Genomic DNA, 57,671 nt, shown 5'->3' with positions numbered 1-57,671 from the left:
CAAGTTAAGTTGACCGATAAAGGTGTCGAAGCGGTTAATAACGACCAGCTAGATTTGAATAGCCTGAGTGTCACAGCGTCGGTATCTGACGGAGTGAACCCGAAAGCGACAGACACGGATTCTCTTGATGTCGTTCGTGTGAATGATGCACCGACCATTGATGTCACAGCGGTTGATAGCGTGACTGAAGATGCGGTATCTACCGACACAGTAGTGGCAACACTTGTTGTTGCTGATACAGATACACCAGCAGACGAGCTTACCGTTCAGCTAGAAAACAACACAGATGGTTACTTCGTCCTAGACGGTGATCAAGTTAAGTTGACCGACAAAGGTGTCGAAGCGGTTAATAATGACCAGCTTGACCTAACTACCTTATCTGTTAGTGCTTCGGTATCAGACGGTGTGAATCCGAAAGCGACAGACACCGATTCGTTGGATGTCGTTCGTGTAAATGACGCACCGACTATCGACGTTACCGCGGTTGATAGCGTGACTGAAGACGCGGTGAGCACCGATACCGTAGTGGCAACACTCGTTGTTGCTGATACGGATACACCTGCGGATCAATTGACCGTTCAGCTCGAAAACAACGCTGACGGTTACTTCGTCCTAGACGGTGATCAAGTGAAGTTGACCGACAAAGGTGTCGAAGCGGTTAATAATGACCAGCTTGACCTAGACAGCCTAACGGTAACTGCTTCGGTATCTGACGGTGTGAACCCGAAAGTAACAGACACGGATTCGTTGGACGTGGTTCGCGTAAACGACGCACCGACTATCGACGTTACCGCGGTTGATAGCGTGACTGAAGATGCGGTATCTACCGGTACCGTAGTGGCAACACTCGTTGTTGCTGATACAGATACACCTGCGGATCAATTGACCGTTCAGCTAGAAAACAACGCTGATGGCTATTTCGTGCTCGATGGTGACCAAGTTAAGTTGACCGACAAAGGTGTCGAAGCGGTTAATAATGACCAGCTTGACCTAACTACCTTGTCTGTCACTGCATCGGTATCTGACGGCGTGAACCCGAAAGTAACAGACACCGATTCGTTGGATGTCGTTCGTGTGAATGACGCACCGACTATCGACGTCACAGCGGTTGATAGCGTGACTGAAGATGCGGTGAGCACCGATACAGTAGTGGCAACACTCGTTGTTGCTGATACAGATACGCCAGCAGATGAGCTTACCGTTCAGCTAGAAAACAACACCGATGGTTACTTCGTCCTAGACGGTGATCAAGTTAAGTTGACCGACAAAGGTGTCGAAGCGGTTAATAACGACCAGCTTGACCTAACTACCTTGTCTGTCAGTGCATCGGTATCTGACGACGTGAACCCGAAAGCGACAGACACCGATTCTCTTGATGTGGTTCGCGTAAACGACGCACCAACCATCGACGTCACAGCGGTTGATAGCGTAACTGAAGATGCGGTGAGCACCGATACAGTAGTGGCAACACTCGTTGTTGCTGATACAGATACGCCAGCAGATCAATTGACGGTTCAGCTAGAAAACAACACCGATGGTTACTTCGTCCTAGACGGTGATCAAGTTAAGTTGACCGATAAAGGTGTCGAAGCGGTTAATAACGACCAGCTAGATTTGAATAGCCTGAGTGTCACAGCGTCGGTATCTGACGGAGTGAACCCGAAAGCGACAGACACGGATTCTCTTGATGTCGTTCGTGTGAATGATGCACCGACCATTGATGTCACAGCGGTTGATAGCGTGACTGAAGATGCGGTATCTACCGACACAGTAGTGGCAACACTTGTTGTTGCTGATACAGATACACCAGCAGACGAGCTTACCGTTCAGCTAGAAAACAACACCGATGGTTACTTCGTCCTAGACGGTGATCAAGTTAAGTTGACCGACAAAGGTGTCGAAGCGGTTAATAACGACCAGCTTGACCTAACTACCTTGTCTGTCAGTGCATCGGTATCTGACGACGTGAATCCGAAAGCGACAGACACCGATTCTCTTGATGTGGTTCGCGTAAACGACGCACCAACCATCGACGTCACAGCGGTTGATAGCGTGACTGAAGATGCGGTGAGCACCGATACAGTAGTGGCAACACTCGTTGTTGCTGATACAGATACGCCAGCAGATCAATTGGCGGTTCAGCTAGAAAACAACACCGATGGTTACTTCGTCCTAGACGGTGATCAAGTTAAGTTGACCGATAAAGGTGTCGAAGCGGTTAATAACGACCAGCTAGATTTGAATAGCCTGAGTGTCACAGCGTCGGTATCTGACGGAGTGAACCCGAAAGCGACAGACACGGATTCTCTTGATGTCGTTCGTGTGAATGATGCACCGACCATTGATGTCACAGCGGTTGATAGCGTGACTGAAGATGCGGTATCTACCGACACAGTAGTGGCAACACTTGTTGTTGCTGATACAGATACACCAGCAGACGAGCTTACCGTTCAGCTAGAAAACAACACAGATGGTTACTTCGTCCTAGACGGTGATCAAGTTAAGTTGACCGACAAAGGTGTCGAAGCGGTTAATAACGACCAGCTTGACCTAACTACCTTGTCTGTCAGTGCATCGGTATCTGACGACGTGAACCCGAAAGCGACAGACACCGATTCTCTTGATGTGGTTCGCGTAAACGACGCACCAACCATCGACGTCACAGCGGTTGATAGCGTAACTGAAGATGCGGTGAGCACCGATACAGTAGTGGCAACACTCGTTGTTGCTGATACAGATACGCCAGCAGATCAATTGACGGTTCAGCTAGAAAACAACACCGATGGTTACTTCGTCCTAGACGGTGATCAAGTTAAGTTGACCGATAAAGGTGTCGAAGCGGTTAATAACGACCAGCTAGATTTGAATAGCCTGAGTGTCACAGCGTCGGTATCTGACGGAGTGAACCCGAAAGCGACAGACACGGATTCTCTTGATGTCGTTCGTGTGAATGATGCACCGACCATTGATGTCACAGCGGTTGATAGCGTGACTGAAGATGCGGTATCTACCGACACAGTAGTGGCAACACTTGTTGTTGCTGATACAGATACACCAGCAGACGAGCTTACCGTTCAGCTAGAAAACAACACAGATGGTTACTTCGTCCTAGACGGTGATCAAGTTAAGTTGACCGACAAAGGTGTCGAAGCGGTTAATAATGACCAGCTTGACCTAACTACCTTATCTGTTAGTGCTTCGGTATCAGACGGTGTGAATCCGAAAGCGACAGACACCGATTCGTTGGATGTCGTTCGTGTAAATGACGCACCGACTATCGACGTTACCGCGGTTGATAGCGTGACTGAAGACGCGGTGAGCACCGATACCGTAGTGGCAACACTCGTTGTTGCTGATACGGATACACCTGCGGATCAATTGACCGTTCAGCTCGAAAACAACGCTGACGGTTACTTCGTCCTAGACGGTGATCAAGTGAAGTTGACCGACAAAGGTGTCGAAGCGGTTAATAATGACCAGCTTGACCTAGACAGCCTAACGGTAACTGCTTCGGTATCTGACGGTGTGAACCCGAAAGTAACAGACACGGATTCGTTGGACGTGGTTCGCGTAAACGACGCACCGACTATCGACGTTACCGCGGTTGATAGCGTGACTGAAGATGCGGTATCTACCGGTACCGTAGTGGCAACACTCGTTGTTGCTGATACAGATACACCTGCGGATCAATTGACCGTTCAGCTAGAAAACAACGCTGATGGCTATTTCGTGCTCGATGGTGACCAAGTTAAGTTGACCGACAAAGGTGTCGAAGCGGTTAATAATGACCAGCTTGACCTAACTACCTTGTCTGTCACTGCATCGGTATCTGACGGCGTGAACCCGAAAGTAACAGACACCGATTCGTTGGATGTCGTTCGTGTGAATGACGCACCGACTATCGACGTCACAGCGGTTGATAGCGTGACTGAAGATGCGGTGAGCACCGATACAGTAGTGGCAACACTCGTTGTTGCTGATACAGATACGCCAGCAGATGAGCTTACCGTTCAGCTAGAAAACAACACCGATGGTTACTTCGTCCTAGACGGTGATCAAGTGAAGTTGACCGACAAAGGTGTCGAAGCGGTTAATAACGACCAGCTTGACCTAACTACCTTGTCTGTCAGTGCATCGGTATCTGACGACGTGAACCCGAAAGCGACAGACACCGATTCTCTTGATGTGGTTCGCGTAAACGACGCACCAACCATCGACGTCACAGCGGTTGATAGCGTAACTGAAGATGCGGTGAGCACCGATACAGTAGTGGCAACACTCGTTGTTGCTGATACAGATACGCCAGCAGATCAATTGACGGTTCAGCTAGAAAACAACACCGATGGTTACTTCGTCCTAGACGGTGATCAAGTTAAGTTGACCGATAAAGGTGTCGAAGCGGTTAATAACGACCAGCTAGATTTGAATAGCCTGAGTGTCACAGCGTCGGTATCTGACGGAGTGAACCCGAAAGCGACAGACACGGATTCTCTTGATGTCGTTCGTGTGAATGATGCACCGACCATTGATGTCACAGCGGTTGATAGCGTGACTGAAGATGCGGTATCTACCGACACAGTAGTGGCAACACTTGTTGTTGCTGATACAGATACACCAGCAGACGAGCTTACCGTTCAGCTAGAAAACAACACCGATGGTTACTTCGTCCTAGACGGTGATCAAGTTAAGTTGACCGACAAAGGTGTCGAAGCGGTTAATAACGACCAGCTTGACCTAACTACCTTGTCTGTCAGTGCATCGGTATCTGACGACGTGAACCCGAAAGCGACAGACACCGATTCTCTTGATGTGGTTCGCGTAAACGACGCACCAACCATCGACGTCACAGCGGTTGATAGCGTAACTGAAGATGCGGTGAGCACCGATACAGTAGTGGCAACACTCGTTGTTGCTGATACAGATACGCCAGCAGATCAATTGACGGTTCAGCTAGAAAACAACACCGATGGTTACTTCGTCCTAGACGGTGATCAAGTTAAGTTGACCGATAAAGGTGTCGAAGCGGTTAATAACGACCAGCTAGATTTGAATAGCCTGAGTGTCACAGCGTCGGTATCTGACGGAGTGAACCCGAAAGCGACAGACACGGATTCTCTTGATGTCGTTCGTGTGAATGATGCACCGACCATTGATGTCACAGCGGTTGATAGCGTGACTGAAGATGCGGTATCTACCGACACAGTAGTGGCAACACTTGTTGTTGCTGATACAGATACACCAGCAGACGAGCTTACCGTTCAGCTAGAAAACAACACAGATGGTTACTTCGTCCTAGACGGTGATCAAGTTAAGTTGACCGACAAAGGTGTCGAAGCGGTTAATAATGACCAGCTTGACCTAACTACCTTATCTGTTAGTGCTTCGGTATCAGACGGTGTGAATCCGAAAGCGACAGACACCGATTCGTTGGATGTCGTTCGTGTAAATGACGCACCGACTATCGACGTTACCGCGGTTGATAGCGTGACTGAAGATGCAGTATCTACCGACACAGTAGTGGCAACACTCGTTGTTGCTGATACAGATACGCCAGCAGATCAATTGACGGTTCAGCTAGAAAACAACACCGATGGTTACTTCGTCCTAGACGGTGATCAAGTTAAGTTGACCGACAAAGGTGTCGAAGCGGTTAATAATGACCAGCTTGACCTAACTACCTTATCTGTTAGTGCTTCGGTATCAGACGGTGTGAATCCGAAAGCGACAGACACCGATTCGTTGGACGTGGTTCGTGGTTACAAATACGTTATTGGTACACATGGTGATAACGACATTACCGGTACAGCTGATGACGACATTATTGTTGGTGATGTCCAAGGTCTGCAGATTGTTGAGGGCGAGGATTACAACATTGCTTTTGTTCTAGATACTTCAGGCAGTATGGGGTATGACGTAGGTAAAGCAGAGGCTGAGTTCAAAAAGGTTCTTGACAGCCTTATCAATAGTGCTGGCAGTTCTTCTTCAGGCAAAGTAAATGTATTGTTAACGACGTTTGCAGCGGATGATAAGCTGTTGTTGGAAGTTGATTTGAGCGACCCAGAAGCTTCAACGAAAATCACAACTGCATTCGAAAACAATAGAGATGATGGTAGCGGTGGAACAAACTATGAAGCTGCATTTGATTCAGTGCTAGATTGGTTTGCAGGTAAAGATAGTGATGCAAATAACGTCACATACTTTATCTCTGATGGTACGCCGAACCAAGCTGACCACAATAGCGCTTATGATTTGGCTTCGATGACTAATGTGGTGATTGGTGCTGAAAATGGCAAAATTATTACTTTGGGAGACGTGTTACCAAGCGATTATCAACGTGGTGATGTTGTGACTTACAACAACCAAACGGTTATTGCGAGCAACACAGAGGTTTATTCTTTGTCGACTGGCGAACGCCTTGGCTACATGTACAGCAACACGGGTTACTATGACTACAGCAATAGTGTTACCGCTCAAGCTGATAATATGTACAAAGCATTGGAAGAGTTCAGTGAAGTGCATGCGATTGGTCTTGGTAACAACTTGGACGCAAGCACTCTCGAAAACTACGACTCAGACAATACAGTGCGAACCAACATTGATGTTTCACAGTTGGCTGAAGTTATCCTTGGTAAGGAAGTCGCTCTGCTTCAAGGTAGAGATGACATCGATAGTCAAGCTGGTGACGATATTATCTTCGGTGATGCAATTCGATTTGGTTCTAGTGATGAACAAGGTGTATCTGCATTACAAGAGTATGTTGCTGGTCAATTAGGTAAAGATGTTGGTCTTGTTACCGAGAAAGATGTTCATAACTACATTACTGACAACCAAGCTGAATTTGAGCAATCTCGTTCAAGCGACCGAGCGGATAACCTGTCTGGAGGTGAAGGCAACGATATCCTATTCGGGCAAGGTGGCTCAGATACGCTGGACGGCGGTATAGGTGATGACATCCTGATCGGTGGTTTGGGTAACGATATCCTTACCGGTGGTGATGGTGCAGACATCTTCAAGTGGGTGGATGTTGCAAATGAGACTGATACAGTAAAAGACTTCAATGCAAACGAAGACTCTCTTGATTTCTCTGACTTGTTCGAGGATCTATCTAAGGACGAACTTGGTTCGTTACTGGATGATCTGAAGTCGGGCGATCACACTGGCGATGTTGGTAATTACCATGTGGAAGTTACGCAAGATGGAGCAACAGACTCTAACTTGAGTATCTCTAAAGGTGGAACGACATTAGATATCCATTTTGATGGAGCAAGTGTTGATGACGTCACTTCACACCTGATTGCAAGTCTGGATTCTCAATTTAAAGATATCTAATCTAACCAATTGGGTAGACACTGCGGGTTTTGCTACGCGCGTTGTTATATTGCCAGCTAACTTGATGGTTAGGAACTTCAATCCTAACCATTAAGCAAGTTTAGGAGGTAGCGAAGCGTTTTGGATGTAATTGCCCTAAAGATAAATTGAACCAATGATGATTTAATCCGCTAATCACGGTCGTTTTTGCACCTAATTTATTGATTTTAGATAGACCTATCCTACGCAGGTACGCCAAGCCGTCGCGATTCGCGCATGTTCATCCGGCGACTATCCAACCGCTCATGATTTTTTGAGCCCGCTGTAAAACATGTAAACACCACTCTGCATCCGCGCAACACACACTTATACGGGGCGTTACCTGCAAAGCCTTTGTATTGCTTCGCATACGTGAGTAGCTCTGGCTGCTTTGGTGCTTTCTCTCCCAAAGCTAAATACACCAGAGGCAGTAGGACTGTAGTGGCATAGTTAATTTGGCCACCTGATTAAGAGGTGATGTATGATCATCTCGATACTAAAACAGGTGACATTATGACTAAGCGTGAAAGACGCACTTTTAACCCAGAATTTAAACTTGAATGCGCTCAGCTAGTGCTTGACCAGGGACGTTCCTATAAAGAAACCTGCGAAGCAATGGGGATTGGAAAAACTACGTTAGAAAGCTGGGTAAGGCAACTCAAAGCTGAAAGAGCTGGTAAGACACCAAATTCATCACCACTCACTCCAGAGCAAAGAGAAATTCGTGACCTTAAAAAGAAAATCAAACGCATTGAAGAAGAAAAGGAAATTCTAAAAAAGGCTACGGCTCTCTTGATGTCAGACTCCCTGAACGGTTCTCGATGATCGAGAAACTCAAGAAGAGTTATGCTGTGAAACGGCTTTGCGAAGTGTTCGGGGTTCATCGCAGTAGTTATCGTTATTGGGCAAATAGAGATAAATCTCTGTCGTCAGAGCATGTGCTTGTTCGTGCCGAAGTTCGCCGATCTTATGAGCTGAGCAATGGTTCCGCTGGAGCGAGAACCATTGCTGACATAGTCACAGCAAGAGGTATTCGACTTAGCCGTTACCGAGCAAGTAAGTTCATGAAAGAACTAGACTTAGTCAGTTGCCAGCTAGCAAAACATACGTACAAAAAAACACAGCAGGAACATGTTCATATACCTAACCGGTTAAATCGTCAGTTCGCGGTGACTGAGCCGAATCAAGTCTGGTGTGGCGATGTGACTTATATCTGGACGGGGGAGAGATGGTCTTATCTAGCCGTTGTTATTGACTTGTTCGCACGAAAAGTCATCGGTTGGGCAATGTCTAACTCACCAGATAGTGTATTGACTGGCAAGGCGCTGACCATGGCCAATGAGAGCCGCGGAAGGCCGTCTGGTGTAATGTTCCACTCGGATCAAGGTTGCCACTATACGAGTAAAAAATATCGTCAGTTGCTATGGAGATATCGAATCACTCAAAGTATGAGTCGTCGAGGGAACTGTTGGGATAATAGTCCTATGGAGCGAGTGTTCAGAAGTTTAAAAACGGAATGGGTACCAAAGAATGGCTATAGAAGTTTTACAGAGGCACAGAAAGCAATAACGGATTATTTGGTTGGTTATTACAACCAGCATCGTCCACATCAATACAATGGTGGATTAACACCAAATGAGTCGGAACGACAGTTTTGGTTCCCTTATAAAACTGTGGCCAGTTTTACTTGACCACTACAGACCCTCGTTTTCTGTTGGATAGAAAACCGTAATAAAGCACCATTTTAAAATGGTGCTGTGGGATATGACCCACGTACCGTAATATCATTTCTTCTTGCGTTAGCGTTTTTGTTTTGTGCTTGCCGTCTCGATGGTCGAGATATTTAAACACAACGGTGCCGCCACTGTAGTGGCGTAACCTCGATGCCGATATAGGCGGGCGCTTCAGGTGAGCTATTGTCAAATGTGGTGTATGTAGATCATGCAGTAGCCTGTTGATGAGTCTCCATTTCTTTCACTCCATTGATGAAGCGAACATCTTTCACAACATCCGCTAGGAGTGCAAAACCTCGTAGACGACGCCACTTCGTCTCTGCACTACGCATTTACTTGTAGGCCATCATCAACGTAGTCTTTCTGTTTCCACAGTCCTTTGTCTTGTTCGTGCGTAAACGTGCTGTGGCGAACATCGATTCTATTGGGTTGGTTGTCCTGATATGAACCCAGTGCTCTGCTGGGTAATCGTAGAACGCCAGCATTTCAGCTTTATCTTTCACCAAACAGTCGGTTGCCTTTGGATACTTGGCTTCAAAGCGCTTCTGGAAGGTAGAGAAGGCGTGATAAGCATCATCTCTCGTTTCTGCCATCCAGATATCTTGCAGTGCTTCCTTCATTCGTGGTTGTACGCTTTTGGGCACCTTGTTAAGCACATTCGCTGTCTTATGTACCCAGCACCGTTGTTGGGCAGTTTGAGGTCAGCACTTCGCAACCGCTTTCCAGAAGCCAAGCGCGCCATCTCCGATGGCGAGCTTCGGTGCTAACTGTAATCCCTGCGCTCGTAGCTGCTCAATGAGTTCCGTCCAACTTGCTTCTGACTCTCGATGACCATCCAGAACGCCAAGGACTTCTTTGCGTCCAGTGTCATCAACACCAATGATGACGAGTAAGCAGAGCTTATCGTCCATCCTAACGTGACAGTAAACACCGTCAGCCCAAACGTAAACATAGCGATGCCTACCGAGGTCACGCTTACGCCACTGTTCGTACTCAGCATACCAGCGCTCTTTGAGGCGACAGATGCTGTTGGCTGACAGGCCTTTCGCATCCTTACCAAGCAGAGACTCCAGGGCAGGCAGCATATTGCCCGTAGATATCCCCTTGAGATAGAGTAACGGGAGCAGTGTTGCAACACTCTTTGTTCGCTTGAGATACGGTGGTATCAAGTTGCTATTAAATTTGACGCCATTCCCTGAGCGATCTCTTACCTTAGGAATTTGCACTTCGACATCACCGACACCTGTTTGCAAGGTTCGCTTAGGTAAGAAACCGTTGCGCACGATGGCTTGCTTGCCGTCAACCATTACACTCTGATGTTGGGCTAGTAGCTGTTGAAGCTCAGCTTCAACAGCCCGTGCAATCAAATCTCTAGCCCCCTGGCGTATCAGTTCAGTAAGTGGGTCTTGTGGTGTATTCAGTGAAACAACAGTATTATCAGTCATGCGGAGTGCCTATCTGTTAATCGTTCTGGGGAGAACAGCATCAACAGATTACACCACAACTTCCTTTCTCTTCCATACACCAGAAATCAGCATAGCTCTCTGGTTGTCAAGAAAGTATCTTTCCCGAGGTTTTAATTGACTGATGTACCACGGCAGACTTTTTTGAACCCAGGGGGTATTGTTTAGCTGGGTTTAAATTAGAGTGCTGGTTTCAGCCTTGCTGGTGATGGTCGGTCTATGTTGGCGCAGTTTCCAGTTGCAACCGATGCTCGATATTGGGTTCGACTTGGGCGTTACCCTTCGGGCAGGGCTTTTCGCTAGAATCTTTCATCTATGGGCTAAGATCTTCATCTCCCTGAAAAGTCACAAGTGCCTTCCCAGGGCGTGAAGCTCTAAAGCCCCTATCTGCAAGGATATCGCTTCAATCCTGAACGCCTCCGCTACTGCGTAGCTGCGCCTCGTCGTGCCTCCTCGTTGCCTTTCACTGCCTGACATTAAGTTCGAGTAAGGGTTGGTTTTTTATGCGCCGATTTTCCTTTCTACTCGCATCACATTACGGGCTCGCAAGCTGTTTAACCTTCTCTCAACACAACCTGCCTGCAAGGGAGGCTTCGCGCTGTATCCCTAAAGCAGCAAGCTGCTAAGGGCTACTAGCCCCTTGTCAAGCCAGAACGATGTTGTGAGTGCGGACAGCTAAGCGGCTCCGGAAAGTGATACTCAAACAAAAAGGAAACTCGATATGGCGCAACAAAACTCAACCCTAACTCTCTCTAAATGCCAAACAGCGACCAACGTCTCGCCGTTGGAGCGCGAAAGCCCTCCTAAAAATGATTTATCTTTGGTTCAGCGCAAGCGTCAACGTGATCTGAAAATTTTAGACCGATTAAGAGAAATTCATGGATTGAAGAGAAAGCCTGTTCGCCATATTAGATGTAACCCTTTGAATTATGTTTGTACCGCTACTGCATGTATCGACCTTAATCGTATTTAATCAAACCATTCCATAGAGGCATAACAATGAAATATCTATCAGATTACACAAGTGAAAAACAAACCCGAGCCTTTGACGAGTTCGGCGCATTCTTTGCCTTTTCTAATGAGCAGTTTGCAGCAGCAAAAAAAGAGGGGGTCAAATACGTTTCCCTTGGTTTTGGCATGATCGTGCCAGAGAGTAATGCGAGTGCTTTAGTCGAAAAGCTAGACGAGATCCAAAAGGATACGATTGCGCAAGATATTGCCGAAAATGGCATCAAAGCCATCATCCGCCGTGAGCTATTCAATCACGAGTGTTTTTACACCAATGATATTTGTGACTGCGTTGAAAAGCTTGAAGGCTACAACGTTTCATACGATGAAGTTTACGAGGTGTTTAACCACATCCGTAAAACCGAAGATGTGTATTAAGCACATATAAAAACGCCTAGATATTTGCACCAACAAATATCTAGGCAGTGTCCATAACTTAAATATGTGGAATCTAAACATGAACGAGTTAAATACTATCCCAAGCGAAGAACAATTGAAAGCACAAACTTACGTTTGTACAGCCGAGCCATTTGAATTAGGCAAGGTGGTTATCACCCAAGGCATTGACGCTTTATTGCGTGAAAATATCGGCGCAAGTCTGCATATCTGTTTAATGCGTCACCAAAATGGTGATTGGGGAAATATGCCAATTGAAGATAAGATTTCAAATGACGAAGCCACAAAAACAGGTGAGCGAATTATGTCAGGCTATCGGTTGTGTGATAAACAGATTTGGATCATTACCGAATGGGATCGCAGCGTGACAACGGTATTATTACCGCATGAGTATTAATTACCAATCCAACTAAAATCAAATCCAGTCAATGACTGGATTTTTTTTTGCGTTTGATTTTCTGATTGTTCGTTTAGGTTTTAAAAATCGATTCGCACTTATTCACAATAAACTATGTGGCTAAGTTGAGTATAGGTACTCTGTGAATAAGTGCTCGTTTTTTACGCTGTATTTTTCTTTGTCATCCGACTATAACCTTCATTTTTTTCTGTCAATACTGTGGAACCACCACAATAATAATGAGATTGTTTTGATTTTCGAGTCATTAAGGTCTAGCAGGGTGAAGGGTATTTTTTGATGTGGTGAATGTTGAATATATCTTTAGGGTTCTACTATGCTGATATAGTGATTCTTACTCACTGCGTGAGCGCGTTATCTACTCGTCGCACAGCTCCTCATGGTAAACTACTTTGACTGTTTACATGTATTGATATCATTTGTTGTGGTTGAGTTATGAGATTTAAATTAATGTTCGCCTTTTGGGTTCCTTTTCATGCGTCCGCTTTTTGTTTTGATGAGGCAGGACAATATTATAATGTGTCACCAGATTTATTAAGGGCGATTGCTCAAGTTGAAAGTAGTCTTGATCCGGCTGCTTATAACGAAAATAAAAATAGCCGTGGTGAAGTGGTGAGCCGTGATTATGGGCTGATGCAAATTAATTCAAGCTGGTTTAGCAAACTTGCTTATCTTAATGTGAACGAGCAGAACGTCTATGAGCCGTGTTTTAATGTGTCATTAGGTGCTTGGGTATTAAGTTCTAACTTTGCTAGTCATGGCTATAACTGGAACAGCATAGGCGCATATAATGCAGGTTTCTCCAAACGTACCGAAACCGCCAGAAAAATATACATCCAAAAAGTCCAATCTGTTTATTATTCCGCAAAAGTTAAATAACCGCCATTGCACCACTATGGTGCAGTAGTGGTTGTCATTCTATCTTCCTGACCTCTATTCGTTCCTACGTCTGATCCGTCTTACTGCTACCTATTCAGTCGCCATAGAGCCGGCTTTTTATCTTTCCTTGGTCAACTTTTCTCAAGTTAACCCACCTCAAGCTGATGAAGTCACCCTGACCTTTTACTTTCTCTGAAAGTCACCACACACCACGCTAAATCGTAAACGATTTAAATGGTTGTCTGTGAGAAACGTAAAGATAGTAAAAACAATGACTTATATGTATTTGTGGGGGCGAAAAAGGGCATTAAAAAATTTTCAAAATCTCAACTAATTAGCCGCTAAAATCCTAATGTAATATTATGTATATAGAATGAATTACCATTGATCCCTTTTGGGATAAGGCTTTAACCTTGATTTCAATGTGAAAATAATTAAAATTAATTGAATTGTAATTTATCCCTTGTTGTATAAGGCTGTGGAGGGGATTTAAAAGAAGTGGTACAATGGCTTTGCATTGATGTTTAATTGGTTTTCATTGGGGTGAAAAAGTTAGCTTCATTGAAATTCATTGAGGAGAAAAAGCTAAATTATGTCGCGTTCATACCCTTTACAAAGCTCCCTACGAGGGAAGCTAGAGCAAGATTTTAAGAAGTTCAGAGACAGAGAAAAGTTAAGTGATGCTGAGGCAACTCGTCAGCTTTTCACCTTGGCACTGCGCATCAAGTTGAATTACAGTGACGATGAGCGGCCGTCAAACCGTGATCTGATGGAAGAGACTTATCGTAGAGTTAGACAAGTACAAGGTGTGCTGAATTTAAATTTAGCACATAGCTTTGATGGTGAGAGTTATTATAAGAATAAAGCCGATTCTATTGAGCAAAGAAAATCCAACACCGCTTTGGTTGATAAAAGTGTCGATGAATATCTTGAAGGCAAAAAAAAAGGGTAGCCATTGGCTACCCTTATATTATCGCTCTAACTCTCTTTCGATTTCTCTGTCTTCCCAATGGCTCTCTTTCTCTGATTGATTAAATTCCATCTCTTGTTGAGGTGAATATTCTTTTGGCTCAAAGTGGTCGAGTGATTGGCTGTCGGTCTCTTTTTTCTCATTATAGTTGAGGGTGTCTAATTCGCTCTCTTGATGAGAAGTGGACGTCTCACTTAATTCAATGTTATGTGCGCTGTTATCCCTCTCTAGTTTGTCAATGCATGATTTAATGTCTTCTTTAAGATTATCGTCTGACATGAATTGAATGTCTCGACCGTTAAAGTTTTCGACGATTTTCTCAATATTATTCGGATTTAAATCGTGATTACCTTGGTTTAATACAATAATGATGTTCTGTCTCAGTTCATCGGTGGAGATGTTTTGAATGTCGTTCTTATGATTGACATTGATAATGTCAATCTGCCCTTGGGTTTGGTCTCGAATTAAAAATGAGTTTTCAATTGAGGTGCTGATGATGGTGGTGTTTAAATTCTCTCCTTGATGGAATTGTGTTAATTGTTTGGACTTTGTGCCTAGGGCTCTTGGATTAATGTCTAGGGAGGTGTCTTTATTGCCTTGAGTGTCTAAATAGGTCACTTCAATGGCTTTAGTTTCACCTTCTTTATTGTGGATGTTGGTTAACATCGCAGGATGAAGAGATCTATCTTCGGATGAATAGACCGCAGGGTGGAACTTAACGTGGTTATTTTCAATGTTATTGACACCGAGCTTGTTTAAGTACGTTTGGGCCAGTGTGTTATCCATTGGTAAGCTTTGATTGATATAATCTTTAGCCCTTTCTTCAAACTGCGCAATATGCCTTGGGGTGGTGCTCAGTAATTTGTCGTGTTTACTGTTTTCCTCCAGTTGATATTTATCTGGCTCGTTGAGCATCTTGTGCGCTTCATTCATCGCGGCTTTATAATTCATTTCCTTATGACTCATGATTAGATTAATCAATGCGCCTTTTTCGCCTGTGGTGTAGTCTTTAAAATAACCACGATATTCTCCAGTTAAGGTCACTTTAATGGCCGATTTGCCAATGCCAAAGGTTAAATAATCCCGGTCTGACTTGGATTGATTCGGCTGGCCTAATAACTGAATGGCGAGACTTTCGGTGTATTTGGGTAGTTGTGTGTTGATGTGCTCCCTAAATGTGTTGTAGTCAAAATCACCACTTTTATTTTGGAACCGGACGTCCTCATGAGGCAGAGCATTACGGTTAAAGTAGGTGGTGTCTTTGGGTGGGATTTGGTTAAGGGTTTCTATCGCACTGGCTTTGTGGCTCTCTTTAGAAAGCCAGCTTTTGACCAATTGTTTTGTGTTGTCGGTATAGAGCCGAATGTGCTGACTGGCACGAGTCACATCGATACCAGCGCGTCTTAAGTTGGTCAGTGCGCCTTTGCTTTGTATCGCGCTAATGACGTGTTGATAGGTGGATCCTTGCGCCATGTCTGCGGTTCGACTGTAAGCGTAGTCCCAGTGCCCGTCTTTAAGCGCATTAGGGTTAAGGTTGAGTGTTTGTCCTGTCTTAGATTGAGCGATAACACGGTCTGTATTCGCTTGCGTGATGCGGTACTCCACGTTGGCTTTAATGCCGCGCTCTTTATCGGTAAAACGGGTGATGATTTTATCGCCGGTTGAAAGTGGCTTTTCTGACGTAGAGAACAGGGTGGTGAAACGGTGGTCACGGTTACGCGGTAAGAACGACCTTGTCTTACCTGTACTCGCGTCTTGAAGTGTTACTACGCCATGCTCTGAATCCACGTGAGTGATTGCCGCGTACTCACCGGGCTTGGTGCTCAGTATCAAGCCTTTTTGATACGGCATCATGGTGGTGAGCTCTTCCCCGGTCGCGCCGATTGAGCGTAGCCTCGTTGCGATGACGTTCTCTTTGCCTAATTCACTCTTTTTCATCAAACCGACACGGATGTGTTCGGTGATGGTGTCTCGCTCCTGGTTGGTGTACGCGATAATCAGTGTGTTGTCTCGCGTTTCGGGGGTGCGCTCTAAATAGTCTTTGGCGACCACGTAAGGCAGCTTCTCTGTGGCGGTGAGCTGCGCTCTGCGTCGGTCTTTGTCGTTTTCATCCAGCGTAGAGATGACATGTTGGTGGTTGCCTTGGGTATCAGGGGCTTGCTGCTGGAGTTTATCTAGGGCGCTCTGTGGCTGCTTATCAATGGTGTTTTGCGCCGCATTAAGTAAGGTGTCGTTTTGCTGACGGATGATGTCGGTCATGTAAGCGGTATCGATGCGGCCTTGGCTTATGGCCAGCTCAAAGGGTTTACCGGCATTGAGCGATAAAAGCTGCTCTTTATCGCCCAATTTGGCTATTTTTGCCCATCCCCCGATATGGTCTAATCATAGTCTCTAGACGAAATTAAAGTGATAAATAACGATAGAATGTTGCTCGAGAAATAGACAAGGACTGACAGATAGCATCGATTGGGAGAGACTTTTTGTGATGCATTTCTTTCGCCATCTGAACTTTTGGATTGCTGTCACGAATCTTTGGTCTGCCCCCATTCCTTCCTCTGGCTCTAGCTGCCTTCAGTCCAGCATGTGTACGCTCCTGTATTAGGCGACGTTCAAATTGTGCCAGTGCACTGAATATATTGAACATCAACTCACCAGAAGCTGTGGTTGTGTCGATTGCACCATCCTGAATCGATTTAAAGCCAATGCCTTTTTCAATTAAGGATTCAATCAGGTTTATCAGATGTGACATCGAGCGGCCTAGCCGATCCAGTCGCCACACTATAAGTGTGTCTCCAGAAACCAGCGTTTCTAAGCACTCTTCCAGTCCAGGCCTAGACGCATTTGCTCCCGAAATCTTATCTGTAAATATTACTTCGACTTCACACCCTTCTTTTATCAGAGCATCAATCTGAAGATTCAGTTCTTGCTCATGGGTACTGACTCGCGCGTATCCAACTTTTCTGCTCATCGTCTCGTTTATTTGCATTTTAATGAGTTAATGTGATTATGATAGTAGAGATGTGTATATGAGACAACTAAGTACAGGTTTCTTGTACATAGTGATTCTCCGTTCATGCCTCTCAAAAAACGACCGTTTGTTGAGAGGCATGAGAGTCCTTGATAATAAAGAAGGGTTAATAATTGTCTATGGCAGTGAATCCCAACCGACTGAACATTCTTACTCAATCTGAAATTCATGATTATTTCGGTTTCCCTCGATTTACCCAGGAAGACCGAGAGTATTACTTCGATCTGACCAACAGCGAAGTCAGCCTTATTGAAGAAAAGTGGCTGCTTAGCTCAAAGATATATTTCGTGCTTCAGCTCGGCTATTTTAAGGCCAAAAGAATGTTTTTTAGGTTTGATGCTGAAGAGGTGGTAAACGATACTTCCCACATTGTCGGCACATCTTTCCCATATAGCATCGACCGTGATTTCAAAGTGCCAAGCAAACAAACTCGTATCAACCAGCAAAAAATCATTTGTAGGCATTTCAGCTTTCGTCGATACGACAAACAAACTGGCACTGAGCTAAAAGATGTTGCTGGGCGTATTGTTCGCCGATCTGCCAAACCTATTTTTATTTTACGGGAGCTGCTTGGCTTCCTGAATAAGCAGCACGTTGTGCCACCGGCGTACAGTACATTTCAGGATTTGATTGGCCGTTGCCTCTCTGAAGAGCGTCAACGGATCAGCAAACAGCTGATGCGAAGTATGGAACCTGAAATTGAAGAGGCGCTTTCCGCCATTCTGGCTGATGATTCTACTGGCTTGCACTGGGTCACTCAGCTTAAAAAGGAGCCCAGAGATTTCAGTTACAAAGAAGTACTCAGTGAGGCAACGCGAGTCAAGCAACTCAAACCACTGTATGACTTCGGTGTGCGCTGGTTGCCGACTATTGAGCTTTCTAATGAAAGCATCCGGTATTACGCTGCACTGGTAGAGTACTATTCCGTATACAAGCTTCGTCGCTTTGATACGCCGACTGCTTACTTTTACCTACTCAGCTATGCTTATCATCGCACCCATACGATCCATGATAACCTCATCGATGCTCTGATTTACAACGTGCGCCATTACGAAGAGCAAGCCAAGATGTATGCGCGAGACATCATCTACCGGCAAACCTCCCAGGCCAGCGAAGACATCAAGATGACGGGCAAGATTTTGGAGTTATTCCTGAGTCCCGACATTGATGACCAGCTATCCTTTGGTGAAATTCGGGAACGCGCTTTCCAACTACTGGCGCGCGAGAAAATGGTGAATGTAACAACTTTTATTAATTCTGCCGGATTTGATGAGGAAGAGTACCAGTGGCAGCATTTACAGTCATTGTCCGGATCCATCAAGAAGAATTTACGGCAGATCGTCAGGGCTATTGATTTTAAAAGTAACGCCGAAGAAACCCCTTTAATCGAAGCTACTACCTTTCTTCAGACCAATTTTGAATTGGGCCGTGTCATACGACGAATATCCACATCCAAATTTCCAACGGGTTTCCTGACCAAGGCACTTAAAAAATATGTTTATGCAGATAGCACACCTGGCAGTCTCATTGCGGAACGCTACGAATTTGCTGTGTATAAAGTGCTTCGCAAAGCGTTTGAGTCTGGAGATATATTTAATCATAAAACCAATAAATACCGCAGTTTTACCGACTACCTCATCCACGTAGAGCGCTGGAACAAGCACAAGGAAATAATACTGACTGAGCTGGATCTCCCCACTTTAATGGCACCGATCGAACAAACACTATGTGAACTTAAAAAGACGCTGGAAGACAAAATACAACACGTGAACAAGCGTATTATGGCCAAAGAAAATAAGGACATTAAAATCACTGGCCAAGGTGAAAAAATAAAATGGACACTGCCATATCAGCGGGATGAGGAGGAAGACAACAATCACCAGTTTTACCAGTCAGTCCCTACAATTGGTATCGCCAGCCTGCTCAGTTATGTCCAGCGAAAAACCGGTTTGCTTGATGGCTTTACCCATGTGCTGGATCGCTATGTCAAAGGCACCAAGGATGAGAAAACGGTTTTCGCCTGTATCGTTGCGCTGGGTACCAACATGAGTCTGGGCCGGATGGGGGATATCTCTGATGTGGATACCCAGGAGCTACAAACCACTTACCGGAATTTCTTCCGCCTGGAAACGCTGAAAGAAACCAATGATCTGATTGCGAATGCCACCGCGAAACTTCCCATATTCCGGCACTATGACATTGAAGCTGATGTGTTGCACTCGAGCAGCGATGGTCAGCGATTTGAAACTCAACGAAATACTTTCAACGCCCGACATGCCTCAAAATACTTTGGCTTGAAGAAAGGTATCTCAGCGCTAACCCTGATTGGAAACCATGTACCGATCAATGCGAAGGTGATTGGCACGCATGAGCATGAAAGTTACTTTGTATTTGATCTGCTCTATAACAACACCACCGATATTGATCCTGATCGTCACTCGGTCGATACCCACGGCACAAATCAGATTAACTTTTGGATCCTTCATGCCTTTGGTTACCAATTTGCCCCCCGATACCGCAATTTTTCTTCTAAGACCGATAGTATCGTGGGCTTTCAATCTCCAGCGAACTATGACGATGAGTTTTTGGTCAAACCTGGTCGAAAAGTCAATGAAGAGCTTATTATCGAGGAGTGGTCCAATATCCAGCACATCATGGCGTCGCTGGGACAGAAAGAAACTACGCAGTCTGCCATCGTGAGAAAGCTAAGTTCATACGCAAGGCAAAACCGAACCAAGAAAGCTCTATGGGAACTCGATAATATCTATCGCAGTATATACTTATTGGATTATCTGGATGATCGCCTGCTTCGTAAACATGTGACTAAAGCGCTAAACCGAGGTGAAGCTTACCACCGACTGAAGAAAGCTATTGCCCATGTAAACGGTGGTAAGTTGCGAGTGAAAAGCGAAATTGAACAACACATCCTGCATGAATGTACGCGTCTGATCGCCAACGCAATTATTTATTTTAATGCGGAATTGCTCTCTGGGCTGATAACTGGTGAGTCACCGGATTCAATACTTACGCCTGAGCAAATCAAGAAAATATCACCAGTCGCCTGGCAACATATTAATTTTTATGGTCGATTTGAATTCAGCGATCTGGGGGCATCATTCAATGTGGATGAATTTATGCAGACGGTTGACTTCAATAAATTAGCCGCGGCACTTAAATCGGCAAACATCAGTACAAATGATGAAAATTTGGCCTAGGAGAGAGAATAGTTTACAACAATAACAGGTTAGTAGAATGCGAAGCTGGTTGTTGCGTTGGACATTGCATATGTGATCGTGATTGACATCAGATTAGACCATTTCGGGGGATGGGCAAAAATGGCCAAGTATCGAATTATTTTGAAATGCTTATCTGGGATATGCTCAATCATGCGCTCTATCAAGGCTTCTGGACTCAAAATGAGAGATTCCGTCCGACCATTCCTATGGTTGAGGTAATCAAACGTCACTAAGCCTCCCTGAAAGTTATGTCGTAAACGTGACGCCGATATCGGTGGGCGTTTTAGGTATCGGCCGAGGTAAGTCATGGTGGGCGTAACGTTGGCTGTTTTCTTTGCAAAGTGCAGCTTCCATCGACGGCAATATTGGCTGGTTAAAAATCGGGACCAATCTTGTTTATTACGAATAAAAGGGCAGCCTTCTCCAGTCAAATCTAACTCTGAGTGATGGGAGCCGAGAAGTTGAATGATGGCACCGCGCCAACACTTCTCAGTGGTCTTAGCTTTAAAGACAATGGGCCTCCACAGGCCTGTCCTCTTACATAAACCACCACGTGTGACAGATAAATGGATGTGTACATTCCAATTCAGCTTTCTGCCGTAGGTGTGAAGTGCACAGAACACGCCGATATCAATATCCAGTTGCTTTGCCCATCCTAAGAAGATTTTGGCTGCACAACTAAAGAGATGATTGAGAAGAAAACGATTATCCCGAAAGATAGGCCACAGCGTGTGTGGGAGCGTCAACGTTACGTGTTGATACTCACACTCAGGAAAACACATGTTGTTGCTTTCGTATCCACCGCTCTGTGGCTTTTATGCCACAACTGCTGCAAAAGCGAGATTTACACGTCTGGTGAATGTATTTGTGATGGGTGCAGTCAGCATGACTGCATCGATACTCTTTAGAGCCAAAAGCCGCGGTACTGCAAGCGAGCATCTTGGTGACGTTTTCAATGACGACGGTTCGGAGGGTTTCTCGGTACTTATTGAGGTAGTTCAGCCAAGTATCGTTGGCATTGAAGAGTTGTTTGATGGGCTTATTCGGATGCATGACCTATAGGATAAACGATCCATGTAAAGCACCCTAGTAGGTTGAGTCTCTTTGTTTTCGGCCGTAGGCCGCTCAGGCGACACCGTCGCCGGTTCTTCGCTTTAGCACCTTTCCGTCAACACTAATGATAGGCATGAGCATGCCTATCTCTGCAAATTAACCCAACCCACCGTAGCTTCTAAGAGCGTTTCAGGAACAATCGTTCTCATAATGGCTGCAATATTATGTCGGGTAGAAAGTCCATTTTCGTTGGGGAAATACTCACGTAACCAGTCAATATTTCCTTCACTAAAACCCTTGATATCCGTCCACTTGTTTTGACCAAAAAGCATGGCCGTTATGACGACAAAAGCCACTTCCATAACAGGGTAAACTTGGTTGATGTGAGAGCGTGTATCTTTTACTTTTTTAGCTGCTCAATGATAATCATGCGAGTTCCAGATGTTTTTACTTCATGATTTGATCGTGAATATCAGGAAAAGTTCTATTCAAAAACTTAAAAATCTTTATTTTCAACAACTAAAGTTCGATCCCACCCTTGACATAACCTAATATTAGGAAATCAATGAGTCGGGGCGTCGCAGGCACTTACATTTTATTCGCCAGTAACTCGTGACAATCTATTCTGAATGTTGCATCTAAATGAAGCGGCATAAGCAATGATTGGAAACCATATTGCTCAAGGTCACGACAAGATTTCAAGTATGAGGTCATCGATTCCGGTTTTGGGAATTGGGTATGTTCAGATACCTCTGGTTTTTCTTTAGCATTAGGGTATTCAACGTGGAAAACAGGCTTATTATGGTTGATAAATAATGTCAACACTTCGCATTCATCGTATTCTAAGCATTGCTCGTTAACTGCAAAGTCAAAATAATCTATCAACTCTTCAACTTGGTCTAGATCATTTTTCAAGCCTATAGCAAGACCTCGTTTATGAGCCTCCGATGCTAGAAATTTATTATATGTAAGTTGATCATCGAAAGTGAAGCCAGGTCTATTTATATAGAGGTCTACATTATCGGGTTCTACAGCATCACATCCTTTTATGACAGCAAGGTCTAGCCTTTTAGACATAACATTCCATACTCGTTTATCTTTTATGTCTAGCCAAAATTCTCCTTCCCAATCATCCATATGACCATTCCTTTCGTCCTTAATATGTAGGCCTTTCAGGAAAGGAGCATCTTCTCTCCATTCTTCCAAAGTACCAGCAGAGAAATAGCAAATAACTTTTTTACCTGAATCTTGGAGTTGTTGAAATGTTGACGCTTGAGTATCAAATAAATCAACATCATAAGCATCAACCTCATAAGTGGTATCTAATTCTCCCTTTAATTGCCACTGCCACGTCGTATCAGCGGTCGGTTGCCAATGGGAATTACAGCCTGGCAACAATACGGTAATTAATAGCAGTGATTTTGACTTAAAAATTGATATTGCATTAGAAATCATTTAGTAACTCTATATTAATTAATACTATAATTAATACTATAATTAATACTATAATTAATACTATAATTAATACTATAATTAATACTATAATTAATACTATAATTAATAGTTGGTTCTGTCGTGAACTTTTGAGTCTTTAGGTTAGGATTTTTTCAACTTCCACTCAATACTCTGAATCGTAATGTTTAAAGGCTGCCATTTTCCCTCAGAAGTTATTATCGAAACCGTGCGTTATTATCTCGCCTATATACCTGTGATCATTGAAGATGCTTGATTTTACAATTTAAAGTCGAGTGTTAATTGAACACTTTCATACTGTTTTCGCTATTTCAGATGCTCTCATCCTACGAAAAATCTAAATTGACCTGATTTGGGATTGAATGAGGGCGTGATGGACCAACTCCGACAGCGACTCTCCGACTCTAAAACGAATGAATGTTAAGCGGTGACCACAAAGAATGCACTCAAACGGGTCAACCTTCACATAACCTTTCAGCATGGCGGCGTAACCGGGCATTTCTGGTGAGTCTTTAGGTGCGATGCCTAAGGCATCGTAGACCTTAGGGAGAATCTCACCACGGCGTCGGTTTGATAGAAAACCGAAGTATCGAATCATTTTGAAGTGCTTATCTGGAATATGCTCAATCATGCGCTCTATCAGTGCTTCTGGACTCAAAATGAGGGATTCCGTCCGACCATTCCTATGGTTAAGATAATCAAACGTCACCAAGCCTCCCTGGAAATCATGTCGTAACCTAGACGCCATATGGGTGGCCGCTTTAGGTATCGACCCATGTAGGTCATGGTGGGGGTCACATTGGCCGTTTTCTTTGCAAAGTGCAGCTTCCATCGACGGCAATATTGGCTGGTTAAAAATCGGGACCAATCTTGTTTATTACGAATAAAAGGGCAGCCTTCTCCAGTCAAATCTAACTCTGAGTGATGGGAGCCGAGAAGTTGAATGATGGCACCGCGCCAACACTTCTCAGTGGTCTTAGCTTTAAAGAAAATGGGCCTCCACAGGCCTGTCCTCTAACATAAACCACCACGTGTGACAGATAAATGGATGTGTACATTCCAATTCAGCTTTCTGCCGTAGGTGTGAAGTGCACAGAACACGCCGATATCAATATCCAGTTGCTTTGCCCATCCTAAGAAGATTTTGGCTGCACAACTAAAGAGATGATTGAGAAGAAAACGATTATCCCGAAAGATAGGCCACAGCGTGTGTGGGAGCGTCAACGTTACGTGTTGATACTCACACTCAGGAAAAACATGTTGTTGCTTTCGTATCCACCGCTCTGTGGCTTTTATGCCACAACTGCTGCAAAAGCGAGATTTACACGTCTGGTGAATGTATTTGTGATGAGTGCAGTTGTCATGGCTGCATCGATACTCTTTAGAGCCAAAAGCGGCGGTACTGCAAGCGAGCATCTTGGTGACGTTTTCAATGACGACGGTTCGGAGTGTTTCCCGATGTTTATTGAGATAGTTCAGCCAATTATCGTTGGCATTGAAGAGTTGTTTGATAGGCTTATTCGGAAACATGACCTATAGGATAAACGATTCATGCAAAGCGACCTAGTCGGTTGAGTCTCTTTGTTTTCGGACGTAGGCCGCTCAGGCGACACCGTCGCCGGTTCTTTGGAACCACAAGGGCCATCAAGTTTAGAACGATTAACTACAATTAATACCTCAACATATCAACACGCAGAACAAGGAAGGTGGTCTTTAAATGCACCTGCTTATTTTGGCTATCTTACGTATCAATCTAATCTGAAAGCAGAACAAGAAAATAAACATGCAAGAAATGCATTTTGGGTAGCTATAGCGACAATGGTTATTTCTATTATCGCTATATTTTTTAACTTGATCGCTTACCAAGAATAGCTCGTGAAAGGGCTGCGTTGTGGGGAAGGCTTGAGTTGGGCGTTACCCTTCGGGCAAGGCTTTTCGCTGGTATCTTTCACCTATGGCCTAAGACTGACATCACCCTGGTGTGTCACTGCGTGCCGCCCCAGAATGTGCCTCTCTACAGACCCTATTTAAAAAGATATCGCTGGGCGGCACTCCGCTGCAATCCTGAACGCCTGCGCTACTGCGTAGCTGTGCGGGGCGGCCTTCCGCCTCGTCGTGCCTCCTCGTTGCCTTTCACCATCTGAACTCAAGTGTGAGTAATGACCTTGATTCACTAGCAGGCTTATTTGCCCTGACTCGCATCACAACGCTTTCTGCTCTTCCTTCTAGATATCTCATCACAGAACCTGTTTTACAAGGGTATATGAACGCTACGCGCCCTTGTAAAGCAGAACCCTGTAATGAGCTAAAGAAGTCAGGCGACAAGCGAAGTGATACTCAAACAACAAGGGGCAAAAGCCATGCTAGTGAATCCACCTCAAACTCACACTAACGTTCAAATCGCGACCAACGTATCGACGTTGGGCTCTCAGGCAACTGCACAAAATGATCCCTCTAAGAGCAAAGAGAAGCAGGATTTTTTAACCTCGTTTAAGGCTGGCAAATTGCGTAAAAATGCTAAGGCCAAAATTACTAAGTTGTTGGAGCTTGCGGATTCGTTGATCTTAAAAACTCAATCAATGGGTATGGATGATTGCTTTAGAAGTAATCAGCCTGTCACGATGGATAAAGCGGAATTTTGGGATTGGTACGAAAAGAACTACAGCGACATGGTTATTTTATTAACTGTCCATGACGGGGTTCTGGTGAAGGCTACGGTATGTGATTGTATCTACCATTTTTCTAATGATGTCGTCATGACTTTTTCATTGGATTCACGAGGCGAGGACACCGCTATTTTTGAGAATGATCCCCTTGACGCTGAGGAAAGCGAAGAGGTGAAAGAATCCGTTTTATTAACGTCGTTCGATAAATACGAACACTTAAAAAAAACGGCCGTCGTGAAGCAAGTTGTCATTGATTGGAGTGAATCAAATCTATTCTCTGATAGTGATGCGTATACGCTAGACGATTACAACACCAAAGCAACCCAAGAAGCGAGGGAAGTCGGTCGCAACAAGGGGTACAGTAAGACGATGATGTATATCGAGTTTGAGAATGGTGATTTGGAGCGATTCAGACATGATATTGATGCAGACTACCCTACGTTAAATCATTACTACGCTGCTGTGGGTGACATTAAACTCATTGCACTGTCTAAAGTGCGCTTTACGTTTGAGCAAGTGACAAAGGCGTTAATTGACGGCTACCTGTCACCGCTTAACCGTGATGAAAAAAAACCAACACCACCGACCCAAGATAACACCCGTAAAGTCGTAGCTCTAGGGGACTATCAAGAGCGACAAGAAACGAAGCGTGAGCGATTAGAAGATCGCGCCGCTAAAGCGGAATCGGTGTCTAATGAGCGGTTTAATACTGCGAGTACATTAGGGAAAATGTTGCCGTTCGGTCAGCCAATCCTTGTTGGTCATCATTCAGAAGCGAAGCACCGTAGACACGCGGAGAGCATCAATACAAATATGCGAAAAAGCGTAGAAGCTCAGGATAAAGCGGAATATCTCAGCCGTCGCGCTGATAGTGTTGGCTCTGCTGGTATCGCGTCAGACGACCCCGAAGCGGTCGGTAAGCTCAAGGAAAAGTTAGAGGCTCGCGTTAAATCTCAAGAATTGATGAAAGCCGTAAATAAAGTGGTTCGTGCTCCCCACATGAGCGAAGAAGATAAGATCGAATTCTTAGTTAAGACGCATGGGCAAACCGAAGAAAAAGCGAAAAATTTGTTAAAACCTGACGCATGGGGAGGGCTAGGCTTTGCCAGTTATGCCCTTAAAAATAATAATGCAATGATCCGCACGATAAACAAACGACTCGTTGAATTGGTGTCGTTACACAATGAGGAGCCGTTACAGGAGAGTGGTGAAAGCATGGGGACGGCTTGGGAGTTGTACGAGGAAGAGGGACGCATTAAGTTTTCTTTTGAGGGTATCCCAGACGAAGTTATTCGACAGAAATTAAAAAGTAATGGGTTTAAGTGGTCACGATACTCTAAAGCGTGGGTTCGTAAATTAACACCTAATGCCGTATCGGTGACAAAAAGACTCATCACTCTTCTGAATTAATCAAAAATATGAGTCATTCACTCGTATTCACACGTGAATGACTTCCATAACGTAATGCAGTAAACTCAAGATAATTAAATAGGGTATCTACTATGTCTGAATCAAGCAAAGTTACATTAAGCGTTGAAGAGTTGATCAACTTAACTGCCCATGCTGCCACTCAAGAGCAGTTAAACGATACGCGTAAAGAACTCGACCAAAAAATCGAAACGGTTCGCCATGAAGTTCAAGATGTTCGTCATGAAGTTCAAGATGTCCGTAATGATCTTACAGATAAGATTGATTCCATTAAAAACCTCATTATTGCAACCGCTTTCGCGATGATTGCGACTGTAGCCGGTGCAGCCTTTTGGCTTGGTAATAATATCAACGTTTAATAGTCAAACATATTGCCTTAAATGCCTCTTATCCTAGAGGCATTTTTTGTCCTCGTTATGCCCTCGATCGCTTCAACACTCGCGCTAAAAGAAGTTGAGCCAAAGGCTCGACCGCAAGCGGTCGTTAAAACGGCTCTCAGTGCCACTCTGCGCCCATTTACTCAATGTCTGATTATGCTGCTTTGTCTTCGTGTTATTTTGTGCATTTGTGGCTTATAGGGATTGATAGGCGTCTTTTTTATCATCATGGTTTAAGGTCGATTTGAAGGGCTACGTTGTGGTGAAGGCTTGAGTTGGGCGTTACCCTTCGGGCAAGGCTTTTCGCTGGTATCTTTCATCTATGGCCTAAGAGTGACATCACCCTGATGAGTTACTGCGTGCCGCCCCAGGATGTGTCTCTCTACAGCCCCTATCTAAAAGGATATCGCTGCAATCCTGAACGCCTACGCTACTGCGTAGCTGTGCGGGGCGGCCTTCCGCCTCGTCGTGCCTCCTCGTTGCCTTTCACTGCCTGACATTAAGTTCGAGTAAGGGCTGGTTTTTTTATGCGCCGATTTTCCTTTCTACTCGCATCACGTTACGGACTCGCAAGCTGTTTTACCTTCTCTCAACACAACCTGCCTTGCAAGGGAGGCTTCGCGCTGTATCCCTAGAGCAGCAAGCTGCTAAGGGCTACTAGCCCCTTGTCAAATCAGAATGATGTTGCGAGTGCGGACAGCTAAGCGGCTCCGAAAAGTGATACTCAAACAAAAAGGAAACTCCTCATGGCGCAACAAAACTCAACCCTAACTCTCCCTAAAACGCCAAACAGCGACCAACGTTTCGCCGTTGGGCACGAAAGCTCACCAAAAAATGATTCCTCTTTAGTGTTGCACTCTGATTGTGAATATCAGGATGCAAAGCTGGAATTGGCTTTCCTTGAAGATAAAGACAATGAAATGACGGCTTTTTATGTTCGTGCTGCGGATTTATCGAACGCCATTAAACGCTACGAAAACCAAGGGTTTTCTATTGCACAGGGGAGCCATATCTCTATAGAGGAATTGAAAAACGCAGGATTTACGATGTGCGAGGGGCAGTTCTATCCGTCCACACTCTCAAAAGTCCGCTTTCAAATATTGCGACATTTTCAACTTGGTTCATTAAACGACAATTTTATCGTCATGGATGTATCAACATCGTCAGAAAAATTGTTTTCGTTCGACCTTTGCCCGTTTTGATTGGCTTTTTCATCACGACATAAGGAACAGATAAGCATGAAATATCTATCACACTACATGAATGACAAACAAACCCTTGTCTTTGATGAGCTAGGCGCGTTCTTCGCCTTTTCTAATGAGCAATTCGCAGCAGCCAAAAAAGAGGGGATCAAATACGTGTCGCTAGGTTTTGGCATGATCGTACCAGAGAGTAATGCGAGTGCTTTGATTGAAAAATTGGATGAGATCCAAAAGGAAGCGATCGCACAAGATATTGCTGAAAATGGCATCAAAGCGATCATTCGTCGTGAGCTATTCAATCACGAGTGTTTCTATAGCAATGACGTAAGCGACTGTGTTGAAAAACTCACCGGCTACAACGTTTCATACGATGAGGTTTACGAGGTGTTTAACCACATTCGTCAAACTGAAGATGTGTATTAAGCACCTATAAAAACGCCTAGATATTTACGCAACAAATATCTAGGCGGTGTCCATTAAATACCTATAGGAAAGACTTATAATGAACGAGCTAAATATTATCCCAACCGAAGAAAAAACGAAAGTACAAAATTACGTTTGTACAGCGTAGCCATTTGATTTAGGCAAGGTGGTGCTCACGCAAGGTATAGACGATTTATTACGTGAAAATATCGGAGCCAGTCTACGTATCTGTTTAATACGTCACCAAAATGGTGATTGGGGAAATGTGCCCCTTGACGATAAAATAGAAAACGACAAGGCAAGCCGAAAAGGAAGAAGAATTATGTCAGAGTATCTATTTTGTGAAAATGTAATTTGGATCATTACCGAATGGGATCGCAGCGTAACCACGGTATTACTACCACATGAATACTAATCACGATTTCAATTAAAACCAAATCCAGTCAATGACTGGATTTTTTGCGTTTGATTTTCTGATTGGTCGTTTAGGTTTTAAAAAACGACTCGCACTTGTTTATAATAAACGATGAGGCTAAAGTTATTATAGGTACGATATGAATAAGTGCTCGTTTTTGCGCTGTATTTTTCTTTGTCATCCGACTATAACCTTTATTTTTTTCTGTCAATACTGTGGAACCACCACAATAATAATAAGATCGTTTTTATTTTCGAGTCATTAAGGTCTAGCAGGGTGAAGGGTATTTTTTGATGTGGTGAATGTTGAATATATCTTTAGGGTTCTACTATGCTGATATAGTGTCTCTTACTCACTGCGTGAGCGCGTTCTCTACTCGTCGCACAGCTCCTCATGGTAAACTGATTTTAGTTTATCTTATTTATTAACAATATTTATTGTGGTTATATAGTGAAAATAAAAACAATCTTCGTTTTTCTCATTCCATTCCAAGCGTCTGCTTTTTGTTTTGATGAAGCAGGATATCATTATAATGTCTCTCCAAACTTACTCAGAGCGATTGCACGCGTTGAAAGTAACTTAAACCCTAATGCTATCAATGAAAATAAAAATAGCCGTGGTGAAGTGGTGAGCCGTGATTATGGGCTGATGCAAATTAATTCGAGTTGGTTCAAAAAGCTTTCGGATTTTAATGTGAATGACCAGAATATCTATGAGCCGTGTTTTAACGTGTCATTAGGTGCATGGGTATTAAGTTCTAACTTTTCCAGTCATGGCTATAACTGGAACAGCATAGGCGCATATAATGCGGGTTTCTCCAAACGTACCGAAACCGCCAGAAAAATATACATCCAAAAAGTCCAATCGGTTTATTATTCCGAAAAAGTTAAATAACCATCACTGCACTGTTATGGTGCAATGATGGTTGTCCTTTTCTCTTCCTTCCCTCTCTTCGCTCCTACGTCTGACCCTTCTTGTAGCTCTCTATTCAGTCGCCATAGAGCCGGCTTTTTATCTTTCCTTGGTCAAATTTTCTCAAGTTAACCCACCTCAAGCTGATGAAGCTACCCTGACCTTTTACTTTCTCTGAAAGTCACCACACCCTACGGCACATTGATTTCAATGTGAATGGTTGTCTGTGAAAAACATAAAGGCAATAAAAACAATGACTTATGGGTATTTATGAGAGTAAAGTAGAGCGTAAAAAAATTTTCAAAATTTCAACTAATTAGCCGCTGAAATCGTATTTAAAAATGTGCTAAATGTATTTAATCTCCATTTAACCTATGCATGGTAAGGTTTGTAGGCTGTTTGATTTGAAAGTGAGTGTATTTGTATTTAATTTCAATTTAGCCCTTTTTTAGAAAGGTTTGTGAGCGATTGTGATATTGTGGTAATATGGTATTGTATTTGAATATACATTAAATCGTATTAACACATTTGGGTGGGAGAAAATCTAAAAATGGCGAGAAGCACAGTATTACAAGCCACAATCAAAGGGCCGCTAGAGCAAGATTTTCGCAAGTTTAAAAAGAGAGAGGGGTTGACTGATGCAGATGCGGTTCGTCAGCTTTTGACATTGGCGCTACGTATCAAACTGAATGACAGTGATGATGAAAGGCCGTCGAACCGTGAGCTGATGGAAGAGATTTACCGCGTAGTAAGAGGTAGCTCTGCCATTGGTGAAGTTATTCATGGACAAACCTTTGATGGTGAAAAACTATATAGAGATCAAAAAGACTCAAAGCCTGTCCGTCAGCAAGTTAAGGCGGACATTGAGAAAAAAGTAGAGGCCTATCTTTCAGGCGAAAAAAAAGGGTAGCCACTGGCTACCCTTTTATTATCGCTCTAACTCTCTTTCGATTTCTCTGTCTTCCCAATGGCTCTCTTTCTCTGATTGATTAAATTCCATCTCTTGTTGAGGTGAATATTCTTTTGGCTCAAAGTGGTCGAGTGATTGGCTGTCAGTCTCTTTTTTCTCATTGTAGTTGAGGGTGTCTAATTCGCTCTCTTGATGAGAAATATGTGGCTCACTTAATTCTACGTTATGTGCGCTGTTATCCCTCTCTAGTTTGTCAATGCACGATTTAATATCTTCTTTAAGGTTATCGTCTGACATGAATTGAATGTCTCGACCGTTAAAGTTCTCGATGATTTTCTCAATGTTATTTGGGTTTAAATCGTGGTTGCCTTGATTTAATACAATAATGATGTTCTGTCTCAGTTCATCGGTGGAGATGTTTTGAATGTCGTTCTTATGATTGACATTGATAATGTCAATCTGCCCTTGGGTTTGGTCTCGAATTAAAAATGAGTTTTCAATTGAGGTGCTGATAATAGTGGTGTTTAAATTCTCTCCTTGATGGAATTGTGTTAATTGTTTGGACTTTGTGCCTAGGGTTCTTGGGTTAATGTCTAAGGAGGTATCTTTATTGCCTTGAGTGTCTAAATAGGTCACTTCAATGGCTTTGGTTTCACCTTCTTTATTGTGGATGTTGGTTAACATCGCAGGATGAAGAGATCTATCTTCGGATGAATAGACCGCTGGGTGGAACTTAACCTGGTTATTTTCAATGTTATTGACACCGAGCTTGTTTAAGTACGTTTGGGCCAACGTGTTATCCATCGGTAAGCTTTGATTGATATAATTTTTAGCCCGTTCTTCAAACTGCGCAATATGCCTTGGGGTGGTGCTCAGTAATTTGTCGTGTTTACTGTTTTCCTCTAGTTGATATTTATCTGGCTCATTGAGCATCTTGTGCGCTTCATTCATCGCGGCTTTATAATTCATTTCCTTATGGCTCATGATTAGGTTAATCAATGCGCCTTTTTCGCCTGTGGTGTAGTCTTTAAAATAACCACGATATTCTCCGGTTAAGGTCACTTTAATGGCCGATTTACCAATACCAAAGGTTAAATAATCCCGGTCTGACTTGGATTGATTTGGCTGGCCTAATAACTGAATGGCGAGACTTTCGGTGTATTTGGGTAGTTGTGTGTTGATGTGCTCCCTAAATGTGTTGTAGTCAAAATCACCACTTTTATTTTGGAACCGGACGTCCTCATGAGGCAGAGCATTACGGTTAAAGTAGGTGGTGTCTTTGGGTGGGATTTGGTTAATAGTTTCTATCGCACTGGCTTTATGACTCTCTTTGGATAACCAGCTTTTGACCAGTTGTTTGGTGTTGTCGGTATAGAGCCGAACATGCTGACTGGCACGCGTCACATCGATACCAGCACGTCTTAGGTTGGTCAATGCGCCTTTGCTTTGTATCGCGCTAATGACGTGTTGATAGGTGGAGCCTTGCGCCATGTCTGCGGTCCGACTGTAAGCGTAGTCCCAGTGCCCGTCTTTAAGCGCATTAGGGTTAAGGTTGAGTGTTTGTCCTGTCTTAGATTGAGCGATAACATTGTCTGTTGTCGCTTGCGTGATGCGGTACTCCTCGTTGGCTTTAATGCCGCGCTCTTTATCGGTAAAGCGCGTGATGATTTTATCACCGGTTGAGAGTGGCTTTTCTGACGTAGAGAACAGGGTGGTGAAGCGGTGGTCACGGTTACGCGGTAAGAACGGCCTTGTCTTACCTGTACTCGCGTCTTGAAGTGTTACTACGCCATGCTCTGAATCCACGTGCGTAATGGTGGCGTATTCGCCGGGTTTAGTGCTCAGTATCAAGCCTTTTTGATACGGCATCATGGTGGTGAGCTCTTCCCCGGTCGCGCCGATTGAGCGTAGCCTCGTTGCGATGACGTTCTCTTTGCCTAACTCACTCTTTTTCATCAAGCCGACACGGATGTGTTCGGTGATGGTGTCTCGCTCCTGGTTGGTGTACGCAATAATCAGTGTGTTGTCTCGCGTGTCGGGGGTGCGCTCTAAATAGTCTTTGGCGACCACGTAAGGCAGTTTTTCTGTGGCGGTGAGCTGCGCTCTGCGTCGGTCTTTGTCGTTTTCATCCAGCGTAGAGATGACATGCTGGCGGTTGCCTTGAGTATCTGAGGCTTGCTGCTGGAGTTTGTCTAGGGCGCTGAGCGGCTGTTTATCAATGATGTTTTGCGCCGCATTAAGTAAGGTGTCGTTTTGCTGACGGATGATGTCGGTCATGTAAGCGGTATCGATGCGGCCTTGGCTTATGGCCAGCTCAAAGGGTTTACCGGCATTGAGTGATAAAAGCTGCTCTTTATCGCCCAATTTGGCTGTTTTGGACTGACTGTCATTGACCAGCTTTGTGAACTCATCGGCTTGCTTGTTGCTGACCATGGAGCTTTCATCGAGAAAGAACAAGGTGTGTTGGTAGTCGTTGGCATCGCGGTTTCCTTGTCGGATGTCAGAGAGCAAACTTTCCAGGGTTTGCGCTTTCACGCCTTTGCTTTCGAGCTCTGCTACCGCTGCGTGTGTGGGCGCAAGACCGATGACACTTTGCTCTGGTTGCTGGCTGGCTTCTTTGACTAACTGGATAAGTTCAATGTTGGATTCAAGCATGGTGGACTTACCTGTACCGGCTAACCCTTGGATGGCCACAAAGCTGTCCTTGGTGGTTGATATGAGGGTGATGGCGTCCTTTTGCCCTTGGGTTAGGCGAGGCTTGGTATCGAGAAAGTCTTGCACCTGCTTAGGCGTCGCAAAAGGCTGATGTTGGTCTTTACCATCATCGATGTTTTGCAAGATGCGCTTTTCAGTCTCCAGCGCCGCTTGTGTCGTCCAGCGTGTGCCGTCACTGTACTCTGCAGAGAGGGTGTCGCTTCGCTTAGTCAGCTCTGTTTCAACCTGCTCTTTGGTAATAGAGCCACCGGCTTCTTCAAAGGCGTAACGTACCGCTTCCACCACTAAGGCTTTTTGGCTAAACGCCGCTTCTCGCTCTGAGAGGTGGTTTAGGGCAAAGCTGACCGCTTTTTCGATGAGTGGGGCACTCTGCGCTTTGGCCAGTGCTGACAGCGCTTGACTGACATCCTGCTTTAGCAAATCTTGGGTGGCGTCATTTAGGTAGCGGTCGTTGGCGTTTTGCGTCTGCAGTACGCGCTCAATGGCTGACGGGGAAACCTGCTCTTTTTCAAGTGCGCTTTGGGCTTTGTCCGGTTTGTCGGTGAAGATATCAAGGCGCTCTGTTTTTTCGGTGAGGTCGTTTATCAGGGGCTTAGATAGGGTAAAGGCTTTGCCTGACAGTAAAGTATGAGCTTTTGGCTCAATATGGTGGGCGCCGTGAACGTAATCGTATTGCAGTGGCGCGTCTTTTAAGCTTTCTAAGTTTATGCGTTGCGTTTCCCCTTTGCTCTCAAGCGTGAGGCTTTCTCTGTCTATGTGAGTGACAAGGTAGCTTTGGTTCGCGTCCAAGCCAGCAGGGAAGTGTTTGCCTAATGTTCGAATGCGTTCGCCTTGGGCGATGTTGAGACTTTGCGGTTTGCTGATTTGCATCTTCATGCGCTTAAAGGCGCGACTGGACGGGTCAAAGGTGTGTGACTGTCCATCGCGTTTGCTGAGTGCGGTCATGGTGTTGCTCTCTTTATCGATACTGGCGATGACAAAGCTCTGAGGTTTGTTTTTCTCCCAGTGGGAGAGTGTCATGCCAGGTTTGTAGTGTTGGACGAGGGGTTGCTGCGCTTTAGAGAGGTGGTGAGGGGTTTGAGTGAATAGGGTGGTTTCGTGTCTGGCGAGGGCGCCGGTATTTTTGAGCTGGCCCCGTATCGCTTCGGTTAACCGCCGCTGCTCGACGCTGGAAGTGGCAATCACTTGCGTGCTGGCTTTATCGGGGAGGTCTGAGTACACCCGCGCTATCCTATCGGTGTCATTGTCATGCAGTTTCACGTTGGTGTTGCTGGCTCGCTTGCTAACCCAAGAATGACTCTCCACATTGCCTTTTTGATACAGCGAGATAGCGTTATTGGCTTTAAATCCCTGGCGGCTTGATACGCGGTTAAGCATCACTACTTTACTGCTCGATTGTTTGGCTTTATCGGTGAGCGCCAACAATTCATTGGCGCTCATCTTATGGGCGTCATCGATGAGCAAGACGTCTTTATTGGTCAGCGGCGTATCGCTTTGCAATAAGCTGTGGGTAGTGTGGCGCTGCTCTGGTGAAAAGAGCTGACCGACCCAGGCGCTGAGTGTTTGACTCTTGCGCTGGACGCTCTCCATACCCTCTGTCTTGGCTCTCACGCTTTGGGAGACCAATTGGACGCGTTTACCACTGTGATTGCCTACATTGAGTAGCTGCTGCGCAATATCTTGTGATGAGCCGTGTACATTGACCACATGGAACTGTTTGGTGGAGTGGTACAGCTCGGTCAAGATGCGCTGCTGGTTTTCAGAGATAGCGAGCTTGTTGAGCGTGTTGGATTCAACGTGGGTGCGCATGTGATGCGCCCGGGCTTGGGTGCTGTCGATAAGCGCTTGTTCATTATCAATTAAGCCTTTGGTGGTGTATTGCCCCTTTTGGCTGAGTCCTATCAAGTCGCCTTGTTTAATCATTTCATCCGCGACTTTTTTGATATCAATAGCGTTGAGTTGCACGCCGCCTTTGGTGAACTCTGAGGCGGTGAGTTCAATGATTTTTTCTAGGTGTAACGCGGTGCTGTATTGCCCTAGATGGTCAATGGCTCTGCTGATGACGGCTTGGGTTTCACCAAGTGGTGGGGTGTTTTGCGCTTCTTTCGCTTGTTGCGCCATGGTGACAAGCTCTGCGGGGTCATACCCTTGCTCTTTTACGGTGCTTTGCCACTGTTTGTTGAGGCTGTCACTGCTCTGGTAGGTTTTGCTTTTACGAGTATCGAGGTTGGCTACGTCTTTCGCCGCGCGCGAGTCAAAGCCTAAATCGAGTGTGCGTTGGTCAATTTGTTGTTTGCGAGTGGACGACGCATCAAGAATAGGCTGAGGGACACCGCTGATTTCGAACTGACCGTTGCCGACGCCTCGCGTGGAATAACCGAGGGTTTCTGCCTCTTTAGCTAATTGACTCTGGTACAAGATACCGTAGTATTTTTGGAAGTTGTAAATGCGCTCGCCAGTCCCGTTAATCACGCCCCCTTTTTGTTTTAGGCTGGATGCAAGCGTGCGAAGTTTTCCTTCTTGATCGCGCGTCATGTTAGCGGCTAGCGCGTGAGAGTGGACCTGTGGGTCGTTTTCACGACTGGTCTTGTGGCGTACGACTGCGAATATCATCGAGTCGGTGTTGTGAAACTCGCGCGCTCCCTCTTTGTTGATGGTAGTGAATTGTGCCACGTCTTTTTCGAGCTCTGTTAAGGCGAACTTCACTGCGTTATTGTGCGCTTCAATAAGTCGATTGTCGCCACTGACAAGCGCAAGAACACTGACGGTTTTAGGTGCAGAAAAGGTCAGGTCGAAGCCCGATTTATGATCATTTCGTTTCCCTTTAATGGTTTCACCACCCAGGTTGCCAGAGAGCACCGACTCTAGGGTGGCTTGCTCTACGGGTTTACCCGCCAGTCCCGCTTCGATGGCCAGCTTGCCATGCCAGAAGGTGTTTTCTCCCTGGTCTTTTTCCTTGAGGTAATAGTTATCGCCCACGTCTTTTTCTAAAGAGACGTCAGGTAGGTCTTTGGGGTTTTCTTCGCTGAGGTAATATTTGGCAGCGCCAGAAGCGGATTTCAATGGGCTAATAGAAAGCATGGGTATTGTCCTTGTGCAACGCAAATCGCCGCTAGCAGCAAAGCTGAGCGGTGTGGGGGGGAAGGGGAAAGTAGAATTAAAAACTGTGTGGTTACAAAATGATCCCAACACAAGCAAAGGAATTGCTAGCGGTTAACGTTCGTTCTTCGTGAATGATGACGCCATTTTCATCAATGTGAATGGATGTAATGCCCGCTTTAAATCGGTCTAACGCTACAAGTTCTTCATTGGTTAAATGCTTGCCATGAGTTAAGCATTCTAAATGGTTAAAGCTATATTCATCGGCGGCCATAGCGGGTTTCGAAGAGTCAGAATGCTTCATGCACTCATTGCCATAAAGCCAATCTTGAGCACACTCTATATTTGGCTCTAACTGGTAAGTCATGTGGTGGGTGACGCTTGCAAAAGAATGGGATTGGCTTGTCCATTTGTAGCTCACTTGAAAACAATCAACCTCATCAGGAATGACCGCGTACCAACCTCGACTTTTCGGCGATGTGTCTAAATACACAGACACGTAGCGTTTGTTTGGCCAAAAGCGCTTTGTTTTTAGCTTGCCGTTTGGTTTCGCCCAGTCGGGGCCTATAAACTCAAAATGAATGTCTGTTACCTTGTTGCTGGTCAACTCAGGTGTCAGAAATATTCTAGGTGTAAATTGAAGGTATCGCTCCTTGGGATATTGAGGCAAATGGATGTCGAGTTGGTGTTTAATGGCCGATTGGATTTCTGAGTGTGCTTGAATGTAGCATTCTGACCATTCAAGACTTTTTGCCGCCTCTATGGGTGACATGCCACGGGCATATAAATCGATATAAGGCGTCCAATCTATCTTGATGTATCGGTATGGGATTTTTTTGAGATGCGCTGCAAAAGCCTTAAACCATTCTTTCCATTGGTCGTCATATTCGTTGGTCATTTTTCCGTTCAGATAATTAAGACCTTTACGAGTAAAAGTTACGCATGTTTGCGTGTCGTTGAGTTCTAGGTACTCGCCTGAGATCAGCTGCTCTAATATGTCTCTGATTAGCATGCCAGAGTGTGGGTAAACATCCAAAGCGCGCTCTTTTGCTTGAGACTTGCTCAAGCTCATTCGCTTTTCTTTCATGTGCGCTAGGTACTGAGTGTTGATGTGGTCTACTTGGTAGTTTTTTGCTCTTGGCCATAGCCAATCTAAAAGGTCGCGGGCATAGGTCGTATTCGGCCCTAACTCTAACGTATAGGACGTTGGCGCTTTGGGTAGCGGTGGAAGTTCTTCTTCATTGCCATTCATGGCGCTGAGCTCTTCGGACGTTAAGTTTCTTAATATGACATGGGTAAAACCTTCAATATTGTCGATGTGCTCCCCTAAGCTGACTCTGACACTTTGGATGAAAGGAATGATGGATACTTGGTTAAATAGAATATTGTGAGTTGGCGCATGGTGAGTGACTGCTTGCGCTTTTAAGTCGTTCCAGTCGTCATAACCTGCCGCTTGAGCGCAAATCGATAACCATGTGTTTTTTTCGGCAGTGCTGCCCTGAATGATTTCAGCGAAGGTCAGTTGATCGAAAATAGCGTGTAATCGTTTTTTTAATCTTGGTAGATGGTCAGAATGAAAGGTGGCCTTATTTGACATGGTAATTCCTTGATGAATGGACGTAAAAAAGCCTTGCAATGGCAAGGCTTGAAATAGTGGTTGAGTGATTAGTCGAGGTGATAAGGCTCTAAGGTGTAGCCTCTATGGTGCGTGCGTTGGATTAGACTTTGTGCCGCTTTGTGGGTTAGTACGAGATGTCGCCAGTCGTTGCCGTCGAGCATATCAAGAACAAAGAGGGGTTCAGGTTGTTTGTCAGGTGGTGTGTTTTGGTGAGTGTTCGGTTTTTTTACTCGCGCGCTATGTTGGCGCTTGTGTTGGACTCTTGGTTTCATAATCACTTTCCATTGTTGGGGAAACAACGTAAGGCAAGAAAGAAAAGCGGCATAGATTAATATGCCGCTAGCTAAATAAATTGAAAAATGTGAGCTTTTCAAGATTAAGCTTAAAATTACACTGGAAGCAATGTGAGCAATGTTGTGTGAGTCATAGAGAGCTCCATGACTCACATCTAAATAATAATCATTATCATTTATATGTCAAGGCTATTATTCATACCAGAGTTTATTAAAAGCGCGCTCCTCTAAAATATCTTCAATTCGCCGCCTGGTTTCGGTTTCCTTTTTTTCTCGCTCAACGTGGCTGCGTGTAGAGTGTTTTGGTAAACAAAACGGCTCTTTCACGGGCTTATTGTCTTTCATTATCTTCCTCCGTTAAAGAAACAGTGAGTGTGATTAATGTACCTGGCTCTGGCGCTTCTATGTCGATGAACGCAACATAACCTTGCCAAATTCCATCAACTTTTTCAAAGTGTTGCAACGATGCATCAAAGTGCCAGTTAAAAAAGGCATCATCAATTTTCTTGAAGGGGAGTTTGCATTCGGGCACATTTTTCACGATAAAGTCGGCAACATCGAACTCGCCTGCAAAGGCGCACCCGCCACTTGAGTGTTTTTTAATAAATTCAATCTCTAAGGTAAGGTTTGACATGGTTTTTCCTTAATCGTTCGTTATTCATAAGCATCCGTGATTTCGATATCTTGAGATATCGCCGACTCTTCAAGCTCTTGCTGCGCGCGCTCTTGATGGTCACTGTCTGATTTGAGCTTTTCGGCCTCCTTGCTGGCTAACGCTTTGACCGTCTCACTTCGTTGTGCTTGTTGGATTTGGTCGGTTTCCAGCTTCATCTCTTCCGGCGTTTCAAACTGCTTGGCTTGAATTTCGGTGAGTGCGTTACGCTCTTCTTCGTTGAGGAGCATACCAGGGGCGACACACTCAAAGTAAATCGCTTTTTGATACGCCTTGGTCATGGCGGGTGAGGGGGTGTAATTACGTTTGATAAAAGCCGGTGTCACATTTCGCATTTTATCAAAGTGCAAATCCAGTTGAGTGATGAAGCTGCTGCCAGGTACGCGAAGGTAACATTGCAAATCATCCATGGCTTGGATTTCACTGCTAGAGACGACCGGACGAGTTACCGTCTGGTGGCCAATCGATACCCCGTCACGCAAAGCATTTGCACCGTAAGAAATGTTCTCTCTAGATACGTCCACCTCTTGCTCGCCTAAATCTTTTGATGAGATTTGCGCCATTTGCGCGGAGGGGGCGCGAAAGTAAAAACGTGAGTTGAGTAAGTCAAAAATGACGTCAGCGGTGTTTTTACCGTAGGTTTTTACGAGCTGAGCATAAGACTGGAGGCCAATCACATAACATCCCCCAAACTTACGCACTTCGGCAATGATGGTGTCCAGCTCAGGCAGTTTATGCAGACTTGGCATTTCATCCATAATCACCCAAATACGGCGGTCTTCATCGTCTTTGAGTCCCAAGATGGCGTTAGAAGCAATGGCAAGCCAAGTCGAAATCAAAGGACGTAGAGAGGCGTGTTGCTGCGCGTTACTCGATAAGAACAAAAAGCCTTTTTGTTTGTCGTCTTGTACCCAATCGGTGATAGAAAACGGTTTACGTTTGGGTTTTCCTTTGGCGTCTTTGTCATCCAATCCATCTAAAAAGCGTAGGCTCTTAATGTAAGTGGCGAGTACTGACTTAATGGAGATGGCCGTCTTTTTGATGTCTTTCGAGACCAGGGAAGCCGACTCTGTGCCTTGCAGGAAATTACCTAGGGTTTCAAGCTCAGACGTGAGTATCAAGCTGAGCAGCCTTGCGGTCGTGCAGGGCTTGTCATCTTGGCTCATGCGATACGCCGCACTCGAAAAGATAGTCCGGGCGGAATCGACCCAGAATGGGTCACCTTCGCCATGCTGCGGAATAAGGGCGCTGGCGATATTTTCAAAGTCAGGGGCTTCTTTTGCATCGCACCACACATCCCAATTGGCGCAGCGTTCATCGAAGGGATTGAGTAAGGTGTCTTGGCTAGGGTCAAAGAACTTACTGGTAAAGGTGCAGCCTTTATCGTAAATAATCGCTTTATCCCCACGTTTACGTATCCATCGCAGCAGTTTACGCAGCATGACGGATTTACCAGCCCCTGTGGTGCCGTCAATGAGCATGTGCTGAACTTCAAACTCACGCTTAAACAAGGCCAGCCCATCCACTTTAAAATCAGAAATCCGTCCGTTGCCTACGCCTTGCTTCTTGAGTTTCTTTGCCCGCTTTTTCAAATCGTTTGTGAGCACTTTGGGTTCGGCGTATTGGAATCCTCGAACGTGGAAGTCTTCACTTTGCTTTTCACCTTGTCGCTTAAAGAAACTCATGGCGAGCATCAAAATAGCAAAGGCAATACCAAGGGCAATCAAGAAGTTGATTTGTGTTTGGCGAATGACATTATCGTAGAGGTTGATGAGTTGGGTGTTTTCCAGCTGAGAGGCGAGCGTACCAACGTAGCGTTTTCCACTCCAGAAGGTGGTGACTTCACTGTTAAGGTCGTGCCCTAGGCTGGCATAGATATGGTTGCGCCAGTAGTAAAACACCGACCAAAGGGCGTTATCTGGGGCGCGTAGCCAAGTGAGAAATCCGGTTAAGGCAATCACCGCCCAAATAGCAGCGTAGACTAGGGTGTTGTTGACTTGGAAGAACATCCGAATGGAGTGAAAAGTAATTTGTCCACCACGGGTAAAGTGGTTGCCGGACGCGCGTTTAGGCCTAGGCATAATGGTTTCCTATAACGAGTGAGCGTGAAAGTGTTCTTTTATGTGCGTAACGAGAAAGGGGGTGATGTGTGTTTTTGGGTGGTGTTTTTGTCCTTTTATTTTTGAGCAATCAGAAGAATGGGAAAGGGTGATGTTTACTTGAAATTACATCAAAAACTAAAAATCCACCAAACCAATAGACGATGGAGAAATCAATAATCATCAGGCTTTTGATATACGAGAGCATTCTTTCATGCTCAGTGTTTTCAGTATGTTGAAGTGACAAACTTAAAAAAGAAAAAGCAATAAATGAAAGGATTGGGTGTGTGAAGATAATGCTAATGTTCGACCCAATAGGTAAGTTGTAGAAAAAACAAAGTATGGATATCAGTAACAATGCTATTTCTATGCTTTTAGCGTCTTTACGTGTCGGTTTCAGTGAGCTCCAAACTAAGGTGAGTGGCTGTATTGTCATGATAATAATCGCTTTAAACCGGGTGGCTGGCGTTGTTTTTCTTGCTTAGCTGCCTCAAACACCGCTTGATAAATCGTTTCAATATCTTCAAGCGATAGGTAGGTCGAAGGGCCAGCTCTTGAGCCCCACCGTGTTCTTGGTAGTGCTTCCCATATCGTGTCGTCATCGATGCCGAGTTTTCGGTAGTGCTCAATCAGTGCCACGTCGATGCACTCTCCTTGTTCATGACACTGGCTGCACCATGAAGTATCAGCAACCAAATAACCATAGTGCTTGAATAACCCTGGTGCGCAGTTATCACACACCTGACAAGGAAAGGCTTGTTGCTCAGGGTGGTTCATGGCTGTGAAAAATTCAGCAGGACCAAGGTGAACGCGAGTCATTGGCGATAAGTACGTTTTCAATAGTCGCTTGGCTTCTCTGCGGGAAAGGTTGAGCGGCTTAATGAGCGTTTTTAACTGATGTGTTTTACCTTTGTCGGCAAGCAAAGCCAAACCAATGTTCTGCTCATGACATTGGGTTAAAAAGGTATTGAGTTTGTCGTCTTGGGTTTCAGGGCGCTGAAATAAGAGCCTTTTGATGGCTGATAACCAGTTGATGGTAATGTTCATGGCATCGTTCCTTTAGGTAAGGACTTGAAAAAGGGCATTATTGTGATACGTTATATGAGCCCAGTTAATGAATTGATTAGATCCCTTGTTAGTTGACTGAGTATTCTTGAGAAGTACACTTAATCAAAAGCACCCTCTGTATGAGGGTGCTTTTTATTTCAGAAAGGCAAGAAAATGACGCTTTGGCGCTAAAGTGACGTTTTTCTAGCATTGGATGAAAATGTTCAGTAGGATAGCAAGGCTGCTTGGTGCTCATCGTACTGAAGGGTGCGTTCTTTTGGGAATAGGCGTGGGCAGTGACAGGCTGATATACATCGTCACAACCAAGCAGCAACCAACGCATTAGTATGAATAGAATAAGCAAGATTTAGCCAGCACGTTAACCCGTGCTGGTTTTTTTGTGCCTGAAATGAAAATAAGGCAGTAAATCAAACAAATGCTGACGCACTGCGTTTGTCGGGCTCACTCAACCTCTACATGCAAGCATATAGCAGGTAGAGCGACCCATGGTTTATCCAGCAAGGTTAAATGAGGTAGGTACAGTCGACCCGTGCTGACTCTTTTCTGAAATGAAGCGAGTGCTGAAAATCAAAAACCTCGAAAGTTCTATAAAAACTCACGAGGCTCTGAGGGGTATCTAAGCGGTAAAAATCTTAGTCGTATCGTTTGGACTGAGACTAATATTTCCAGCCGTTAAATTGCAACGATTTAGGGATTGGGCTGTAGCAAGGGTATTCAGTCTGTAAGCCGTAATTAATGACTGTGGCTGTATCTACACTAAAAGCGGCTGCATAATTCCCTTGTCTAAAACCTTCTGGATCGATCTTGGCCGTTTTATCTAACACCTTCCAGATGAGATCTACGATGAACTCAGGGTGGCGCCTTGGATCAAGTGTCATGGTGTCCTGCATGCAGAACCAGTTTCCACCACCTAGACGTTTTTGATTTGTGGCGCTTTTAAAGTATGCAGTATGTAAACCTTGTAAGTAAGCGTTTAAGCGCATCGACTCTACCGTGTCTGTCTCATCAATGTGCTGCAAGAAGTAGGGCAGTTTGGTGATGTTAGGTAGGTCTTGATAATAGGGTCTTTTAGTTATTACAGCCTGTTCGTACTGCTCGTGTATCTCGCTCAGCAGTTGAGTGAGCTCAGGCGAGTGGGTTTGAGCTTGCGCACTTGCACAGGTAAGCAGTAGCAACGATAAGATTTTTTTCATGGAAACACTCCTTTTAGATACCTGATCATAATACCAGTATTTAGGCGATACATAAAGTCCTTTTTATGCATCGCGATCAATACTACTTATTTGGGTTTTGAGTGTATCTTGGCGCAGCAGGGTACGCTTGATCCGAAGTGACGTATTCCGTCCTTTCGGGGCGAGCGATTTCCTTTTCGACTTGTGGCTTAATCGTCATTTCTATCATTGGCTCAGGCTTTTTAATGGGTTGCTGCGCTTGCGCTTGCTGATGTTGTACATTATCGGTAACGCCGTCAAAGCGCTCTTGGTTAAACAGTCCACCCGTTTCATTGGTGTGCAGCATCGCCGTGCGGGTCTCTGCCACGGTATCGACGGTGCTGTCCCATCCTTTCGCCATGGTGCTATTTTGCTCTGGTGAGAGGTTAAGCTGCCCTGTCGGTGTGGTGGCTTGGTGCGTTTGGTTCATTTTGCCTACAATTTTTGCTGTGTCCCCATCAAGTCCCGCCATGGTTGCAAACGCTTCCGTGCGAGTGAACTCTTGCCAAGACTTTTTAGCATCGGCAATATCTTCCGGCTTGCGGGCGGTCATGAGGCGTTGGACGTCTAGTTGTTCTAATTTTGCTGTATTTTCTAAGTAACCTTGGAAGGCGTCATTCGCATTCGCAGTAAAGCTGCCACCCCCAGATTCTAAACGCGTTTGGGTGTCGGAGAGGGCGTTCAAGTCCGATTGGCTTTGCATCACGCTAGCGCCAAGTGATTTGGTGTTGCTGGCGTTAATCGCAAAGTCATGCGCAAATTGCTCCACAGCGGTGCGGGTGTCTTTGTTGTCCACCTGCGTACCGGCACTGGTGACTGCGTTTGCTCCTTCGGTATACTGTTGCGTGGCTTGCTCAAGCTGCTGCTTTTGCTCACTGTTCATATTGCTGTAAGCGGTACGTTCATCGTCAGACCATTTCACGCCGCCACTGGCGTTGAAATTGAATAGCGATTTCCCTTTACCTGTGCCGACGCCACCCTCGAAGCCGCCATGGGCACTTTGCAAGTAAGCTTGGGATTGGTCTTTCGTCCAACCCGTTTGTTTGCTGACGTTGTCAACTGCTGTCTGCATGTCATTCATGCCTTGGCTGACTTGAGTGTTAAAGCCACTGGTACTGCCTTCACCGTAGCTGAGGTTTTTACCCACACTGTCATGCCAGCGGTCACTCAGCGCTGCGCCTGCCTGAATGCTTTGTCCCAGTTGGGTGCTGCTTTGCTCTAGGTTTTGCGCGGTGTGACTGCGGGCATTGGCCACACTCTCTTGCAGCATGGCCGACGTGTTGGTGTTGATGTTGCCGCGGCTGACCGTTTGGGTGCTGTCGTAGGTGGTGCGCCCATCGGGGTGTTGCGCGACCACCGTTCCATCTGCTTTTTGGGTGTAGGTGTGGCCTTGGTTGGCAACGGTGTTGGTATCAAACTTATTGGTGTTGGTGTTGTTCATGCTGTGGTTGTCAATCTGCATGCTGCCAAAGTCCAGATTACCGGTGGACGCTGCCGCGCTCGCTCTGGCATTGGTTGAGTTAATCATGCTTGATAGTTGGTAGTTCATGCTCGACATGACTTCTTGACCCCCTTTGAGGATACCCTTCGCTATCATAGGTACGCCTATCATCAAGATACCGGTCATCCAAGCAAAGCGGCTGTGAAGTTCATCGGCGGCGTTGGCGTTGGAGAGCACCAAACCGCCGAATTTACCGGAGACATCCGTTGACAGGGATTCCAACCCCCAAAGCTGAAAGCCATTGATGATGGCAAAGAGTGCCGGCCATGTGGCTAAAAAGGCAAACGTCCCAAAATAGTTTTTGAGCACCATCATGGTTAAGCCAGGAATGACCGCGGCCCCGGCAACAAAGAACCCTAAGCACGCAAAGAGCATGAACATCATCGTATGGAGCATCGGTAAGTATTCTCTGGCCATTAAGCCTAATGACGCCCACATCGAGGTGGTTTGCAGTTTGTTGGTGGTATAAGCGTAATTGAGCGCCGCTTGCGTCGGGTCAAGGCTATCAAGATTGTAGCGTAGCTCGTTCATCAACATGTTTTGTTTGATGGTGCTGGACGCGCTGGTACTGATCCTAAAAAACTTGTCGTAGCTGCGGGTGAGTGACTGCACCACTTGCGGCTTAAAGCGGTCTGCGTCTTTGCCAAGCAGTTGATGCGCTAACAAGCTCATGTTTTTATTGGCGGCATCATTAAAGCGCTGCTTGATGATAGGGTAAGCCTCTTTACATCGTTTGTAGGTGCTTCGGCCGCCGCCTTCATCAAGGAACAACGCGCGCAGTGGGCTTTGTCGAATGCCATCGAGGAATACAAAAATATCAGGGGCGTTGAAAAGGGCATCCCATGTGTATTTTCCATTGATTCTGACATCCCCAATCATGCAGTTATGGAAATAGTCTCGCCAGAGTTTTTGTAGCGACAACTCATTGATTTTGGATTGTCTTGAGAGTTGGTAAAGCTCTGAGCCAAACAGCATCCCCGTACGACCGTATCGCTCATCATCCGAGGTGGTGAAAATGGCTTCCACCCCTTCCGCCATCCCCACCATGATAGATGAGAAAAAGTACGTCGGCACTGCCACAAGGTAAGGGACGTTGTCCACCTTATAAGCCTTACCCGGTTGCGTCTTATCAATGATGAGCATGTCGGCTTTCATGTTGATAAGAAATAAGGGGACGGCGAAGAACACCACCATCCATTTGATGAGGTCTTTGGGGTTACGTGACAGCATGAAGATAAACAAACTGGTGACAAGCCCCAGCATCATGCACATCTGCAAGTAATCCCCAAAGGTATTGGTTCTGAAAAAAGTGGCCAGCGCATTAAAGGCTTTGTTGACCACTTCGCCGGAAGTGTAAGTGTAATATTCGAGTATCATAGGTCAGTTCCCATAAGCTTGCGCGGGTTTGGTGGTTGTGCTGATTTCTTTTGTGCTTTGCTGCGCGGTCTTTCTTTGCGAGTCAATCAGTTGATTGCGGTTGTTGAGCGCTTCAATGGCTTTATCGGCCAGACCGGCAGTAAAGCGTTTGGCGTTATCGATATCACGCGTGATGAGGATGATGTCATCGTGGCTGTTGTTGGTGTTGGCCAGCGATTGGCTGGCAACATTTAACATGCTCACGAGGTATTGATTCAGCAGCTCCACCGCTATCATTCGTGAATAGCTGTTGGTGTCGGGCGTTTGATTGGCGGATAAGTCGTCAATAAAGAACTTGAGTACCGGTGTTTGAGTCAGCTCCAGAAACCCCTCTTGCTTGGCCGTGAGTTTTTGGTCGGTGGCTATCTTTTGCAGTATCGATTCCAGTTGTTTGCGTATCTGGTTTTGTATGCCGTTCGTTTGAGTGATGGATAAGTGATTGCGCTTGGTAACGGTAATGCACGCCTTGGGGTCTGTACTGCGGCACTGATACACGTCAGCCTTACCCCCTTCGAGCAAGATGTTGACGAGGTTATTGTTGTCGGTCAAAAGGCTAGGGTAGTAACGAGGGTTACCGTTAGCATCGTACACGTAAGTCCCTGACAAGCTCATCATAAACTGCGCCAGATTTTTGTCGGCTGACAAAAAAGCGTTGTTCATAATCGCAGACCACACCACGTTATGATTGGTTTGGGTGATGTCTTTCAGTGCAGAATCATTCTTGGCGTTCGCAAGCTGACCGGCGGCTTTGCCTCCTGCGCCACATTCATGTTGCGCTTCAACCCAATCCGAGAACGCGTTGTTTTGTGTGCCGAGCGTCGCGCAGACGTGTTTTTTGGTGGCAGGGGCAGCAAAGGCGGCCAATCCACCGATAGAGGCTTGCGCGGCTTCGCAAGAGTTCACCGACTGGTTGAGGTACTTGTCGGCAATGGCTTGCAGATTGTCGAGGTTTTGTTTGAGCTGCGGCGCCCAGGTTTGCAGGGCTAGATTGACAATAAAGGGCGGAGCATTATGAATGATGGCTTTGCCCAGTTTCACCAGTTGGTCTGAGCTGATGTGTGAAAACCCGCCCATGAACATATCAATGCCAGAGCACCCTGCACTGATGGAGGGAACCGTGGCGCTGACCAATTGTGCATCGACAATTTTGTTGCGCACAAACAAGCTGCCTCCGGTGTAGTAGTTTGCCGACTGCCCTTGGTAAGCGGTCGGATTTGAGACATTGGCGTTGTACCCTGAGTTGTCAAAAAAACGCGCCAGCGAGTTATTGGTGTCGGCGTGGCTTACGCTTGATAAGCTGATGAGAAACAAAGGAATAACGCACTTATGCACCGAAACGGTGGATAAGTGGTGGGAAAGTGAGCGTTTCATCGAAGAGCCTCCTGCACGCGCGGATCGCTTAAGGCTTGTTGGATACTTTGGGCGAGCGTGCTTTCTGGTACGTCCCCAATGCTCAAGCGTGAGAACTTACGGCTATTGACGTTCATTAAAAAGGTCGCGGGCATGACGGCTTTACCGTTGCTTGGGAAAAAAGTCCTGCCTATCTCTGGTGTGACAGGAATAGGCACTTCAAAGCCAGCAATCCCCACGCCATCCACAGAGAAGGCGTAAACCGGTAATTGAAATTTCTCACCAAGGCGAGTGATTTTAGGCGCGGTCTTATGGCAGTATGGACACGTGCTTTCGAAAAAGAACGCGAGGGCGTATTGGTTTTGCATGGCCGCGTGTGCGCTTGTGGTTAACAGAGTTAAACTAAGCAATAATATCCGGAAAAAGGGCATGATGCCTCCAAATAGAGTGAATTAACGTAATGGATGAAGTCAGAAATTTAATGGTGAATAACCCTGTAGGGTGGTTTTTCTTCGCAGCGCTAGTGATGGTTGCCGTATTTTTGTGGTTTTGCATCGATTGAGTGACTTTAAAAATTCGATTGCTTAAAGTTGGTGGCGACATTGTAGAAGCGACCCACTAAATCATTTTGACTTATCCAGCCATACGCCAGTGGCTTCATCTCTCCAGTGCTTGGGTGCACTAAAATCAATGCAGGTGTAAAAGGCACTGAGACTTTGCCTTGGTTATGGCGGTTTTTTTTGAGGTTAGTGATGAAAGTATCATCATTGCTGATACCCAATAACTCAAAATGGTATTGGTCAGCAAACGCTTGGATGGACGGGGCGAGTTGTTGGCTGAGTGTATCTTTACCTTCATAGACAAAGAAAAACCCCCATCCGTCTTGTTTCATCTTTTCAACCGCGTCGGTTTTCTTCTTATCCTCCAGTTCTAAATACACCTGTCTTGCGGCTTGCTCCGTCGGGTGGTCTTTGGTGTAAGAGAACTCAGGTCTTTCGAGCAGCAGCGCTTTAAAAGTCATGCCTAATTGGTCGGTTTGGTCTGTGATAAAGTGATTTAACGCTAAAAACTTAGCGAGCTTGTCTTTATCTTTGGGATGAATGGCGGCGTCGTTTTGCGCTTCAATATGCGCAGAGTGAAACCAGTCCATCTGTTCGGTGGCCGATAAGGTTCTAGGCGGTGACACAGTGGTTTGGGTATTGCTTGGCAGCGGCTTGGGTTTGGGCGTTTTGGGTGCTTGTCTTGGCTCGTTGTACCATCGCCACCCTGGAGGGGCGTCATTGGCGAGAGCAGAAGGTAGAGGGGCAAGCAGCGTTAGGGTAATGACGTAAAGCAGAGATTTTTTCATCATCATAGGCCTTGGTTAAATAAAGCGAAGTGACTAAGAGGTTAAGCATTTGGGTCTCTCACGTAGGCGGTGCATCTGATGTGGCGATGGGTTGCGTAGCGTGAGTAAGTATTGAAGGTATTCATCATGGAGCAAAGCGTGGTGTTTAGACCATACGCCTTGCTCACTGCTAAAGTAGTGAGTCTGATTTTCAATGTTTTCTATCAGCTCTCGATACTCATCCAGCCTTTTAGTGATATCGGGATAACGGTCAAGTTGTTTGGTGAATATCACATCGTTTGGAATGAGCCGTAAGAGAGTAAAGGTACGCAGTAAAAAGGTTTGCAGGGGTTTGATAAACATAATCATAGACCTTGATGAAATGCGGCAGAGTGTTTAAGTAATGGGTGACAGTGCGCTTATGGCTTTTCCTACAATTTGCGGTGATTGGCAGAATTGAGGTTTGAATCTTTCGTTATCGCAAAGTAACCAGAATCCTTGTTTTTCTTCATCCCACTGCAATCGTCTAAATATCCGACCTTGCGAGCTATCCAAGCAATAAATGCCGTTAGGTAGGTGGCTATCTGGTGTGAGTTTTTCAAGAACTACCGGCGTATTGATAGATAGCGTTGGGCTCATCGCATCGTCTAAGCAAAGTTCGACGCATTGGTTGGATTGAAGCCAGTGGTTATCGGTGTAGTTCTGGCCGGTTAATAACCAAAGGATATCTTCATTGGCCAGTTGCGCTATGGCGATTAAGTCGTGAATGCCAGGAGTGCTTTTGCCATTTACATAGTTGTTGATGCTGACAAATGAGCCTGCACCTTTCCAAGCTTTCGCAAAGGCTCGTTGCGACATGGGAGCAATGGCAATGCGAAGTCGTTCACCAAGTCCGCAGATTTGCTCCTTTATTTTGGGATTAAATTCTCTTTTTCGAGTCTCTAGATTGTTCATGGTCTACTTTATCTTCACATTGATTGTGTTTATTTAATCAGGCTTAGTTTGGTGCGCTGAATCTTTGTTGCACTCATTGGTCATCTGTCTTGAGCGTTTGCCATATTTCGCTTTGATGTGATCGCAAACGCTAAATAAGCTGGTTACAAATAAACTGAAAATCACCAAACTCAAATAAAGTAGCCCTATCTGCTCTCTTTCTCGCTGTGTGGTCACACGTGCAGAGTCGGCTATTGAGGTGGTTTTTACTTCCGAATTTGGACAAGGGTTGGCGTGACCTACGATGCTTGCTCTATCAATCGGCGTTCCATCGGTGCATTCAAAAATACGTATCTGCCCTTTCTCGGCTTTGCCTAGCCACGCAGCTTGTGTTACTGCGGTGACTATTCTTTGGTTGTGATTAAAATGACTGTCAGTTGCTAAAACATAGGCAGCGATGACAAGCAGTAATACCGCGGGCGTTTGAATGAGGTGGTTAACAAGTAGTGATAGTGTGGAGCGGTGGCGCTGGATAAAGTTTTTCATGTGATTTCCTTTTTAGTTGTGAGGGTGTTCGTTATCTTGATTTTTATGGTTTCCCGCTCGCACGTAGGAAGTCGGCATTGCGTTAAAACGTGTCTGCAGCGTTGAGTGCATGACTTTCATTGCGACATAGAAGAGTAGACCGTACAGCGTAATATTCATGCTAAGCTGCCAAGTGTTTGTCATGGCGGAGTGAAGCGAAGCAAGAGACATCGCGTCCAATTGCTCTGGTGTCAGCGTTGTGATGTGGATGGCCAAGAGGCAAGTAAAAATCGAGGCCAGCAGTGCAAGCATCAGCGCAGCGATGTGCATTAGGCTGATGGCTTGCTGCAGGGCGTGAGTCAGTTGGTGAGTACGTTTGGGTGTCATGGTGTGTGTCCTTTTGTCTCGAATCGTTTGTTATCCCCCCGTGGCACTTTGAAGGCGTTTTTTGATTTCATCAAAGTTGGGGAGGTTGGTGTTGGCGTGCATGTCTGGATAGAACTCTTTAAAATCAATGTATTCAAAGTTAATTTGTCCTAGCTCTTCGGGCGTAATGGCGGCGCAGGTGGGGTTTTTGGCACTGCCCAATCGTTTACCCAGTTGTTGAATAGAGCCTTGCTCTTGGATGATTTTAGCAAGCTTATTGTCGTAAACGCAGTAACTGCGTTTTTTACGGGTGCAAACTCCGAGCACTTTCTTGGCGCAGTATTGCCCCACGTACAGGGTTAAGCCTTTCTCTTTGGCTTCACCGAGCGCTTCTTCCGCTTCGCTGCATTTTGCTCCTAAGCCTTGCCCCCATCCTGAGTCTTTACAGCAGTCATTAAAGCCTGCAAGTTTTTTGCTGCATTGCATTGGCTTACCCGTGAATATTTTGGGTGGGTCGCCGATGTCTTTCACCGCCTCGGCAAGCCCTGCGAGCGCGGCGACGGATTTATCAAAGTTGCCGTTAAGTTTGGGCTCGGGCACGTAGCACTCTCCATCAAGACAGAAAGATTGCTCACCACACTGCATGCTCGTGGCTCTGCAGGTCTTCTCAATACAGTTTTTCGTGACTTCATGCTCGATGCACACCCCGTTTTGTTTGAGGCTGCAATGAGTGCTCACGGTTTTGCATTGGCTTGGTAACGATTGGCAGGTATCAGCCATTTCACACTGGTAAAGTGTCTGGTATTTCCAACAATCCAGCGTGATATCCACGCCATCAATATTGCGTGTTTCTTTTCCTTCAATGCATTTACGCTCTTTGGGTTTGCATTGAGGGATGAGACGGTCACATTGTTTGTTCCAACTCATTTCATAATCGGTATACCCCCAGACAAGACGACCTGCGGCGCGCCCTGGTATTTGCCAGTTAGGGAGCGTTCCCGGCTCGAATTCTCCTGCCTCCGAAACGCGAGAAAAGGTGATGGTCTTTGACGTTAGCGTTAATGGTGGAGAAAATTGGATCGTGCCAGGTGTGACCGTGTTTGAGCAATCTTCAAAATCAGGATTGCACTGAAAGGAGTTTTTCCCTTTATGCGTATAGATAAGGTGGTCATTGATATAAAAATGAGTCGTGATGGCCCAAGTATTAATGGCATAGAGAGCTGGGATAGTGATTGACAATAAGGTCTGCGCTTTTTCTGGGAGCGTCACTGTGTCAAATCCGTGTAGGCGTACGTGGTCATGCTGGTAGACGATAGAATGATAAGGCGTAATACCGGTAATGAGTTGTGGGTTACTTAATATCGCTGTTTCATTACAAGGTACGGGGGTGTTGGTTGGTTGCGTACACACCTTAGGCGTCGATTTTTTAAGGCATTGCTGACCCGTATCGCAGTCTACGTAGGCATTCGAAATGCCATGAGTGATTTCAAACGCATTCTCTTGGCCAAGTAAGGCAAATTGCATTGCCGGATCGTTTTTTACATCCGGTCGCCCTTTGTTGAAGTTGGCGTTGATGTCTTGAGCCAATTCATTGGTCACAAACTCTGTTCCCTTTTGGGCGTTGATATCACTGTCTGACAGCTGGGATTGTTTTGGGTTTCGCCTCTCTTCTCGACACGCCGCGTCTTTGCAATAGTCATCGATGTTGAGGGGGAGGGCATCAGGTTTGAGCGCTTGACCGGCTGCTTGTTTCGCCCAATTGACGCTGTCGGTAAAGGTCTGTTGCTCGTTAGCCAGTGCGAGCGTAGAAAAAAGACTGAGCGTGAGCGCAGCCAGGACATAAATCCGCATAAGAAGCACCTCGTCAAAAATTGTGATGATAGAGGGTTATTGGGAATAGAGCGTGCGCAGTAATGGATGAACATTTTGCTGCGCATCGCCCGTGGCGAGGTAATCCAGAGCTTGATAGAGCGAGATATTACCGTAAAGGATATCGTAGTCCGTGGCTTTACAAGGCTGCTTGGGTAAGCAGCGGTCTTGTTTAACCGAAACAAACGCCGGTACGCGCTGAATATCAAACTGCTTAAACCAATCGGGACTTATCGAAAAGCCGCTTTGAATGGGCGCCTTGTTGGGCGAGCGTATTAAGGACTCAATGCGCTTGGCCGTGGCCGGAAAGCCTTGGGGTAAGACGCCGCGTATCACCAGTGGTACGCCCAAGTGCTCACTTTGCATCAACAGCTGCTTGAGCGCGGTCTTGGGCATGGTCAGTGAAACAAACACCATCACTCCTTTTGGGGCTTGGTCAGGGTTGCGCGTGGGCTTTTGTATTCCCAATAAAGGAGAAAGGCTCTCTTCTTTTATCAAGTCCTGAACATTGCGGCTAAGCGTCAGCGCTTCTTCTCGATAAGCATGGGCTTGGTTTTGTATGTCGTCTGTATCCCATGGTTTTGCTGTCTCTGGCTGTGAAGCCATCTCTTGCTCAAGTTTGGCAAAGGCTTTGAGTTCTTGCTCTGTGTAAGCTTGAGTGGAGAACGCCATCAAACAACACAGGAAAACAAAAGAGCGCCGAAAGGCGCCCTCAAAAGATAGAATGGTCATAGTTACCTCTTTGTTATGGCCGCTTAAAAGGGGGATAAAGGGTGTGAGCGTTTTGAAAGCTGATTGACCGCACCTTACGAGTGTTGAGGTCGCGGCAAAACGAGAAACAAAACTGCGAGAGCGGGAAACAGCAGTAGATATGCTTGTCACAGGCAAGCTCTGTTTTTAAAAAATCAGAAAGAGAGCCGTGGGTACTGGCTATAAATAGATTTGTTTCATTATTATGGGCTTGAATGGGTATCATCACTTAATCTTATAAAAATACACAATTGCGCTTTCGCCATTGTACAAAACCAAAATTGTCCCCTGTCACTGGATTGTCATGACCTGCTTCCCAGAGTGTGGTGGTCGTGGTGTATGGGTGACACCAGGCCGCATCGGGAATAGGCGCCGACATTTGATACCGATAACGGGATTTTGGCAAGATAGGATCGGGATATTGATAACAAATCGCCCCATCTTCACCGCGCGTCTCCCAGATTATCCCCTGCCGATGCAGTTTGTAGTTTAGCTTCTCCATTAAGAGTGTCGCCGCTTGAATAGGCGTGTCTCGATAGTTGGTGGTGCCAGTCAGTGGGTAGGCACTGCCTTGTGAGCCTAAACACCAAAACAGCGCATCAATAGGCAAAGCAACGTTCGCTGAGGTCAACATGGCTTCGGGCACGCAAGCCAGCTGCGCGGCTAGATTACCAAACAGTAGCGCTTCGGGATTGATAATGAGCGATAACTCGTCGTCGTCCCAAAGTGGGTCAATCTCTGTCATGTAGGCCACATCAAACACATCGGTGGCCATGCAAGCAGTGGATTGCATCAGTTGTAACCAGTAAATGACCGGGTACTTATACCAATGACCATGATAAAAACCGCCGTCACTGCTGTCACTCTCTCTGGCGGTAACGCGCCCGCCGATACGCTGACTGTTAGCGCCTGACATTTCTACGCCCATGTTCACCATGCAGTAAGGGACGCGTGTGATATCGGTTAAGGCATAAGGCTCCCAATAGCCGATGTTGACCCCAACTTGTACGAAGACGGGTGGGGGTTTAGGGCAATAAGAGATAGGCGTTGTGGGGTTGGTGGTGTCTGGATATTTGGACGGCATGACCGTGGCTGAGCCTATCGTCATCGGGAACAAGCAATCCCAACAAATATCGGTAATGGGGTTAATAAAACGGCTTTTACAGGCGGCGCTGGCGGCTAGGGTGGATGGCGCAATAAAAATCAACAGGCAGCACAGCAGTAAACGAAAGTATCGTTGCGTCATGGTGGTGTCCTTTTTCCACGCGTGGCGTGGTGCTCCTTTTGTTTCGACAAGAGGCTTCGCCTCGTTATCGCAGCCAAAAGCGAGCTTGGTGAATAGAAAAGAAGTGATATTGGAAACATGATCAAGGGAGGTGCGCAGTCCCAAGTCAGTTATGTTGTGTTAGAATCTGGTGCGAAATTTAACCATTTATGAGGTCTTATATGGCATCCTTAAAAAGTTGTAGGGTTTGTAATGACTCTATATCCTCAAACTCTAGCGCTTGTATACACTGTGGAGAGCCTGATCCGTTTGGTATAGAAAAAGCAAAGAAGATAGTTTCTATTCTCTTGCTCGGCGCCGTCGGGTTGTATTGTTATTTTTCAGGTTACTTTGATTTCCTCTATCGTTGAGAGCAGTTTGGCTAACTGCGCAAGTTCTTTGTCGGCTTTCTCACGATGATACCCAAGGTGGTAAGTCAATGAGAACGGAACAAGAGAACGATACGCTCGACTGTAGCGTTTGTGAGTGAGGTGAAAACACAGTTGGCAATGGTTGTTGAACATAGCAGAGAGATGCCATGGTGACGTTTTTAGGCGTTGAGAAAGTTGCTTAGCAAACCAAACAGGCGCCGTAAAATAAAGATAAGGCGCTGAAAACCGCCCTGTTAGCCAGGCAACGTGCCCTTGGCAAGAGCCGATGGTTGCCACGCCCTCAATGGCGTTCAGTGCGTGCACCGCAGGGGCAATTTGTGGGTCAAGTTCTTGATAATCTTGTCTACGAAGCGCAATGCCTGCCAGCGTGATCTCGTAGAGCAGCTTTTTCCATCGTTTTTGGGTTGTCATTACTCTATCTCCAAGGGTTGCAAGCCCGATACGTTCACCTCATCGATGCGCCAGCGCGTGCCGTCTTGGTAGGCAATAGCAGGGACGTGAGTGATGTTAAGCGATTGGGTTAGGTGGCCTTGCTGCGAAAAATACATTCTTGCGTCCAGTAAGGTCGCCATTTTATTCGGGCCGCCTCCCGTCAGTACCCACTTGATTGGCTTGGCGTTTTGATATTCGCTGGCAAATCTTCGTTGCTGCGCGTCTCTGGCATCAAAAAAGACCAGCACCTTACTGAGTTCAAACTGTGGTAGAACGTCTTGACCGTCGACCTTTGGCCAAGTGCGGCTGTCAAAGGGGTTCACCCTAGTACCCGCCTTGGCTATCACCGCCCCCGTCGTGGGGGCGATGATGTCTTTAGGGATAGTGATGCTTGGGTCAACGTAAAAGGTGCGGGGGTTGGTCGTGGTGGTTAACCCTTCAACGGGCGGTGGATTTTCAATGCTTTGTTGTACGCGCTCTGTGAACTCGTTTTGCATGTCCGCCAATTGACCACTGGCCTCAAATCCTTTCAGTCTTTGGTGTATCCACTCCAGCATGTCGATTTCACCGATAGGGAAGACCGGGGCGACTTGCCCCAATGCTTTCCCGTGAGCGTTAAAAGTGGCCATGCCTGCTGCGAGGATAAAAGGCAGCAAACTAAGTGCTTGCGCCAATGGCTTGATTAAAGGCGTCAATTTCTTTGCCATAAAAGTGCATGGAGGTTTGCTCAATGGCGCGCTCCAGCGATTGACCTTGTTTATAGAGATTTTCACAATACTCAAACTCCTTAGGCTCGGTTGAGAACATGGCGCGTTTCACCGGAGAGGCGAAAAAGCGGTGGTAGGTGACATGGCCGCCAGCCTTGATACGCGCGCTGCTGTATCCGGCTTCTGCTGAGGGGGCGAAGCTTTTAATGATGCGCTGCTCAAAGGGTGAGAAGGCATCGGGGTTTTGGGCTAGGTATTTATCAAACCCTTCGCCTTGACGAAGAATGATGTGGATATCGGAGTTGTTGTAGCAGGCTTTGGCTTCCTCGCTGCTAAAGAAATCCTCTATCCCTTGAGTCACCGTACAAAAAGCGCCGCCGAACTTACGGGCGGTGCGATAACCGGTGTTGATGAACTCCCTCGCTTGTTCGTTCGCCCCAGACAGTAAACTCCATGCCTCTTCAATGATGCACATCTTTGGGGTTGAGCGAGAGCCTGAAAGGTACATCTGCTGGTTAATCGACACCATCAGCGCAAAAATGACCGGTCTAAGCACCGCAGGCGGGAACCCATCGAGCTCCAACGTGGTGATTTCAACACTTGGGTCGAGCATGGAGGGCTTGTTGAATACATCGCCATACATGCCATCGGTACAGAATTTTTTGAGCTGTACGGCAATGTCTTTGATGCGTCGGTCACTCTCTTCTCCCGCAATCTCAATCAAGGCGT

The 57,671-nt window shown here is 45.7% G+C and carries 40 protein-coding genes and 8 pseudogenes (2 of these 48 cut by a window edge); 17 read left to right on the top strand and 31 right to left on the bottom strand.

Annotated features, from left to right (window positions below):
- Nucleotides 1-7,329 carry the 3' portion of an Ig-like domain-containing protein gene (locus tag OCV44_RS21445; protein WP_261900944.1) on the top strand. The gene continues 6,519 nt to the left of window position 1, outside the view, so only the last 7,329 of its 13,848 coding nucleotides appear in the window; the start codon falls outside the window, past its left edge; its stop codon occupies nt 7,327-7,329.
- Nucleotides 7,330-7,550: 221 nt separating this feature from the next.
- Here the strand turns inward: OCV44_RS21445 and OCV44_RS21440 are convergent.
- Nucleotides 7,551-7,781 (bottom strand): annotated as a pseudogene (locus OCV44_RS21440) (IS91-like element ISVa3 family transposase); the annotation flags it as partial.
- 79 nt (nt 7,782-7,860) lie between these two features.
- Here OCV44_RS21440 and OCV44_RS21435 point away from each other — a divergent pair.
- A protein-coding gene (locus OCV44_RS21435; protein ID WP_249631935.1) for an IS3 family transposase occupies nt 7,861-9,038 on the top strand; the annotation gives its coding sequence in 2 pieces (ribosomal slippage) (nt 7,861-8,119 and nt 8,119-9,038; 1,179 coding nt in all).
- 1 nt (nt 9,039) lies between these two features.
- Here the strand turns inward: OCV44_RS21435 and OCV44_RS21430 are convergent.
- Nucleotides 9,040-9,258 (bottom strand): annotated as a pseudogene (locus OCV44_RS21430) (transposase); the annotation flags it as partial.
- Between the two features lie 28 nt (nt 9,259-9,286).
- Nucleotides 9,287-10,525, bottom strand: a pseudogene (locus OCV44_RS21425) (IS256 family transposase).
- Between the two features lie 739 nt (nt 10,526-11,264).
- Between OCV44_RS21425 and OCV44_RS21420 the strand changes: the two are divergent.
- The 5 genes from OCV44_RS21420 to OCV44_RS21400 all read left to right on the top strand — a co-directional run bounded on the left by OCV44_RS21420 (nt 11,265) and on the right by OCV44_RS21400 (nt 14,193).
- A complete protein-coding gene (locus tag OCV44_RS21420) occupies nt 11,265-11,516 on the top strand; it encodes a hypothetical protein (RefSeq protein WP_139686210.1) in 252 nt (83 codons plus the stop codon).
- A gap of 26 nt (nt 11,517-11,542) precedes the next feature.
- Complete coding sequence (locus tag OCV44_RS21415; RefSeq protein WP_139686209.1) at nt 11,543-11,929, top strand: DUF7659 family protein; 387 nt, start codon at nt 11,543-11,545, stop codon at nt 11,927-11,929.
- 79 nt (nt 11,930-12,008) lie between these two features.
- Nucleotides 12,009-12,344 (top strand): type I restriction endonuclease subunit M, encoded by a 336-nt coding sequence (locus OCV44_RS21410; protein ID WP_139686208.1) that lies wholly within the window; start codon nt 12,009-12,011, stop codon nt 12,342-12,344.
- Between the two features lie 453 nt (nt 12,345-12,797).
- Nucleotides 12,798-13,241, top strand: coding sequence for a lytic transglycosylase domain-containing protein (locus OCV44_RS21405; RefSeq protein ID WP_139686207.1), 444 nt, complete (start codon nt 12,798-12,800; stop codon nt 13,239-13,241).
- 592 nt (nt 13,242-13,833) lie between these two features.
- Nucleotides 13,834-14,193 (top strand): hypothetical protein, encoded by a 360-nt coding sequence (locus OCV44_RS21400; RefSeq protein ID WP_139686206.1) that lies wholly within the window; start codon nt 13,834-13,836, stop codon nt 14,191-14,193.
- Between the two features lie 18 nt (nt 14,194-14,211).
- Here OCV44_RS21400 and OCV44_RS21395 read toward each other — a convergent pair.
- Both OCV44_RS21395 and OCV44_RS21390 read right to left on the bottom strand, forming a co-directional pair.
- Nucleotides 14,212-16,572 (bottom strand): annotated as a pseudogene (locus OCV44_RS21395) (DUF7146 domain-containing protein); the annotation flags it as partial.
- Nucleotides 16,573-16,612: 40 nt separating this feature from the next.
- The gene (locus tag OCV44_RS21390) at nt 16,613-17,179 is read right to left on the bottom strand and encodes a recombinase family protein (RefSeq protein WP_139686270.1); all 567 of its coding nucleotides are present in this window, start codon (nt 17,177-17,179) and stop codon (nt 16,613-16,615) included.
- A gap of 179 nt (nt 17,180-17,358) precedes the next feature.
- Here OCV44_RS21390 and OCV44_RS21385 point away from each other — a divergent pair, with 179 nt between their 5' ends.
- Nucleotides 17,359-20,454: a Tn3 family transposase gene (locus tag OCV44_RS21385; RefSeq protein WP_139686269.1), complete on the top strand. Its 3,096-nt coding sequence runs from the start codon at nt 17,359-17,361 to the stop codon at nt 20,452-20,454.
- A gap of 128 nt (nt 20,455-20,582) precedes the next feature.
- On the opposite strand, the pseudogene OCV44_RS21380 reads toward OCV44_RS21385, so the two are convergent.
- From OCV44_RS21380 to OCV44_RS21370, 3 genes and pseudogenes are all read right to left on the bottom strand, one after another.
- Nucleotides 20,583-21,528: pseudogene (locus OCV44_RS21380) on the bottom strand (IS91 family transposase); the annotation flags it as partial.
- A gap of 99 nt (nt 21,529-21,627) precedes the next feature.
- Nucleotides 21,628-21,958, bottom strand: a pseudogene (locus tag OCV44_RS21375) (transposase family protein); the annotation flags it as partial.
- A 158-nt stretch (nt 21,959-22,116) separates the two neighbouring features.
- Nucleotides 22,117-22,983, bottom strand: a complete 867-nt coding sequence (locus OCV44_RS21370) for an endo alpha-1,4 polygalactosaminidase (RefSeq protein WP_139686325.1) — start codon at nt 22,981-22,983, stop codon at nt 22,117-22,119.
- Nucleotides 22,984-23,164: 181 nt separating this feature from the next.
- Between OCV44_RS21370 and OCV44_RS22335 the strand changes: the two are divergent.
- A pseudogene (locus tag OCV44_RS22335) lies at nt 23,165-23,230 on the top strand (IS6 family transposase); the annotation flags it as partial.
- 108 nt (nt 23,231-23,338) lie between these two features.
- Here OCV44_RS22335 and OCV44_RS21365 read toward each other — a convergent pair.
- Nucleotides 23,339-24,531 (bottom strand): annotated as a pseudogene (locus tag OCV44_RS21365) (IS91 family transposase).
- Between the two features lie 51 nt (nt 24,532-24,582).
- On the opposite strand from OCV44_RS21365, the gene OCV44_RS21360 reads away from it, so the two are divergent.
- The 7 genes from OCV44_RS21360 (at nt 24,583) to OCV44_RS21325 (ending at nt 31,334) form a co-directional block, all read left to right on the top strand.
- Nucleotides 24,583-24,873 carry a hypothetical protein gene (locus OCV44_RS21360; RefSeq protein ID WP_211349787.1) on the top strand — a complete coding sequence of 97 codons (291 nt, stop codon included), beginning with the start codon at nt 24,583-24,585 and terminating at the stop codon, nt 24,871-24,873.
- 488 nt (nt 24,874-25,361) lie between these two features.
- A complete protein-coding gene (locus OCV44_RS21355) occupies nt 25,362-27,077 on the top strand; it encodes a DUF3560 domain-containing protein (RefSeq protein WP_139686192.1) in 1,716 nt (571 codons plus the stop codon).
- A gap of 92 nt (nt 27,078-27,169) precedes the next feature.
- Nucleotides 27,170-27,454, top strand: a complete 285-nt coding sequence (locus OCV44_RS21350) for a DUF1640 domain-containing protein (protein ID WP_139686193.1) — start codon at nt 27,170-27,172, stop codon at nt 27,452-27,454.
- Between the two features lie 764 nt (nt 27,455-28,218).
- Nucleotides 28,219-28,674, top strand: a complete 456-nt coding sequence (locus OCV44_RS21345; protein WP_139686194.1) for a hypothetical protein — start codon at nt 28,219-28,221, stop codon at nt 28,672-28,674.
- Between the two features lie 36 nt (nt 28,675-28,710).
- Nucleotides 28,711-29,097, top strand: coding sequence for a DUF7659 family protein (locus OCV44_RS21340; protein WP_139686195.1), 387 nt, complete (start codon nt 28,711-28,713; stop codon nt 29,095-29,097).
- Nucleotides 29,098-29,962: 865 nt separating this feature from the next.
- The gene (locus tag OCV44_RS21330) at nt 29,963-30,406 is read left to right on the top strand and encodes a lytic transglycosylase domain-containing protein (RefSeq protein WP_139686196.1); all 444 of its coding nucleotides are present in this window, start codon (nt 29,963-29,965) and stop codon (nt 30,404-30,406) included.
- Between the two features lie 568 nt (nt 30,407-30,974).
- The gene (locus OCV44_RS21325; RefSeq protein WP_139686197.1) at nt 30,975-31,334 is read left to right on the top strand and encodes a hypothetical protein; all 360 of its coding nucleotides are present in this window, start codon (nt 30,975-30,977) and stop codon (nt 31,332-31,334) included.
- An 18-nt stretch (nt 31,335-31,352) separates the two neighbouring features.
- Here the strand turns inward: OCV44_RS21325 and traI are convergent, their stop codons facing one another.
- The 19 genes from traI to traU all read right to left on the bottom strand — a co-directional run bounded on the left by traI (nt 31,353) and on the right by traU (nt 55,354).
- The gene (gene traI / locus OCV44_RS21320) at nt 31,353-37,130 is read right to left on the bottom strand and encodes a conjugative transfer relaxase/helicase TraI (protein WP_261900943.1); all 5,778 of its coding nucleotides are present in this window, start codon (nt 37,128-37,130) and stop codon (nt 31,353-31,355) included.
- 91 nt (nt 37,131-37,221) lie between these two features.
- A complete protein-coding gene (locus tag OCV44_RS21315; RefSeq protein WP_139686144.1) occupies nt 37,222-38,745 on the bottom strand; it encodes a hypothetical protein in 1,524 nt (507 codons plus the stop codon).
- 68 nt (nt 38,746-38,813) lie between these two features.
- Nucleotides 38,814-39,038 carry a hypothetical protein gene (locus OCV44_RS21310; protein ID WP_139686143.1) on the bottom strand — a complete coding sequence of 75 codons (225 nt, stop codon included), beginning with the start codon at nt 39,036-39,038 and terminating at the stop codon, nt 38,814-38,816.
- A gap of 213 nt (nt 39,039-39,251) precedes the next feature.
- A complete protein-coding gene (locus OCV44_RS21305) occupies nt 39,252-39,404 on the bottom strand; it encodes an adenosine deaminase (protein ID WP_139686142.1) in 153 nt (50 codons plus the stop codon).
- The gene (locus OCV44_RS21300; protein ID WP_139686141.1) at nt 39,391-39,693 is read right to left on the bottom strand and encodes a hypothetical protein; all 303 of its coding nucleotides are present in this window, start codon (nt 39,691-39,693) and stop codon (nt 39,391-39,393) included. Before OCV44_RS21300 ends, OCV44_RS21305 begins: the two co-directional genes overlap by 14 nt.
- A gap of 20 nt (nt 39,694-39,713) precedes the next feature.
- Nucleotides 39,714-41,813: a type IV conjugative transfer system coupling protein TraD gene (traD, locus tag OCV44_RS21295; protein WP_139686140.1), complete on the bottom strand. Its 2,100-nt coding sequence runs from the start codon at nt 41,811-41,813 to the stop codon at nt 39,714-39,716.
- Nucleotides 41,814-42,263: 450 nt separating this feature from the next.
- Nucleotides 42,264-42,878 (bottom strand): hypothetical protein, encoded by a 615-nt coding sequence (locus OCV44_RS21290; protein WP_139686139.1) that lies wholly within the window; start codon nt 42,876-42,878, stop codon nt 42,264-42,266.
- A 677-nt stretch (nt 42,879-43,555) separates the two neighbouring features.
- Nucleotides 43,556-44,092, bottom strand: a complete 537-nt coding sequence (locus tag OCV44_RS21285; protein WP_139686138.1) for a hypothetical protein — start codon at nt 44,090-44,092, stop codon at nt 43,556-43,558.
- A gap of 82 nt (nt 44,093-44,174) precedes the next feature.
- Nucleotides 44,175-46,988, bottom strand: coding sequence for a conjugal transfer mating-pair stabilization protein TraG (traG, locus tag OCV44_RS21280; RefSeq protein ID WP_139686137.1), 2,814 nt, complete (start codon nt 46,986-46,988; stop codon nt 44,175-44,177).
- Between the two features lie 3 nt (nt 46,989-46,991).
- Nucleotides 46,992-48,398 carry a conjugal transfer protein TraH gene (locus OCV44_RS21275; protein WP_139686136.1) on the bottom strand — a complete coding sequence of 469 codons (1,407 nt, stop codon included), beginning with the start codon at nt 48,396-48,398 and terminating at the stop codon, nt 46,992-46,994.
- Complete coding sequence (gene trbB / locus OCV44_RS21270) at nt 48,395-48,808, bottom strand: type-F conjugative transfer system pilin assembly thiol-disulfide isomerase TrbB (RefSeq protein ID WP_139686135.1); 414 nt, start codon at nt 48,806-48,808, stop codon at nt 48,395-48,397. Before trbB ends, OCV44_RS21275 begins: the two co-directional genes overlap by 4 nt.
- A 137-nt stretch (nt 48,809-48,945) precedes the next feature.
- The gene (gene traF, locus OCV44_RS21265) at nt 48,946-49,731 is read right to left on the bottom strand and encodes a type-F conjugative transfer system pilin assembly protein TraF (protein WP_139686134.1); all 786 of its coding nucleotides are present in this window, start codon (nt 49,729-49,731) and stop codon (nt 48,946-48,948) included.
- A gap of 27 nt (nt 49,732-49,758) precedes the next feature.
- The gene (locus tag OCV44_RS21260) at nt 49,759-50,067 is read right to left on the bottom strand and encodes a hypothetical protein (protein WP_261900963.1); all 309 of its coding nucleotides are present in this window, start codon (nt 50,065-50,067) and stop codon (nt 49,759-49,761) included.
- A gap of 33 nt (nt 50,068-50,100) precedes the next feature.
- Nucleotides 50,101-50,658: a hypothetical protein gene (locus tag OCV44_RS21255; protein ID WP_231718194.1), complete on the bottom strand. Its 558-nt coding sequence runs from the start codon at nt 50,656-50,658 to the stop codon at nt 50,101-50,103.
- Nucleotides 50,659-50,691: 33 nt separating this feature from the next.
- A complete protein-coding gene (locus OCV44_RS21250; RefSeq protein ID WP_139686229.1) occupies nt 50,692-51,183 on the bottom strand; it encodes a hypothetical protein in 492 nt (163 codons plus the stop codon).
- Nucleotides 51,184-51,195: 12 nt separating this feature from the next.
- Entirely contained in the window at nt 51,196-51,549 is a 354-nt protein-coding gene (locus OCV44_RS21245) for a hypothetical protein (protein WP_139686228.1), read from the bottom strand.
- A 30-nt stretch (nt 51,550-51,579) separates the two neighbouring features.
- Entirely contained in the window at nt 51,580-53,379 is a 1,800-nt protein-coding gene (gene traN, locus OCV44_RS21240; protein ID WP_139686227.1) for a type-F conjugative transfer system mating-pair stabilization protein TraN, read from the bottom strand.
- Nucleotides 53,380-53,415: 36 nt separating this feature from the next.
- Complete coding sequence (gene trbC / locus OCV44_RS21235; protein WP_139686226.1) at nt 53,416-54,129, bottom strand: type-F conjugative transfer system pilin assembly protein TrbC; 714 nt, start codon at nt 54,127-54,129, stop codon at nt 53,416-53,418.
- Nucleotides 54,130-54,382: 253 nt separating this feature from the next.
- Nucleotides 54,383-55,354: a conjugal transfer pilus assembly protein TraU gene (gene traU / locus OCV44_RS21230; protein ID WP_246091865.1), complete on the bottom strand. Its 972-nt coding sequence runs from the start codon at nt 55,352-55,354 to the stop codon at nt 54,383-54,385.
- Here traU and OCV44_RS21225 point away from each other — a divergent pair.
- Complete coding sequence (locus tag OCV44_RS21225; RefSeq protein ID WP_246091867.1) at nt 55,236-55,514, top strand: hypothetical protein; 279 nt, start codon at nt 55,236-55,238, stop codon at nt 55,512-55,514. The genes traU and OCV44_RS21225 overlap by 119 nt on opposite strands.
- A gap of 238 nt (nt 55,515-55,752) precedes the next feature.
- Here the strand turns inward: OCV44_RS21225 and OCV44_RS21220 are convergent, their stop codons facing one another.
- The 3 genes in view from OCV44_RS21220 to traC are tightly spaced (each overlapping or abutting the next) and all read right to left on the bottom strand, a layout consistent with a single transcriptional unit that may run on beyond the window.
- Nucleotides 55,753-56,214, bottom strand: coding sequence for a hypothetical protein (locus tag OCV44_RS21220; RefSeq protein ID WP_139686224.1), 462 nt, complete (start codon nt 56,212-56,214; stop codon nt 55,753-55,755).
- The gene (gene traW / locus OCV44_RS21215; RefSeq protein WP_261900962.1) at nt 56,214-56,942 is read right to left on the bottom strand and encodes a type-F conjugative transfer system protein TraW; all 729 of its coding nucleotides are present in this window, start codon (nt 56,940-56,942) and stop codon (nt 56,214-56,216) included. The genes OCV44_RS21220 and traW overlap by 1 nt, the downstream gene beginning before the upstream one ends.
- On the bottom strand, nt 56,893-57,671 hold the final stretch of the coding sequence (gene traC, locus OCV44_RS21210; protein WP_261900961.1) for a type IV secretion system protein TraC. It continues 1,771 nt past the right edge of the window; 779 of the gene's 2,550 nt are visible here — the last part of the coding sequence; its start codon lies beyond the right edge, outside the window; the stop codon is at nt 56,893-56,895. Before traC ends, traW begins: the two co-directional genes overlap by 50 nt.

The sequence above is a fragment of the Vibrio tasmaniensis genome (assembly GCF_024347635.1).
Taxonomy (GTDB): Bacteria; Pseudomonadota; Gammaproteobacteria; order Enterobacterales; family Vibrionaceae; genus Vibrio; species Vibrio tasmaniensis.
The sequence above is the reverse complement of the archived record's forward strand: the minus strand, read 5'-3'. Positions and strand labels throughout refer to the sequence as shown.

Coding starts and splice junctions, on each gene's coding strand:
- OCV44_RS21390 (WP_139686270.1), bottom strand. CDS start 17,179: ATGAGCAGAAAAGTTGGATACGCGCGAGTCAGTACCCATGAGCAAGAA.
- OCV44_RS21245 (WP_139686228.1), bottom strand. CDS start 51,549: ATGACACCCAAACGTACTCACCAACTGACTCACGCCCTGCAGCAAGCC.
- OCV44_RS21255 (WP_231718194.1), bottom strand. CDS start 50,658: ATGAACAATCTAGAGACTCGAAAAAGAGAATTTAATCCCAAAATAAAG.
- trbB (WP_139686135.1), bottom strand. CDS start 48,808: ATGCCCTTTTTCCGGATATTATTGCTTAGTTTAACTCTGTTAACCACA.
- traW (WP_261900962.1), bottom strand. CDS start 56,942: ATGGCAAAGAAATTGACGCCTTTAATCAAGCCATTGGCGCAAGCACTT.
- OCV44_RS21355 (WP_139686192.1), top strand. CDS start 25,362: ATGCTAGTGAATCCACCTCAAACTCACACTAACGTTCAAATCGCGACC.
- OCV44_RS21260 (WP_261900963.1), bottom strand. CDS start 50,067: ATGTTTATCAAACCCCTGCAAACCTTTTTACTGCGTACCTTTACTCTC.
- OCV44_RS21250 (WP_139686229.1), bottom strand. CDS start 51,183: ATGAAAAACTTTATCCAGCGCCACCGCTCCACACTATCACTACTTGTT.
- OCV44_RS21420 (WP_139686210.1), top strand. CDS start 11,265: ATGGCGCAACAAAACTCAACCCTAACTCTCTCTAAATGCCAAACAGCG.
- OCV44_RS21400 (WP_139686206.1), top strand. CDS start 13,834: ATGTCGCGTTCATACCCTTTACAAAGCTCCCTACGAGGGAAGCTAGAG.
- OCV44_RS21300 (WP_139686141.1), bottom strand. CDS start 39,693: ATGTCAAACCTTACCTTAGAGATTGAATTTATTAAAAAACACTCAAGT.
- traD (WP_139686140.1), bottom strand. CDS start 41,813: ATGCCTAGGCCTAAACGCGCGTCCGGCAACCACTTTACCCGTGGTGGA.
- OCV44_RS21325 (WP_139686197.1), top strand. CDS start 30,975: ATGGCGAGAAGCACAGTATTACAAGCCACAATCAAAGGGCCGCTAGAG.
- OCV44_RS21285 (WP_139686138.1), bottom strand. CDS start 44,092: ATGAAAAAAATCTTATCGTTGCTACTGCTTACCTGTGCAAGTGCGCAA.
- OCV44_RS21290 (WP_139686139.1), bottom strand. CDS start 42,878: ATGAACATTACCATCAACTGGTTATCAGCCATCAAAAGGCTCTTATTT.
- OCV44_RS21345 (WP_139686194.1), top strand. CDS start 28,219: ATGGCGCAACAAAACTCAACCCTAACTCTCCCTAAAACGCCAAACAGC.
- OCV44_RS21350 (WP_139686193.1), top strand. CDS start 27,170: ATGTCTGAATCAAGCAAAGTTACATTAAGCGTTGAAGAGTTGATCAAC.
- OCV44_RS21305 (WP_139686142.1), bottom strand. CDS start 39,404: ATGAAAGACAATAAGCCCGTGAAAGAGCCGTTTTGTTTACCAAAACAC.
- OCV44_RS21315 (WP_139686144.1), bottom strand. CDS start 38,745: ATGTCAAATAAGGCCACCTTTCATTCTGACCATCTACCAAGATTAAAA.
- OCV44_RS21370 (WP_139686325.1), bottom strand. CDS start 22,983: ATGATTTCTAATGCAATATCAATTTTTAAGTCAAAATCACTGCTATTA.
- OCV44_RS21220 (WP_139686224.1), bottom strand. CDS start 56,214: ATGACAACCCAAAAACGATGGAAAAAGCTGCTCTACGAGATCACGCTG.
- OCV44_RS21410 (WP_139686208.1), top strand. CDS start 12,009: ATGAACGAGTTAAATACTATCCCAAGCGAAGAACAATTGAAAGCACAA.
- OCV44_RS21340 (WP_139686195.1), top strand. CDS start 28,711: ATGAAATATCTATCACACTACATGAATGACAAACAAACCCTTGTCTTT.
- OCV44_RS21405 (WP_139686207.1), top strand. CDS start 12,798: ATGAGATTTAAATTAATGTTCGCCTTTTGGGTTCCTTTTCATGCGTCC.
- traI (WP_261900943.1), bottom strand. CDS start 37,130: ATGCTTTCTATTAGCCCATTGAAATCCGCTTCTGGCGCTGCCAAATAT.
- traN (WP_139686227.1), bottom strand. CDS start 53,379: ATGCGGATTTATGTCCTGGCTGCGCTCACGCTCAGTCTTTTTTCTACG.
- traF (WP_139686134.1), bottom strand. CDS start 49,731: ATGATGATGAAAAAATCTCTGCTTTACGTCATTACCCTAACGCTGCTT.
- OCV44_RS21385 (WP_139686269.1), top strand. CDS start 17,359: ATGGCAGTGAATCCCAACCGACTGAACATTCTTACTCAATCTGAAATT.
- OCV44_RS21415 (WP_139686209.1), top strand. CDS start 11,543: ATGAAATATCTATCAGATTACACAAGTGAAAAACAAACCCGAGCCTTT.
- traG (WP_139686137.1), bottom strand. CDS start 46,988: ATGATACTCGAATATTACACTTACACTTCCGGCGAAGTGGTCAACAAA.
- OCV44_RS21310 (WP_139686143.1), bottom strand. CDS start 39,038: ATGAAACCAAGAGTCCAACACAAGCGCCAACATAGCGCGCGAGTAAAA.
- OCV44_RS21275 (WP_139686136.1), bottom strand. CDS start 48,398: ATGAAACGCTCACTTTCCCACCACTTATCCACCGTTTCGGTGCATAAG.
- trbC (WP_139686226.1), bottom strand. CDS start 54,129: ATGACCATTCTATCTTTTGAGGGCGCCTTTCGGCGCTCTTTTGTTTTC.